Raw genomic sequence first — 56,357 nt, forward strand, 5'->3', positions numbered from 1 at the left:
CAGCGCGAGAACCTGCTGATCTCCGAGGCCGCGCACTTCGACCCCGAGGACTTCGGCCACAAGGGCAAGGTCATGGACGGCTGGGAGACCCGCCGCCGCCGTGGCGTCTCCGCCACCCAGCCCTGGCCGACCCCCGAGGACCACGACTGGGCGCTGGTTCGCCTGGGCGCCCCCGGCGTGATCCGCGGCATCGTCGTCGACACCGCCCACTTCCGCGGCAACATGCCGCAGGCCGTCTCCATCGAGGGCACCAACTGGGAGGGCGCCCTGGCGCCGACCCCGGAGGAGCTCCTGGGCGACGACGTGAAGTGGACGACCCTGGTCGAGCGCACCCCGGTCGGCGGCCACGCGGCCAACGGCTTCGAGGTCGCCGCCGAGCAGCGCTTCACGCACCTGCGCGTCAACCAGCACCCCGACGGCGGCATCGCCCGCCTGCGCGTCTACGGCGAGGTCCTGCCGGACCCGAAGTGGCTCGCGGCGCTCGGCTCCTTCGACGTGGTGGCGCTGGAGAACGGCGGCTCCGTCCAGGACGCCTCCAACCGCTTCTACTCCCCGCCGACCAACACCATCAACCCGGGTCGCTCCCGCAAGATGGACGACGGCTGGGAGACCGCGCGTCGTCGTGACAACGGCAACGACTGGATCCGCTACCAGCTCGTCACCGAGTCCGAGATCCGCGCCGTCGAGATCGACACCGCGTACCTGAAGGGCAACTCGGCCGGCTGGGCCTCGCTGTCCGTCAAGACGGGCGAGGAGGGCGAGTGGACCGAGTTCCTGCCGCGCACCCGCCTGCAGCCCGACACCAACCACCGCTTCGTGCTGGACGCCCCGGCGGTCGGCACGCACGTCCGGATCGACATCTTCCCGGACGGCGGTTTCTCCCGCCTGCGCCTCTTCGGCTCGCTGACGGAGAACGGCGCGGCCTCGCTGGCCGCCCGTCACCAGGAGCTGGGCGGCTGACGCCACCCACGTCCAGCCCCGGGGGCCGACACCCCCGGGGCGCGCACGACCCGGAGGGGCGCACCGCTCGCGGTGCGTCCCTCCGGCGCATTTTCATGTGAACTCCGTTACGGGTGGGGCAGGATGGGCCCCGGCGGCCCGGCCCGCGGGCCCCCACGTCAACGGGAGGGCACGCACATGACCGAGGTCCCCGAAGCGCCGCGCGCACGCGAGACCCGCCGCAAGGACACCCTCGCGCGCTTCGACAACGACAACGACGTCTGGGTCGCCACCGCCGACGCCGACGGCGTCCCCTGCCTCGTCCCCCTCTCCTTCCGGTGGGACGGCGAGACCTTCCTGCTGTCGACCCGCGCCACCGTCCCCACCGGCCGCAACCTCACCGCGAACGGCAGGGTGCGCCTCGCCTTCGGCCTCACCCGCGACGTGGTCCTCGTCGAGGGCGCCGCGACCACGCTGGACGTGACGGACCTCGCCCCCGGCGAACAGGAGGCCTTCGCGGCCCACACCGGCTTCGACCCCGGCGCCTTCGCCGTCCCCTACCCCTATTTCCGGATCGTGCCGGAGTGGATCCAGGCCTGGCGCGAGGCGAACGAGATCGCCGGCCGCGACCTGATGACGGGCGGCCGCTGGCTGCCCTGACCGCCGGTGGCTACGCGGCGTGCCCGCCGTCGACGGAGAACTCCGCGCCCGTCACGAAGGCGGCCTGCGAACCCGCGAGGAAGCCCACCATCTCGGCCACCTCCCGCGCGGTTCCGAAGCGCCCCACGGCGGTCAACGCCGTCTGAGCGCCGGCGTACGGGCCGTCCGCCGGGTTCATGTCGGTGTCCACCGGCCCCGGGTGGACGATGTTCGCGGTGATGCCGCGCTCGCCCAACTCCCGTGCGAGGGCCTTGGTCAGCCCGATCAGCGCCGACTTGCTCATCGCGTAGAGCGTGCCGCCGGGACCGGGCACCCGCTGGGTCATGCAGGTGCCGATGGTGATGATCCGCCCGCCGGGCCCCATGTGCCCGGCCGCCGCCTGCGCGGTCAGGAACACCCCGCGCACGTTGACGGCGAGCACCCGGTCCACGTCGTCCGCGCCGAGGGAGTCCAGCGGTCCGAGCACGCCGATGCCCGCGTTGTTGACGAGTACGTCCAGCCGCCCGAGCTCCCGGACGGTCCGCTCCACCGCCAGGGCGGCGGCCGCCGGGTCCGCGGCGTCGGCCCGTACGGCGACCGCGCGCCGCCCCAGCGCCTCGACCTTCCCGACGACTTCGGCCGCCGCCCGGGCGTCGTTGACGTACGTGATCGCGACGTCGCCCCCGTCCTCGGCGAGCTTCAGGGCACTCGCGGCCCCGATCCCGCGGCTTCCTCCGGTCACCAGGGCCACTGCGTTGCCGTTCACGGTGTTTCCTCTCGTCGATCCTGTCGATCCTGTCGATCCCGCTGATTGGTTGCGAGTTCAATGAAATCTCCGTGAGGTCCGGGCCGCCGGCATGAATCCGACCTCGCGTTTCGCGGCGCGCACGCGGCGGGCGGAGTCGACGACGGGAAGCGTCAGCAGCGCCAGGAACACGCAGACCCCCGGCCAGCCGGCGTGCCGGTGGACCTGCAGGCCGAGCCAGGACCCGGCGCTGCCGCCGAGGTAACCGCAGGTCATGTACGCGGTGTTGAGCGCGCTGCGGGAGTCGCCCCGCAGGGCGTAGAAGCGGGCCTGGTTGGCGACCATGCCGCACTGCATGGCGGTGTCCAGCACCAGCGTGCCGAGGACGAGCGCGACGAGACCCGTGGTGCCGCCCCGGGCGCCGAGGGCGAGGACGCCCGCGGCGGCGAGGGTGGCGAGGAAGCAGACCAGGTTGACCCGGTCGGGGCCGAGCCGGTCCACGAAGCGGCCGGCGATCGGGGTGCACGCCATGGTGACGACTCCGGTCAGCGCGACGAGCCCCAGGGCCTGCGGGCCGTAGCCGTAGACCGGGCCGGTGAGGAGCAGTGCCAGACAGACCCACATGGCGGAGAACCCCGCGAACAGGGAGGCCTGGTACCAGCCGGAGCGGCGCAGCTCGGGCTCCGCGCACAGCAGCCGCAGGGGCCGCAGGGGCAGCGCCCGCAGCGGCACCCGGGGCGCGGGGGAGACGCCGGTCGCCGGCAGCGCGCGGGCCAGTACGACGGCGAGGCACAGCACCACGAGCCCGGCCACCCAGTACGGGGCCCGCCACCCGAACCGTTCGCCGAGCGCACCGCCGAAGGTGCGGGCCAGGAGCATGCCGCCGATGGATCCGCTGAGCAGGGTCCCCATCACGGCCCCGCGCCGCCGTTCCGCGACCAGGCCGACGGTCATCGGGCCGATCAGTTGGGCGGCCGTGGTGGTGACCCCGACGAGGACGCCGGCGGCGAGGAGTTGGGTCAGGTCGCGGGCGAGGGCGGCGGCCAGCAGGGCCGCGCCACTGGCCGCGAGGAGGGTGACGAGGAGGCGGCGGTACGGGAGCCGGTCGCCGAGGGGGACGAGCAGGAAGATGCCGAGGGTGTAGCCGACCTGGGTGGCGGTGACGATGCCGGCCGCCCGGCCGGGCGAGGTCCCGAGCCCGGCGGCGACCAACGGGGCGACGGCCTGCGGGAAGTAGATGTTCCCGACGGCGACGGCACAGGTCAGCGCGAGGATCACGGTCAACCGCCGATCGAGGCGATCGGCTCCCGGCTCCGCGTGAACCGCCGCTCCGGCTTCTGCGGTCCGCTCCGCGGGCGGCGCCTGCCCCACCGGCCCGCCCGCCCGGGCGGCCCCGGCCGCGTGCGCCGCCCGGGCGGCCGGGGGTGTCTGCGCCGTGTGCACCGCCCGCGCGCGGGCCGTCGGCGTGGCCGGGGTCGGCGGGACCGCTGCCGGGGCGGTCCGGGGTGGTGGGGCGGCCGGGCCCGTGGGGGGAGTGTGCCCCCCGCGCCGGCCCCGGTACGGGGCAGGGGTGCCCGCGGTGGGTGGTTTCTGCGTCATGCCCGGTAGTCCAGTGCACCCGGCCGGGCCGGCCAATGGATGTAGCCTCGGGCTTAATGATCAGCTTCGGGCTCGACGCCGACGACCTCGCGGACACCCGCTTCGCCCTGTCCCCGCTCATGGACACCGTGCTGAGCCTGCGCGTGCTCCGAGAGCCGGGACTGTCCACGATCCACGCCCCTTGGCGCAGGGCCACCGTTCCCCGGATCGGCGGCATGCCGGACACGGCACTGCTCGCCTCGCTCGTCGCACGACACCGCACGACGCCCGACTTCCTGACCCCCCGCCCCGAGCGGTTCTCCGCGACCTTCGCCGAGGAGCTGGCCGTCGTGCGCCGCACCCCGGCCGCCGTCGTCCGCCGCGACCTGCTCGACGCGCACCACCCGGACCCGCTCCCCGCGCCCCTGCTCCCCGCGCTCGCCGACGACGACCGGGACGTCGACGCCCTGCGCGACTCCATCTGCGAACTGCTGCACCGGTACTGGACGCTCGCGCTCCAGCCGGCCTGGCCCGCGATGCGGCTCGTGCTCGAAGCCGACATGACCTACCGGGCCCGGCAGCTGGCCGTCGGCGGCGCGCGCCGGCTCTTCGCCGACATGCACCCCAATCTCCGCTGGGACGGCGGGATCCTGCGCGTCGACGACGTCCTCGGCGACTTCCACATCCCGGCCGCCGGCCGCGGACTGCTGCTGGTCCCCTCCGTCTTCGCCCACAAGCCCGCCCCGCCCGTCACCGCCGACCAGCCGCCCGGCCTGGCCTACCCCAGCCGGGGCGTGGCGACCCTGTGGTCCGACCCGGCCCCGCCCGACGCCAAGGCCCTGCACAAACTCATCGGCGCCCCCAAGGCCGCCCTCCTGGCCCTCCTCGACGACCCCCTGCCCACCGTCGAGCTCGCCCGCCGCCTCCGGGTCACCCCCAGCGCGGTCTCCCAGCACCTGGCCGTACTGCACCGCACCGGCCTGGTGACGCGAACCCGCGACGCCCGCCTCGTCCTCTACCGCCGCACGCCCCTCGGCGACCGACTCCTCGACCCGGCAGCCGCCACTACCCTGGCGCGATGACCGCCACCACACCCCTCGACAGAGCCCTGTACGGCATTGCCGACCCCGAACTGCTGCCCCTGCCGGACGACGTGGCGGATCTCCTGTCCCTCCTGGAGGCCCCACCACGGCTGGCGGCGCACCTGCGCGCCGTCCACGACGTCGCGCACCGGCTGGTCGACTGGGTCGCACACCACTGCCCCGCGGCGGCCTTCGACCGCGAAGCGGTCCTCTTCGGCGCGGCGACGCACGACATCGGCAAGACCGTCCACGTGGCCGAACTCTCGGGCCCCGGTTCGGAGCACGAGCCGGCCGGGCGGGACCTGCTGCTCCGCCACGGCGTCGGCCCGGCCCGGGCCCGCTTCGCCGCCACCCACGCGTCGTGGACCGAACCCGGCGTCGGCCTGGAGGACTTGCTGGTGAGCCTGGCCGACAAGATCTGGAAGAACAAGCGGGTCCCCGACCTGGAGGACCGCGTCGTCACCGCCCTGGCCGGGGCGAGCGGCCGGGAGGTCTGGGAGGAGTTCATCGCGCTCGACGCACTCCTCACCGCCATCGGCGACGGGGCCGACGAGCGCCTCGCCTTCCAGTCGTCGTTCGCGGTTCACGGGCCCACGGAGGCACGGCGTGCGGGTGCCCCGCCCGCGTGGCGGAGCGATGGGGGAGCGGGCGGGCGGGAGTCTGAACCGGTGTAGGCCGGTGCACGGCGACGAACGAGCAAGGAGCGCAGAGCCATGGGCAAGCTGACCCTGACGACCTTCCTGACCCTCGACGGGGTGATGCAGGCCCCCGGCGGACCCGACGAGGACCGCAGCGGCGGGTTCGAGTACGGCGGGTGGCTCGTGCCGTTCGCCGACGAGGGGATGGGGGAGTTCATCACCGAGGTCTTCGGCCGGACCGGGGCGTTCCTGCTCGGGCGCCGGACGTACGAGATCTTCGCCGGCTACTGGCCGCAGCACGACGACCCGGCCGACCCCGTCGCGGGCAAGCTGAACCGGCTGCCCAAGTACGTGGCTTCCACGACGCTCGAGGAGCCGGAGTGGGGCCCGGTCACCGTGCTCGACGGGGAGCAGCTCCAGAGCGAGATCGTCCGGGTCAAGGACGCCCTCGACGGGGAACTCCAGGTGCACGGCAGCGGGCAGCTCGCGCAGTGGCTGCTGGCGCGGGACCTCGTCGACGAGCTGAACCTGCTGGTCTTCCCGGTCTTCCTGGGCGGCGGCCGGCGGCTGTTCCCCACCGGCGGGCTGCCGACCGCCTTCGAGCTGACCGGGTCCAGGACCACGTCGAGCGGGACCGCCATCCAGACGTACCGGCCCACCGGGCGCGCCGCCTTCGGGACGTTCGAGGACTGACCCGCGACGGGTTCGGCGGGCCCTCGGGTCAGCGGGGGTCCAGGGCCACCTGGACCACGCGGCCCTCGCGCAGGACGAGGAGGTCCGGGGACTCGTGCCCGTGGTGCCGGATCCGGCCCACCGGGCCCGGCCGACGGATGTGCGGGGCGAGGACCAGCAGGAGGTCCTCCAGGGCGGGGAGCTCCTCCTCGGCCACCTCCTGGCGGCTGGTCAGGGCCCAGCCGGGGCCGGAGGCCGGGGCGAACTCGCCCACGAGCATGCCTCCGATCCGCGCGGCCGGGCCGCGCGAGGAGAGGATCCCGTCGGGCGCGAGCTGTCGGCGGAGCTCCGAGAGCACGGGCTCCGGGGTGGATTCGAGCAGGTCGAACGCCAGGTCCAGGGCGTAGAGGTCGGCCATGCCGCGATGCTACGGGGCCGGTCTGACAGGTAGGGAAATCGGTGGATCGGCATGATCGCCTCCGGTACGGTGACCCCGCACCGTGCGAGCCGCCGAAGTCTCCACTTCCCGAGCGTCGTTGGAGAGCTTCGATGACCGTGATCTCGCCCGCCCTCGCCACCGCCCCCCGCCGGGCCTGGCTCGCCGACCTGCCCGTGCTGGCCGTCGCCGTCGTGTGGGGCGGGAGCTACCTCGCCGCCAAGGGCATCACCACCGCCCACACCGTGATCGCCGTGCTCGTGCTCCGGTTCGCGCTCGTACTGCCCGTCCTGGTCGTCGCCGGGTGGGCCCGACTGCGGGCGCTGAGCCCCGCGCAGCTGCGCGGCGCCGCCGGACTGGGCCTCGTGCTCGGCGGGATCTTCCTGCTGGAGACGTACGGGGTCGTCCACACGTCCGCGACCAACGCCGGGCTGATCATCAGCCTGACCATGATCTTCACGCCGCTGGCCGAGGCCGCCGTGCGGCGGCGCAGGCCCTCCCTCGGGTTCCTCGGGGCCGCCGGGGTCTCGATCGCCGGGGTCCTGCTGCTGACGCAGGGCGCCGGGTTCACCGCGCCCGGCCTCGGCGACCTGCTCATCCTCGGCGCCGCCCTCGCCCGGACCCTGCACGTGCTGCTCATGGCCCGGATCCCGGCCGTGCAGGACGCGGACTCGCTGTCGCTGACCACCGTGCAGCTCGGCGGGGCCGTCCTCGTGTTCGCCCTGCTGGCGGCCGTGCCCGGGACGGGGGAGAGCCCCTGGGCCGCCGCCGCCGGTTTCGGGGCGGCCGAATGGGCCGGGCTGGCCTTCCTCTCCCTCTTCTGCACGCTCTTCGCCTTCTTCGTGCAGATGTGGGCCGTACGCCGCACCTCGCCCTCCCGCGTCAGCCTGCTGCTGGGCACCGAGCCCCTGTGGGCGGCCGCCTCCGGCATCGCCATCGGCGGCGAACACCTCGCCCCGCTCGGCTTCGCGGGCGCGGCCCTCGTCCTCGCCGGCACCGCCTGGGGGCGGCGCGCCGCCTCCTGAGGAGTGGCCGAAAACGCCGGGTCCAGGGGCGAACGGCCACCGTACTGTGGGCCAATGCCAGTCGTGGACATCAGCGCGAACGCCGCGGACTTCTCCGCCGACCCCCACTCGTTCTACGCACGATTACGCGCGACGGGACCGGTCCACCGGGTCACCGCCCAGGCCCCCGAGTACGACCCCACCTATCTCGTCGTCGGCCACGCCGAGGCCCGCCAGGCACTGAACCACCCCGGCCTGGCGAAGGACTGGCGCGAATCCGGCCACTTCCCGGACACCCTCGCCGCCGCGAGCAACGCGAACATGCTCGAATCCGACCCGCCCCGGCACACCCGACTGCGCCGCCTGGTCGCCCGCGAGTTCACCACCCGCCGGGTCGAGGCCCTGCGCCCCCGGGTCCGGCAGATCACCGACGAACTCCTCGACGCGATGGCCGCCCGCCGCGAGCGCACCGCGGACCTCGTGAAGGCCCTCGCCTTCCCGCTGCCGATGACCGTGATCTGCGAGCTGCTCGGCGTCCCCGACCTGGACCGCTACCGCTTCAGCTCCTGGTCCCGCGAGATCGTCTCCCCGGGCGACGGCAGCCCCGATGGCGCCGCCCACCGGCAGCTGAGCGGCTACCTCGCGGACCTCGTCGCCGCCAAGGCGAAGGATCCCGGCGAGGACCTGCTCAGCGCCCTCATCCGCACCCGGGAGGAGGGGGAGGACGGAGAAGGGGCGCTCTCGCCCGACGAGGTGATCGGCATGGCCTTCCTGTTGCTCGTCGCGGGCCACGAGACCACCGTGAACCTGATCGGCAACGGCGTGCGCGCCCTGCTCGCCCACCCCGACCAGCTGGCCGACGTGCGCGCCGACCCCGACGGGCTCCTCGACGGCGCCGTCGAGGAGATGCTCCGCTACGAGGGCCCCGTCCAGAACGCCACCTACCGCTACGCCCGCGAGGACGTCGACCTCGGCTCCGCCGTCATCCCGGCGGGGGCCACCGTCGTCGTCTCGCTCGCCTCCGCGGACCGCGACCCGGGCAAGTACCAGGACCCGGGGCCCGACGTGTTCGACATCCGCCGCGCCCCGCAGGGCCACCTGGCCTTCGGGCACGGCCCGCACTTCTGCATCGGCGCCCCGCTGGCCCGGATGGAGGGCCGCATCGCGCTCCGCGGCCTGCTGGAGCGCTTCCCGGACCTGGAGGAGGACCCGGCAGGCGGACCGCCGGCCTGGCAGCGGGGCAGTCTGATGCGGGGCGTGACCAGGCTCCCGGTGCGCTGGTAGGCGTACGGAATGGTCACCCGCTCACAGGTCCGGGAGCTCCTCCATCCGCACCCGGCGCCCCTCCCGTCGCGAGCGTTCGCACGCCTCCGCCACCCGCAGCGCGGCGAGCGCCTCCCGGCCGTCGCACGCGTTGGCGCCCTCGCCCCGCACCAGGTGCACGAAGGCCGCCAGCTCCGCCTCGTACGCCGGGGCGAACCGCTCCAGGAAACCCGTCCACGGCTTGCTCGCCGGGGGCGGACCGTGCGGTTCCGTCGAGGCGATCGGCGTACGGTCGTCCAGCCCGGCGGAGACCTGGTCCAGCTCCCCGGCCAGCTCCATCCGCACGTCGTAGCCCGCGCCGTTGCACCGGGTGCCGGTCGCGGTGACGAGGGTCCCGTCGTCGAGGGTGAGGACGGCCGCCGCCGTGTCGACGTCCCCGGTCTCCCGGAACCTCGGCGGCCCCGCGTCCGAGCCGACCGCGTACACCTCGGTCACCTCGTGCCCGGTCACCCAGCGCACCATGTCGAAGTCGTGCACGAGGCAGTCCCGGTACAGCCCGCCCGAGGTCGCCAGGTACTCGGCGCTCGGCGGCGCGGGATCGGCCGTCATCGTCCGTACGGTGTGCAGCCGGCCCAGCGCCCCCGAACGCACCAGCTCCCGCGCCGTGCGGTAGCCCGCGTCGAAGCGGCGCATGAACCCCACCTGGAGCACGCCGCCCGAGGCCGCCACCTCGCGCAGCGCCGCCAGGGTCCGGGCCAGGTCCGGGGCCAGCGGCTTCTCGCAGAACACGGGCAGGCCGCCGCGCACCGCCCGTACGACGAGGTCCGCGTGCGCGTCGGTCGCGGAGGCCACCACCACCGCGTCCACGCCCCAGGTGAAGACCTGCTCCACGGAGGGCGCTGCGGTGGCCCCGAGACGGTCGGCGAGGCGCGCCGCCCGCGCGGGATCGGCGTCGGCGAGCAGGAGCGAGCCCGCCTCCGGGTGGCGGGCCAGTGCCGCCGCGTGGAAGGACCCGATCCGGCCCGTCCCGATGAGCCCGATGCGCATGCACTCAACGTGACCCCGTACGGGGGACCTGTCAATCTGCCCGGCCATGCCCCGATGGGCCCGCATGGTCCACTGTGGCGGATACTGAGCGGCTGGAACCGGAATGACCGAATCATGACGGTCGTGACGGACGTGATGGACGTGACGGACGAGGGAAGGGCGCGGCGACGTGGCTAGGGTTGGGACAGGGGTGCGCGTCGTGGGCGCGGTGCTCGCGGCGGTACTGGGGGCCTCGCTCGCGGGCTGCAGCAGTACGGGCGGCAAGCGCGCCGAAGAGCGCGCGAAGGCCGCCGAGGCGGGCCGGCCCGCCGTGTCCACCCCGCGCTGGACCTTCGCGATGGTCACCCACGCGGGCGACGGCGACACCTTCTGGGACATCGTCCAGAAGGGCGCCAAGGAGGCGGCGGCGAAGGACAACATCAACTTCGTCTACGCCCACGACGACCAGGCCCAGCAGCAGGCCCAGTTCGTGCAGAACGCCATCGACCAGAAGGTCGACGGGCTCGTCGTCAGCCTCGCCAAGCCCGAGGCCCTCAAGGACGTCATCGCCAAGGCCGTCAAGGCCGGCATCCCGGTGATCACGGTCAACTCCGGATCCGCCCAGTCCGCCGAGTACGGGGCGCTGACCCACATCGGCCAGGACGAGACGATCGCCGGCGAGGCCGTCGGCACCGAGCTGGCCAAGCGCGGTCGCAAGAAGGCCGTCTGCGTCCTGCACGAGCAGGGCAACGTGGGCCACGAGCAGCGCTGCGCGGGCGCCAAGAAGACGTTCGACGGAACGATGGAGAACCTGTACGTCGAGGGCACCAACATGCCCTCCGTGCAGGCCGCCATCCAGGCCAAGCTCCAGGCGGACCCGTCCGTCGACGCGATCGTCACCCTCGGCGCGCCCTTCGCCGCCACCGCGATCAAGGCCAAGGAAGCGGCCGCGAGCAAGGCCGAGGTGGACACCTTCGACCTGAACGAGGCCGTCGCCCGCGACCTGAAGTCCGGCGCCCTCGGCTTCGCCGTCGACCAGCAGCCCTACCTCCAGGGCTACGAGGCGATCGACCTGCTCTGGCTCTACCGCTACAACGCGAACGTGCTCGGCGGCGGCCGCCCGGTCCTGACCGGACCGCAGATCGTCACCGGTGCCGAGGCCGCCCAGCTGGAGGACTACATCAAGCGGGGCAGGCGATGAGCGCCACCGCCACCGCGGACGAACGCCTCGCGCCGACCTCCCTGGTCCGCAAGCTGCTGGGGCGTCCCGAGTTCGGCGCGGTCGTCGGCGCCGCCGCCGTCTTCGTCTTCTTCTCCATCGCGGCCCCCACCTTCCTCCAGGCCTCCAGCCTGAGCACGATCCTGTACTCGGCCTCCACCATCGGGATCATGGCCTGCCCGGTGGCCCTGCTGATGATCGGCGGCGAGTTCGACCTCTCCGCCGGTGTCATGGTCACGACCTCGGCCCTGGTCGGCTCGATGTTCAGCTACCAGATGACCGCGAACGTCTGGGTCGGGGTCCTGGTGTCCCTGGTCGTCACCCTGGCCATCGGCTTCTTCAACGGCTTCATGCTGACCCGCACCAAACTGCCCAGCTTCATCATCACGCTCGGCACCTTCCTGATGTTGACCGGCCTGAACCTCGGCTTCACCAAGCTGATCAGCGGCTCGGTCTCCACCAAGACCATCGCCGACATGGAGGGCTTCCCCTCGGCCCGCGCCCTGTTCGCCTCGCAGTGGACGATCGGCTCGGTCACCCTCAAGGTCACCATCCTGTGGTGGCTGGTCCTGGTCGCCGTGGCCACCTGGATCCTGCTGCGCACCCGCGCCGGCAACTGGATCTTCGCCGTGGGTGGCGGGGCGGACGCGGCCCGCGCGACCGGCGTCCCCGTCGTGAAGACCCGCATCGGGCTCTACATGGGCGTGGCCCTGTGCGCCTGGATCTCCGGCCAGCACATCCTCTTCTCGTACGACGTGGTCCAGTCGGGCGAGGGCGTCGGCAACGAGTTCCTGTACATCATCGCGGCGGTCATCGGCGGCTGTCTGATGACCGGCGGATACGGCTCCGCCATCGGCTCGGCGGTCGGCGCGTTCATCTTCGGCATGACCAGCAACGGCATCGTCTACGCCCAGTGGAACCCGGACTGGTTCAAATTCTTCCTCGGCGCGATGCTCCTGCTCGCGACGCTCCTCAACGCGTGGGTCCGCAAGCGGGCGGAGGCAAAGTGAGCACCGCACTGGTGGAGCTGACCGACGTCAGCAAGTACTACGGCAACATCCGCGCCCTCCAGGGCGTCTCCCTGGAGGTCTCGGCGGGCGAGATCACCTGCGTGCTGGGCGACAACGGCGCCGGCAAGTCCACCCTCATCAAGATCATCGCGGGGCTGCACCGGCACGACGCCGGCACCTTCGAGATCGAGGGCGAGGAGACCGTCCTCGCCAACCCGCGCGCCGCCCTCGACCGCGGCATCGCCACCGTCTACCAGGACCTCGCCGTGGTCCCGCTCATGCCCGTCTGGCGCAACTTCTTCCTCGGCTCCGAGCCCACCAAGGGCCGCGGGCTCCTGCGCCGCCTCGACGTCCCGTACATGCGCGAGACCACCCGGGCCGAGCTGCTGCGCATGGGCATCGACCTGCGCGACGTCGACCAGCCCATCGGGACCCTGTCCGGCGGCGAGCGGCAGTGCGTGGCCATCGCCCGCGCCGTCCACTTCGGCGCGAAGGTCCTCGTGCTCGACGAGCCCACCGCCGCCCTCGGCGTCAAACAGTCCGGAGTGGTCCTCAAGTACGTCGCCGCCGCCCGTGACGCGGGTCTCGGCGTGGTCCTGATCACCCACAACCCGCACCACGCGTACCTGGTCGGGGACCGCTTCGTCCTGCTCAAACGCGGCACCATGGCGGGCAGCCACACCCGCGACTCGATCACCCTCGACGAGCTCACCCGGCAGATGGCGGGCGGCTCCGAGCTCGACGAGCTGAGCCACGAACTGGAGCGGGTGGCAGAATCGGGGGACGACCGCACCACGCCCACCGCCACCACCGACAGGGACGACACGACTCGATGAGCACGTACCGGGACTTCACGCTCGCCCACCGGGGGGCGGCGAAGGGCACCGTGCTGCGGACCATCGGGAGCCGCGAGCGCCGGTCGCACCTGACCGCCCCGCGCGTCCCGACCGTCGGCATCGACATCGGCGGCACCAAGGTGATGGCCGGCGTCGTCGACGCCGACGGGGTCATCCTGGAGAAGATCCGCACCGAGACCCCCGACAAGTCCAAGAGCCCCAAGGTCGTCGAGGACACCATCGTCGAACTGGTCCTGGACCTCTCCGACCGGCACGACGTGCACGCCGTCGGCATCGGCGCGGCCGGCTGGGTCGACGCCGACCGCTCCCGGGTCCTCTTCGCACCCCACCTGGCCTGGCGCGACGAGCCCCTGCGCGACGCGCTCCAGTCCCGGCTCGCCGTCCCGGTCATGGTCGACAACGACGCCAACACCGCCGCCTGGGCGGAATGGCGCTTCGGTGCCGGCCGCGGCGAGGACCACCTCGTCATGATCACCCTCGGCACCGGCATCGGCGGAGCCATCCTCGAAGGCGGCCAGGTCAAGCGCGGCCGCTACGGGGTCGCGGGCGAGTTCGGCCACATGCAGGTCGTCCCCGGCGGGCACCGCTGCCCGTGCGGCAACCGGGGCTGCTGGGAGCAGTACAGCTCCGGCAACGCCCTGGTCCGCGAGGCCCGCGAGCTGGCCGCGGCCGACTCCCCGGTCGCGTACAACATCATCGCCAGGGTCGGCGGGAACGTTTCGGAGATCACCGGACCGCTCATCACCGAGCTGGCCCGCGAGGGCGACGCCATGTGCGTCGAGCTGCTCCAGGACATCGGCCAGTGGCTCGGCGTCGGCATCGCCAACCTGGCCGCCGCCCTCGACCCCTCCTGCTTCGTCATCGGCGGCGGCGTCAGCGCCGCCGACGACCTGCTCATCGGCCCCGCCCGGGACGCCTTCCGGCGCCACCTCACCGGCCGCGGCTACCGCCCCGAGGCCCGTATCGCCAAGGCGCAGCTCGGCCCCGAGGCGGGCATGGTCGGCGCGGCCGACCTGGCCCGGCTCGTCGCCCGCCGCTTCCGCCGCGCCACCCGCCGCCGGGTCGAGCGCTACGAACGGTACGAGCGCTACGCGCAGCAGCTGGGCCGCCGCGAGAGCACGGCCCGCGACACCGAGGTCCCCGAGCCCCCGGCCCCCGAAACCAAGGCCCCCCGGATCCCCGGCCCCGAGAACCTGGACGACCAGCAGTGACCCCGCCCACCCTGCCCCGCCAGGCCCCTTCCCCCGACGGCGACGCCACCCCGCGACCCGTCGAGAACCGCAGGCACGTCGTCAAGCGCCGCTGGATCACCGCGGTCATCATCCTGCTGCTGGTCGGCGTCCCCGCGGGCTACCTGGCGATCTCCACCCAGCAGAGCCGCGAGAGCGGCCGCGACAAGGCCGCCCGGATCGGTGCCTCCAAGGTCAGGCCGGGCTGGCCGTCCAAGGTGCAGCGCAGCATCTACGAGGTGCCCATCCCGCCGAAGGCCTGGCGGGTCGGCTTCCTGGAGACCAACAACTGGCACACCAGCCGGCTGTTCACCGCCTTCTCGGTGACCCCGGCCGACCTGGACGCCTTCCTCGCCTCCGTCGGCACCAGCCGCGACGCCCTCGCCCAGGGGGAGATCACGATCTCCCCGCACGACTCCGAGGTCGCGGGCTGGAGCTGGAGCCCGAAGGCGAACTGGTACGGGATCACCCTGGAACAGCCGGAACCGCGCCCGACCCGCGACATCACGGTCGACCTCACGAACCCGGAGAACCCCAAGGTCTACGTGGTCTCCACCGCCGTTCCGTAGCCTGGGATCATGAAGCTCACCAAGCGGCTGCACTCCTGCGTCCAGCTGGAGAAGGACGGGCGCGTGCTCGTCATCGACCCGGGCGCCTTCAGCGAACCCGACGCCGGTCTCGGGGCGGACGCCCTGCTGGTCACGCACGAACATCCCGACCACTTCGACGAGGGGCGGCTGCGGGCCGCGCTCGACGCCAACCCGGCGGCCGAGCTGTGGACCCTGCGCAGCGTCGCGGACAAGATCGCCCCCGCCTACCCGGGCCGGGTGCACACCGTGGGCCACGGTGACGCCTTCACCGCCGCCGGGTTCGACGTGCGGGTCCACGGCGAGCTGCACGCCGTGATCCACCCGGACCTGCCCCGGGTCACCAATGTCGGCTACCTCGTGGAGGGTTCCCTCTTCCACCCGGGGGACGCGCTGACGGTGCCCGACGCGCCCGTGGACACCCTGATGCTCCCCGTGCACGCCCCCTGGAACAAGATCGCCGAGGTGATCGACTACCTCCGCGAGGTGAAGCCGCGCCGGGCCATCGACATCCACGACGCCTACCTCGCCGACATCGCCCGGCCGATCTACGACTTCGCCCTGGACTCCCTGGGCGGCACGGACCACGGGCGACTCACCGCCGGGGGCACCGCCGAGCTGTGATGTCGGTGCCGGGCGGTAGGTTGAACGCATGCGTATCGCCACGTTCAACGTCAACTCCATCACCGCCCGGCTGCCGCGCCTGCTGGCCTGGCTGGAGAGCTCCGGCACGGATGTGCTGTGCGTCCAGGAGACCAAGTGCTCCGCCGAGCAGTTCCCGTACGACGCGCTGCGCGAGCTGGGCTACGAGGCGGCCGTCAACGCCACCGGCCGGTGGAACGGCGTGGCCCTGCTCTCCAAGGTCGGCCTGGAGGACGTCGTCACCGGTCTGCCCGGCGGGCCCCTCTACGAGGAGGTCGACGAGCCCCGCGCCATCTCCGCCACCTGCGGCGGGGTCCGCGTCTGGTCGGTCTACGTGCCCAACGGCCGCGAGGTCGAGCACGACCACTACGGCTACAAGCTGGACTGGTTCCGCGCCCTGACCGCGGCCGTGGCCGAGGACGCGGCCGGGGCCCTTCCGTTCGCGGTGATGGGCGACTTCAACGTGGCCCCGACCGACGAGGACGTCTACGACCCGGCCGTCTTCGAGGGCCTCACGCACGTGACCCCCGCCGAGCGGGCCGCCCTGGAGGCCCTGCGCGCGGCCGGACTCTCCGACGTCTTCCCGCGCGCCCTCAAGTACGACCGCCCGTACACGTTCTGGGACTACCGGATGCTGGCGTTCCCCAAGAACAAGGGCATGCGCATCGACCTGGTGTACGGCAACGAGGCCTTCGCCAAGGCCGTCAAGGACGCCTACGTGGACCGCGAGGAGCGCAAGGGCAAGGGCGCCTCCGACCACGCCCCGGTCGTCGTGGACCTGGAGCTCTGACGACCCTCCGGACAGAACCGTGCCGTCCGATCCAGGCGCGCCCTGTGGCCGGCGGCGGATCCTGGTGCGACGCTGGGCGGTATGAACATCCCCTTCCTGGACAACTGGCTGAACCGACACGAAACGGAACAGGGCGCGGGACTTGCCGCCGCCTTCGCGGACGACCCCGAGGGCGTGGCCGAGTTGTTCTCCGAGTGCGAGATGCTGCGCGTCCAGGCGAGGGCGGCGGGGCTCGAACTCGACGAGAGCGTCGCCTCGTTGGGCGCCCTGGACCAGTTGATGCCCCGCTGGCGGCGGGATCCCGAGATCGTGCCGTGGCTCGGCAACGACGCCGGCTTCTACCTCGGCACCGTGATCATCCGCACCGTGCCGGGGACGGGCTGGGCGATCCGGCCGAGCGGCCAGCCGGTGATCCGGCTGGTCTCCGGCCGGGAGCTGAACGTGATCGAGTCGGGGGTCTCCTGGGCGATGACCGGTTCCCCCGAGCTCGGCCAGGCCTACGCCGAAGCCTCGGAGGGGTGAGCGGCATGGCCGTCGATGCGCTGATCGAGCTGCGGGGCGTCAACAAGCACTTCGGGGACCTGCACGTGCTCCGGAACATCGACCTCTCCGTCGGGCGCGGCGAGGTGGTGGTGATCATCGGCCCCTCCGGCTCCGGGAAGTCGACCCTGTGCCGGGTGATCAACCGGCTGGAGACCATCGAATCGGGCACGATCACGCTCGACGGGCAGCCGCTGCCCGAGGAGGGCAAGGAACTGGCCCGGCTGCGGGCCGAGGTGGGGATGGTCTTCCAGTCCTTCAACCTCTTCGCGCACAAGACCGTCCTCGCCAACGTCTCGCTCGCGCAGGTCAAGGTCCGCGGGCGCAAGCGGGCCGAGGCCGACAAGCGGTCCCTGGAGCTCCTGGACCGCGTCGGCCTCGCCGACCAGGCCCCGAAGTTCCCGGCCCAGCTCTCCGGCGGGCAGCAGCAGCGCGTGGCCATCGCCCGGGCCCTCGCCATGAACCCCAAGGCCCTGCTCTTCGACGAGCCCACCTCCGCCCTCGACCCGGAGATGATCAACGAGGTGCTGGAGGTCATGCGGCAGCTCGCCCAGGAGGGCATGACCATGGTCGTGGTCACCCACGAGATGGGCTTCGCCCGGTCCGCCGCCAACCGCGTCGTCTTCATGGCCGACGGGCAGATCGTCGAGGACCGCTCGCCGGAGCAGTTCTTCACCGCCCCGGAGAGCGACCGGGCCAAGGACTTCCTCTCGAAGATCCTCAAGCACTGAGGCGCTCGGTGCCCCTACGGCTCGCGCAGGGGCACCGAGACGTAACCGGGATCGGTGCGCGGCGAGGAGAAGGTCAGCTGCGCACCGAAGGGGTTGTGCTCGATGTACAGCGGGTCGACGGTGTCGATGACGAGGGCGAGCCGGTGGCCGGCGGGCACGTCGTAGGCGGTGGAGAAGAGCTCCAGGTCCACGCCGAAGGCCCGGTTCGGGGTCTTGTCGTGGAAGGTGTACGGCGCGTGGCCGACCAGCTTGCCGACGCCGAGCGGGCCGACGTCGTAGAGGTAGGCGACGAAGGTGCCGTCGGCCTTGGTGGGGGTGACGGTGGTGTGGAGCTTCACGGTGCCTCGGACGCGGCGCTCCCGGGAGTACCGCTCGGACTGCCAGACGGCGGCGAAGGCGCGGGGGAGGAGCGGGATCGAGGCGGCCGGCGGCGCCTGGGCGAGCTGGTCGAGGAGGCTGGAGAGGAAGACGACGCCGCCGTCGGCCCCGGAGTCGACGTTCGCGAAGACGTGCTCGCCGTCGGAGAGCGCGAGCTTCTCGGTGCCGCCCGCGCCGACCGACTTCCAGTCCGCGTAGCCCTCGTACCCGGCGTCGCTGCGGGACTTGATCTGTACGGGGGCCTCGGTGTCTACGCCGTTGCGCTCGCCCTTGAGGTAGCGGTCGAACCAGCGGTGGGCGTTGGTCCAGGTGTCGTTGGGCAGCCCGAGCAGTCCGGTCCCCTCGGCGGTGGCGTGGTCGCCGGGGCGGAACTCCAGCCGTTTGGGTCCGGTCAGCTCCTCGAAGAACTTCGCGTACTGGTCGGGCGGGAAGATGGTGTCGCCCCAGGCGTTGCCCAGCATGATCGCGGCGCCGTTGGCGTTGATCCGGTCCACCTGCTCGGCGGCGGAGCGCTCCCGGCCCCACTCGATCATCGCCTGCTCGTTCTCCAGCCTCGACCCGAGGAAGTCGCGCAGGATCTGCCGGAGTTCGGGGCCGGGCCGCCCGGTGAGGTACCCGGCGCCGCCGAGCAGGGCGGCGGCCTGGAGGTGCTGGGTGCGCCCCGAGTAGATGGACTCGATGAGGTCGGCCCAGCCGCTGAGCGCGACGACCGCCTTGACGCGGCTGTCGTGCGCGGAGGCCAGCAGGCTGATGCCGGCGCCGTACGAGACCCCGCCGAGGCCGATCCGGTCCGCGTCGGCGGGGGTGTGGGCGAGGGCCCAGTCGATGACGGCGGAGACGTCGGCCACGTCCGGAGGGCCGGCCACCTCGATCTGCCCGCCGGAGAGCCAGAAGCCGCGGGAGGTGTAACTCACCACCACGTAGCCGGAGTCGGCGAGCTGCTTGGCCTGGGCGATGTATTCGATCTGCGGCACGCCCCAGCTGGTGGGCAGCACGATCAGGGGGTACGTGCGGCCGGTTTCGGCGCCGGCCGGGGTGAAGACGTTGCCCTTGAGGGTGATGCCGCCGGAGCCCGGGATGTCGTGGAAGGTCACCCCGGACGAAGTCTCGGAGGCCGTGGTGATCGCGGGGGCGGGGGCGGTGGCCGCCTGGGCCTGGTGGGGGGCCAGGCCCAGGGCGGTGGCCGCCAGTACGGCTGCCACGCCTGCGGCGGCTGTGGTGGTGCGGGTGCGCTGCATCGATCGCTCCTCGCGTGCGCCGGGTCGTCAAAGTGACCCGACGGTAACGGGAGGGAGTTACCGGAAGTAACCCATTGGTGGGTTGCTTGCCGGTAACGATTGAACGAAAGTCAGTCGAGGCGCTCCGCGGCGTCAGCCGTTCTGCGGGGTCCCGGACACGGCGCTCTTGGCCTTCCACTGGTCCCAGGACAGGTTCCACTCGCCGTACCCGTTGCCGAGGTCGGCCTGGCCCTTGGAACCGTCGCCGACGACCTCGAAGGGGTCGCCGACCTGGGCCTCGGCGTAGAAGGACGCGGCATTGGCGTCGCTCATGCCCACGCACCCGGAACTGGCGTTGGCGCGGCCGAAGTTCCCCGAGTTCCAGGGCGCGGCGTGTGCGTACATGCCCGACCAGGTGAGCCGCATCGAGTAGTCGACCATCTTGTCGTAGGCGTTGCCCAGGCCCACCGTCTCGGAGTTCATCCGGATGGTGCCCTCCTTCGCCATCACCACCATCTTCCCGGACCAGGAGGCCTTCTGGCCGCCCGGCGTGCCGGCCGAGATCGGGATCGTCTTCGTCGTCTGGCCGTCCTCGGTCACCGTCAGCTTCTTGGTGTCGAGGCTGACCTCGATCCGGCGGTCCTTGCCTATCTTGAACTCGGTGTTGTAGTCGCGGGCGAACAGGCCGCCGCCCTTGCCGGAGTCCACACCGTTCAGGTGCATGTCGACCTTCACGTCGGTGCCGGACTTCCAGTGGTCCTTCGGCCGCCAGTCGACGCGGTCCTTGCCGGAGTAGTCCTTGATCCAGCCCCAGGACCCCTCGGTGCCGTTCGAGGTGGTGACCTTCAGCGCCTTCTCCACCTCGGCCTTGTTGGCGACCGGGTTGTCGAAGACGAGCGAGACGGGCATGGCCACGCCGACCGTGCTGCCCTTCGATATGTTGATCGAGACCTTGTTGACCTTGTCGGCCGCACCGGTCTTGAACTGGGCCGTGGCGTTCTGGCTGTCGGTGTTCGTCGCCTCGACCTTGTAGTCGGTGCCCGGCGAGGCGTTCCGCTCGGAGGTCCACGTCTTGCCGTCGGCGGCTATCTGCCCCGCCAGCTCGCCGCCCTTGGCGTCCGTCACCTTCACCTGCGCGAGCTTGCCGTCGGCGACGGTCACCTTCACCGGCTCGCCCGCCTTGACCTGATCGCCCGTGAGGTTCACCGATATCGCCATCGGCGCCTTCTGCTTCACCTCGGCATTGGCTTTCGCCGTGTCACCGCTCCCGCCCCCGCTTCCGCCCGAACAGGCGGTCAGTGCGGCGGCCAGGACTGCGGTACCCGCCATCACGGCGTGACGAGTGCGTATACGGCTCAACGAAAACCCCTCCGAAGTGTGAACGTCCGCAAAGTAAGAGCGCACGAAACGACTTTAGGTTGCCGAACTCCGGGAAAAGTTCGCCGAGGCCGCTGTGACATCGACCGCAGCAGAACGGTCATCGTCCGGTCACAATCGCCGCGCACGTCGGTCACGCGTGGCTGTGAGAGTCCTGTGAGCCATCGAAAAGGCGAACAGGAAGGCAGCCGTCCGTGTGTGCACTGCTCGTGACCCCCACTCAGCGCGACGAGGACCAGGAGCTCCGGGTGCGCGCCCTGTCCGTCGCCGAGTACCGGGACTTCCTTTCGGAGCACCGGCGGGCGAGTTTCCTCCAGTACCCGTCATGGGCGGAAGTGAAGGACCTCTGGCGCTCGGAAAGGGTCGGATGGCACTACCCGGACGGCCGGATACAGGGGGGCGCACTCGTTCTCTACCGCCAATTTCCCGGCACCCGCAAATACTTCGCCTACCTGCCCGAGGGCCCCGTCGCCGACTGGTCCGATCCCCACGTAGACCGCTGGCTGACCCCGCTCATGCGCCACCTGAAGGCCGCCGGAGCCTTCGCCGTCCGCATCGGTCCCACCCCCGCCTACCGCCGCTGGGACGCGGCCACCGTCAAGGCCGCCACCGGGCCGGGACGGCAGCTGTCCGACGTCCTCGCCACCGAGGTCGACCCGGTCGGCGCCGCCCTCGCCGACCGGCTGCGCACCCGGGGCTGGAAGCGGTGCGGCGGCGAGGAAGACGGCGACGCCCAGCCCCGCCACGTCTTCCGCGTACCGCTCGCGGGCCGCTCCCTCGACGACCTGTGGTCCGGCCTGAACCAGGAGTGGCGGCGCAACGTCCGCAAGGCCGGCAAGGCGGGCGTGGAGACGGTGATCGGCACCGCGGCGGACCTGCCCGAGTTCTACCGCCTGCTGCGGATCACCGAGGAGCGCGACGGCTTCCGTCTCGGCCGCTCCCTCGCGTACTACCAGCGCCAGTACGAGGCGCTCAACGCCGAGGAGCCGGGTCGGATGCGCCTCTACCTGGGCGTGCACCAGGGCGAGATACTCGCCGCCCACACGATGATCGTGGCCGGGCACCGGGCCTGGTACCAGACCGGAGCCTCCGCCGACCACCGCCGCGACGTGCGGCCCAGCAACGCGCTCCAGTGGCGCATGATGTGCGACGCCCACGGGCTCGGGGCGGAGGAGTACGACATGCGCGGGGTACCCTCCACCCTTGACCCCGACGAACGTGCTTTCGGGTTGCTGCGCTGGAAGCTCGGCACCGGCGGGCAGGTCGTCGAGACGCTCGGCGAGTGGGAGACCCCGATGGACGGATACGCCAACACGGCGCTCTACAAGGCCTTCCAGGCCTACCTGGCCCGCCGGTGAACCAGGGCACGGCAACCGCGACGGCGACCGCCGCCGCCCCCGCGCCGCAGCGGAAGAGCTCGGTGCTGCGCAGCGGCGCCGTCATGGCCGCCGGTTCGATCGTCTCGCGCGCCACCGGGTTCGTCCGCTCCGCCGTCGTCGTCGCCGCGCTCGGGACCGGACTGCTCGGCGACGGCTACGCCGTCGCCAACACGGTCCCCAACATCCTCTACATCCTGCTCATCGGCGGCGCCCTCAACGCGGTGTTCGTCCCCGAGCTGGTCCGCGCCGCCAAGGAACACGAGGACGGCGGCGCCGCCTACACCGACCGGCTGCTCACGGCCTGCACGGCCGCGCTGCTGGTCGTCACCGCCGCCGCCGTGCTCGCCGCGCCGCTGATCGTCTCCGCGTACACCGGCTACAGCGGAGGCCAGGAGTCCACCACCGTCGCCCTGGCCCGCTACTGCCTCCCGCAGATCCTCTTCTACGGGCTGTTCACCCTGCTCGGGCAGGTGCTGAACGCGCGCGGCCGGTTCGGCGCGATGATGTGGACCCCGGTCCTCAACAACCTCGTCGTCATCGCCGTCTTCGGGCTCTTCCTCTTCCTCGCCCACGACGCCGCGGACGGCCTGACCGCCTCGGATACCCGGCTGCTGGGCCTCGGCACCACCGCCGGCATCGTCGTCCAGGCCCTGGCGCTCGTCCCCTCGCTGCGCGCCGCCCGCTTCCGCTGGCGTCCCCGCTTCGACTGGCGCGGCAGCGGCCTCACCCGCCCCCTGCGCAACGCGGGTTGGCTCGTCCTGCTCGTCCTGACCAACCAACTCGCCTACTGGGTGGTGACCCGGCTCTCCACCGCCACCGGGCAGCAGGCCGTCGACGCGGGTCTCGCCGCGGGCGCCGGCTACACCGCCTACAGCAACGCCTACCTGCTGTGGATGGTCCCGCAGGGCATCGTCACCGTCTCCCTGGTCACCGCCCTCATGCCCCGGATGAGCGCCGCCGCCACCGACGGCGACCTCGCGCGCGTGCGCGCCGACGTCTCCTACGCGCTGCGCTCCAGCGCGGCCCTCGTCGTCCCGGCCTCCGCGCTCTTCGCCGCCCTCGCACCCTGGGTGATCGGCAGCGTCTTCGAGTACGGGCGCACCGGCGCGGCCGACGTCGCCGTCATGGCCGGCATGCTGGCGGCCTTCGCGCCCGGCCTGATCTCCTACTCCGCGCAGTACGTGCTCTCCCGCGGCTTCTACGCCCTGTCCGACACCCGGACCCCCTTCTTCCTCAACCTGGTCATCGCCGCCCTCAACGCCGGGCTCTCGGCGGCCGCCTACCTCCTGCTGCCGCCGCGCTGGGCGGTCACCGGCATGGCCGCGGCCTGCTCGATCGCCTTCACCGCGGGCGCCGCCGTGACCGCGTACGTCCTCGCCCGCCGGCTCGGCCCGCGCGCGGGGACCCGTACCGAAGGGGGCGCGAGCGCCGTCGCCACGCACCTGCGGCTGGTGACCGCCTGCGTGCCCGCGGCCGCCGCCGGGTACGCCGTCGCCCGCGCCGCCGACCCCCTCGGGAACGTCGCCGCCGTGGCGGCGGGAACCGGGGCCCTCGCACTCGTCGTCGTCCTCCTCGCCGGGCCGTTGCGCCTGGTGGAGATCACCGACCTGCTGGGCTCCCTGAGGCGCAAGATCGGCCGTTAGGGGGAGGCCGACCCCAAAAAGATCTTGGATACTGACCGGATGCCACGCGTACTGCTGATCGAGGACGACCCCTCCGTCCGGGAGGGCGTCGGCCTCGGCCTGCGCCGCCGCGGCCACGAGGTGAGCGCGGCGGAGACCGGCGAGGACGGGCTCGCGCTGCTCGCGAGCTTCCGTCCCGAGCTGGTCCTGCTCGACCTGATGCTGCCGGGGATCAACGGCGTGCAGGTCTGCCGCCGGATCCGCGACACCAGCGAGGTGCCGATCATCATGCTCACCGCGCGCGGCGACGACTTCGACGTGGTCGTCGGCCTGGAGGCCGGAGCCGACGACTACATCGTCAAACCCGCCCGCACCGAGGTCATCGAAGCCCGCATCAAGGCCGTCCTGCGCCGCCACAGCGACCCCACCGGCGGCCGCCCCGGCATCGAGTTCCACGCGGAACTGGCCGTCGACCGCGCCGGCCTGACCGTCGCCAAGAACGGCGTGCGCGTCCCCCTCGCCCCCAGCGAACTCAAGCTCCTGCTGCACCTGTCGGCCTCGCCCGAGCAGGTCTTCTCCCGCCAGCAGCTCCTGGAGTACGTGTGGGAGCACAGCTACCACGCCGACGCCCGCCTCGTGGACGCGTGCGTCCGCCGCCTGCGCCACAAGATCGAGGACCCCGACGCCGCCCCCCGTTACATACAGACCGTGCGGGGCTTCGGCTACCGCTTCGGCCCCCTGTAGGAGGCGGCGTTGAGAAGGATCGCGCCGCTGGGCCTGCGCACCCGACTGATAGCGGCCTTCCTGCTGGTCGCCGCGATCACCGCGGTGTCCACGGCCGCCCTGACCTACCAGAAGGCGCGCAACGCGATCCTCACCCAGACCCAGGACACCGCGGTCTCCACCCTGCGCGACCAGATCGAGCAGGAGGGCATCCAGCTGCCCATGGACCAGAAGGAACTCCAGGGCCGCGTCATCGACCTCGCCAAACGCGGCAAACCGCACCCCTGGACGATCTTCGCCGAGTACGGAGCCCTGCGCGCCTCCTCCAACGTCAGCCCGGCCACCTCCACCGTGGTCACCGACGCGCTCCGCGACAAGGTGACGGCCCACCCGCACGGCGCCTTCCAACGGGTCGAGGACCGCGCCGGGAACCCCTACCTGGTCGTGGCGATGCCCGCCGTCTTCGTCCGCGACGGAGTCCGCCAGGCCACGGGCGTCGTCTACTACGCCACCATGCCCCTCGACGCCGAACAGGCCACCGTCAAGGCCATGGTCGACGCCGCCCAGCAGGGCGCCGTCCCCGGTCTCGCCATAGCCCTGATCCCCGCCCTGCTCGCCGCGCGCAGCGTGCTGCGCCCGGTACGGGACATGCGCACCGCCGCCCAACAGCTGGGCCGGGGCCGGCTGGACACCCGTATCGAGGTCAGGGGCGCCGACGAACTCGCCGGACTCGCCCGCACCTTCAACGAGACCGCCCGCGCCCTCGAACAGTCCGTGACCGAACTCCAGGACGCCGAGGTCAGGGCCCGCCGCTTCGCCGCCGACGTCTCCCACGAACTGCGCACCCCGCTCGCCGGGATGCTCGCCGTCACCGAGGTCCTCGACGAGGACGCCGAGCACTTCGACCCGGACACCGCGAAGGCCCTGCGGCTGATCAGCGCCGAGACCGGCAAGCTCGCCGTCCTCGTCGAGGACCTCATGGAGATGTCCCGATTCGACGCCCGGGCCGCCGAGCTCAACCTCGACGACGTCGACCTGGCCGAAGCCGTCGGCAAGAGCCTGGAGCGCCGCCACTGGGACGACGGCAGGGTCGCCGTCGTCACCGACCCGGACGTCGAGGTCCGAGCCCGCCTCGACCCGCGCCGCTTCGACGTGGTCCTCGCCAACCTGGTCGGCAACGCCCTCAAGCACGGCAGCGCACCCGTCCGGGTCACCGTACGGACCGGCCCCGGGCCGGACGGCGGCGCGGACGGCGAGCGGCTCCTCATCGAGGTCGCCGACAGCGGACCGGGCATCGCCCCCGAAGTGCTCCCGCACATCTTCGACCGCTTCTTCAAGGCCGACGCGGCCCGCACCCGCTCGACGGGCAGCGGCCTCGGCCTCGCCATATCCCTGGAGAACGCCCGCCTGCACGGCGGCACCCTCCGCGCGGCCAACGGGCCGGCCGGCGGCGCGGTCTTCACCCTCGACATGCCCCTGGAGGCACGCGCATGACCCGGGTACGGGCGGCGGCCGCCGCGACGACCCTGCTGGCCCCGCTGCTGCTCGCAGGGCTGGCCGGATGCGGGATCAAGCCCACCGGGCCGGTCGACAGCGGTTCCGCCGCCACCGTGCTCGTGGCCGGCCCGGAGGGCTTCTCCATGCTCTACTTCCTCGGCCCCGACGGCCGCCTCGTGCCGTCCCCGCAGCGGGACGTGCCCAAGGTGCCGCCGGTCGAACTGCTCAACCGGCTGCTGGACGGCCCCGGCCAGCGGGAGCGGGAAGCCGGCCTCACCACCGAGGTCCCCTCCCTCCACGGCAAGCGGGTGGACCTTCCGGCCATCTCGTCCCCGTCGCGTGACGTGCTGACCGTCCACCTGCCCCTCGACGCCGAGGACCTGACGCCGAACGCCCGACGCCAACTGGTGTGCACCCTCGGCTCCACGGCGTCCAAGGGCGTGCGGCTCACCGTCGCCGTCAAGGGGTCCTACGGCACCCTCGACGCGATCGGCTGCGACGGCCGGCCGTAGCGAGTTCCACAACGGGCCCCGGCCGGGCTTGCGCGAACGGCCCGGCGGCCGACACCGTGGCCCCATGGACCACGCCGGTGACGTCCCCGACGTCTTCGATCCCCGCGTCTACGCCGAGGGCGTCCCCCACGAGCGCTACCGGCTGCTGCGCGAGCGGCACCCGGTGGCCTGGCAGGCGGAGCCCGAGATCCAGGGCTGGCCCGCCGGTCCCGGCTTCTGGGCCGTCACCCGGCACGCCGACGTCGTACGCGTCCTGCGCGACCACCGCACGTACTCCTCCTGGCTGGGCGCCACGCAGATCCGCGACCCCGACCCGGCCGACCTGCCCTTCCTGCGCCGCACCATGCTCAACCAGGATCCCCCCGACCACGGCCGACTGCGTCGGCTCGTCTCCCGGGCCTTCACCCCCGCCCGCGTCGACGCCTTCGCCGGCCGGGTGCGGGACCGCGCCCGCTCCCTGCTCGCCGCCGCCCGGGACGGCGCCGAGGACGGCTCCGCCGACCTGGTGCGGACCGTCACCGACGAGTACGCCCTGCTGAACCTCACCGACCTGCTGGGAGTCCCGCCCTCCGACCGCGCCCTGCTGCTGGAGTGGACCGTACGGATCATCGGCTACCAGGACCCCGAGGACGCCCCGGCCCCGCTGCTCGGCCCCGACGGAAAACCCCTCAACCCGCGCTCTCCGGCGCTGCTCGGCGAGATGTTCGCGTACGCCCGCGAACTCGCCGCCCACAAGCGCGCGCACCCCGGCGACGACGTGATGACCGCCCTGGCCCTGGCCGGACTCGACCCGGCCGAACTGGAGATGTTCTTCTTCCTGCTGACCGTCGCCGGCAACGACACCGTGCGCAGCGCCGCCCCCGGCGGACTCCTCGCGCTGGCCGGTGCCCCCGACGCCTACCGGGCGCTCGCCGACGGGCGCGCCCCGCAGGACCGGGCCGTCGAGGAACTGCTGCGCGTCCACCCGCCCGTGCTCAGCTTCCGCCGCACCGCCGCCGTGGACCACACGCTCGCCGGGCAGCCGATCCGGGCCGGTGACAAGGTGGTGGTCTTCCACGCCTCCGCCAACCACGACGAACGCGTCTTCACCGACCCCGGCCGCCTCGACCCGAACCGCACGCCCAACCCGCACGTCTCCTTCGGCGACGGTCCGCACGTCTGCCTCGGCGCCCACTTCGCCCGGCTCCAGCTGCGCACCCTCTACGAGGAGTGGTGCGCGACCATGCCACCGCCCGAACCGACCGGTGCCCCGCGCCGGTTGGTCTCCAACTTCATCAACGGGATCACACGGCTGCCGCTACGGGTCTGCGGGCCGCCGAGGTGACGTCCGCGACCAGCTCCGACACGTCGGGCCCGTAGGCGTCGGAGTTGACGACCTTCAGCACGAGGCAGAAGGAGTTCCCGTCGTACTTGCGGGCGAGCTTGCGGTGGTGCCGAGCCAGGTAACGGGCCGCGGCCTGATTGCTGTTGGCGGTCTGCCCCGACAGCAGGAACACGGGCCGGGAGCCCCGGTCCGTCGTCAGCCGCGCCAGCAGCACGTACTCGACCAGGCCCCTCTCCCACCGGTACGTCTCCCCGCCGACGCTGATGGACCCCCGGTCCGGGCCGGGCTCGGTGGAGACGTCGACGCGCACTCCGGGGAGCATGGAGGCCAGGTGGGCCGTCGTCCGGGCGTTGGACGCCGGTCCGCCGACACAGAACTCCGCCCGCTCGCCGAAGCCCTGGCGGGCCGCGTCGTGGGTGACGATCTGGAGGTTCGCCCCGCAGTCCTTGATCAGGGCCGATATCTCCAGCAGCGCGAAGGCATCGTTGCGGTGCAGGGACGCATCGGTGCCGCCCATCTGCCGGTTGACCACGAACAGGCAGTCGGAGCCGGTGGGCAGACCGAAGAAGGCCTGCTTGCGGCGCAGCGCCCGCCGCCACTGGTAGGTCCGGGTGAACCAGCCGAAACCGCCGCTGACGGCGGTCGCTATCACCCCGAGCACGATGTTGCGCAGGTCCTCGTTCATGCGCGGGATGCTAAGGCATCCGGGTGGCGGGTTCACGGGGCCGGTGCCGCTCCGGTGGGACGCGATGCCCTGACGGGGCGCCGGCTCGGCCGCTAGGCTCGGCCCACGCTGCCACTGGAGGTCCGGATGCACCGTCGCGCCGCACATCGGTTAGCCCTCGTAGCCCTCGCCGGGGCACTCGTCTCCACCGGGGCGGCCGCCCCGCCGGGCACGGGCACCCCGGCCAAGGTGCCCGTCGCGGCCGGCTACGGAGGGGCCGTCGCCAGCGTCGACGCGGACGCCTCCGCCGCGGGCATCGCCGTGCTGCGCTCGGGCGGCAACGCCGTCGACGCGGCCGTCGCCACCGCCGCCGCGCTCGGGGTCACCGAGCCGTACTCGGCGGGCATCGGCGGAGGCGGCTACCTCGTCTACTACGACGCCGAGTCCCGCCGCGTGCACACCATCGACGGCCGCGAGACCGCCCCCGCGACCGCCACCGCCGGCCTCTTCCAGGAGAACGGGGTACCGATCCCCTTCGCGGAGGGCCAGACCAGCGGCCTCGGCGTCGGCGTCCCCGGCACCCCCGCCACCTGGAAGAGCGCCCTCGACGCCTGGGGCAGCCGCCCGCTGGGCCAACTGCTGCGGCCCGCCGAGAAGTTGGCCCGTGACGGCTTCACCGTGGACGAGACCTTCCGCTCGCAGACGGCCCTCAACGAGGCCCGGTTCAGGGACTTCCCCGACACCGCCAAGCTGTTCCTGCCGGGCGGCGCCCTGCCGGTGGTCGGCTCCACCTTCAAGAACCCCGACCTGGCCGCCACGTACGAGGAACTCGGCCGCAAGGGCACCGGAGCGCTCTACCGCGGCCCGCTCGCCGAGGACATCGTCCGGGCCGTCCGCACGCCCCCGGTCGACCCGGCCGCCACCCGCAAGGTCCGCGCAGGCGACCTGACCGCCGGCGACCTGCGCGCGTACGGGACCAAACGCCAGGCCCCGACCCGGATCGGCTACCGCGACCTGGACGTCTACGGCATGGCGCCCTCGTCCTCCGGCGGCACCACCGTCGGCGAGGCGCTGAACATCCTGGAGGGCGGCGACCTCTCGAAGCTCTCCGAGGCCCAGTACCTGCACCGCTTCATCGAGGCCTCCAGGATCTCCTTCGCCGACCGGGGCCGCTGGGTCGGCGACCCGGCCGCCCAGGACGTCCCGACGAAGGAACTGCTCTCCCAGGCGTTCGCCGACTCGCGCGCCTGCCTGATCAAGCCCGACCGCGCCCTGACCAGCCCGCTGGCCCCCGGCGATCCGCACAGCCCCGCGGCCTGCGCGACCACCGGGCAGGCCGCCCCGACCACGTACGAGGGTGAGAACACCACCCACCTGACGGTCGCCGACCGCTGGGGCAACGTCGTCTCCTACACCCTGACCATCGAGTCCACCGGAGGCAGCGCGATCACCGTGCCGGGCCGCGGCTTCCTGCTCAACAACGAGCTGACGGACTTCTCCTTCGCCCCGGCCGCCCCCGGCGTCCCGGACCCGAACCTGCCCGGCCCCGGCAAGCGGCCGCGCTCCTCGATGTCCCCGACGATCGTCCTCCAGGACGGCCGGCCGGTCCTGGCCGTCGGCTCCCCGGGCGGCGCCACCATCATCACCACCGTCCTGCAGACCCTGATCGGCCACCTGGACCGGGGCCTGCCGCTCGTCGACGCGATCGCCGCGCCGCGGGCCAGCCAGCGCAACCAGACCACCACCGAGCTGGAGCCGGGCCTGTGGAACAGCCCGCTGCGCACGGAGCTGGAGGCGCTCGGGCAGGGCTTCCGGCAGAACCCGGAGATCGGCGCCGCCACGGGCGTCCAGCGCCTTCCGGACGGCCGCTGGCTGGCGGCCGCCGAAACCACCCGCCGGGGCGGTGGCTCGGCGATGGTCGTACGCCCGTACGGCAAGCCGTAGGGGCTACAGGGCGGTCAGGATCCTCGGACCGTGGGCGGTGATCGCGACCGTGTGCTCCGCGTGCGCGGCGCGGCTGCCGTCGACGGTGCGCAGGGTCCAGCCGTCCGCGTCGCAGGTGTAGTCGTCCGTACCGCCCGCGATCAGCATCGGCTCGATCGCCAGGACCATGCCGGGGCGCAGCCGCACGCCGCGCCCCGGCGGGCCCTCGTTGGGCACGCCCGGCTCCTCGTGCATCGTGCGGCCCACGCCGTGGCCGCCGAAGCCGTCCGGGATCCCGTATCCGGCGCGCCGGCACACCGTGCCGATCGCGTGGGCGATGTCGCCGATCCGGTTGCCGGGCACGGCGGCGGCGATGCCGGCCGCGAGGGCCGCCTCCGAGGCCCTGATGAGCCGCAGGTCGGCCGGGCGGGGCCGGCCGACCGTGAAACTGACGGCCGCGTCCCCGACCCAGCCGCGCAGCTTCGCGCCGCAGTCGATGCTCACCAGATCGCCGTCGCGCAGCCGGTATCCGTCCGGGACGCCGTGCACGATCGCGTCGTTGACCGAGGCGCAGACGACGGCCGGGAAGGGCACCGGCGCGAACCGCGGCCGGTAGCCGAGGAAGGGCGAGGAGGCGCCCGCCTCGCGCAGCACGGCCCGCGCCACCCGGTCCAGTTCCAGCAGGGACACCCCGACCCGCGCGCTCTCGCGCACGGCGGCCAGGGCGTGCGCGACCACCCGGCCCGCCGCGCGCATCTCGTCGATCGACCGGTCCGTCTTCAGTTCCATCATGCCAATTACTATACCGGTATAACTTTACCGGGATACTTATTGGCGTGACGGGGTAGGCTGACGGCATGGTCCGTACCCCCTTGACCCCGGAAGAGCGCGAGCGCGGCGAGCGGCTGGGCGCGCTGCTGCGGGAAGCCCGCGGCGCGCGCAGCATGGTCGAGGTCGCGGCCGGCGCCGGGCTGTCCGCCGAGACCCTTCGCAAGATCGAGACCGGCCGGGCCCCCACCCCCGCCTTCTTCACCGTCGCCGCCCTCGCCGAGGCCCTGGGCCTCTCCCTGGACGACGTGATCCGCCGCTGCGCCCTCGTCCCCGCCTGACGGCCGGGCCCCTGTCGTTCCGCCCCGCGCGGCGGTGACCGAGGGCTAGGCTCACGCCATGACTGGGACTGCGACTCTCGACGAGCTCAACCGGGGCAGATACGTCAGCCTCACCACCTTCCGCAAGGACGGCACGCCCGTCGCCACCCCGGTGTGGGCGGTGGCCGACTCCGGCGAGTTGTACGTGTGGACGCGCACCGAGACCTGGAAGGTGAAGCGGATCCGCAACAACGGCCGGGTCACCGTCGCCCCGTGCGACGTGAAGGGGCGGGTGCCCGAGGGGGCGTCGGTCGTGGAGGGCGAGGCGCGGCTGCTCGACGAGGCGGGCCTGAAGCGGGTGCGCAAGCTGATGTCCCGGAAGTACACCTGGCAGTTCTGGGCGCTGGACCTGCCCGGCGCGATGGCCCGGCTGGGCAAGCGGCCGCACACCGCGATCGCCGTGAAGGTTTGAAGTGCGCGTAGCCCGCCCGTAACACTGGTGCGATCCAATGCGGTCCATGGAGACCGCGACTTCGCTGGTGATCATTCAACTCTCCGACTATTTGCGGGGGTTGACGCAGAGGCTGGACCCGGGGGCGGGCTGGTACGGGGAGTTCCTGCACCGGGACCCGGACGGCATGCGGGCCTGTCTCGACGGACGCGCGATGGCGCCGTGGGACGTGGTGGAGTCCCTCCTCGCGGACCTGGCGGTGGCCCGGGGTGCGGAGTTCGCCGAGCGGGAGAGCGCGTACGCGGCCCGGCTGCGGGCGGCGGCCGTCATGGCGTGGGACCGGCTGCCGGGCGGCGATGCGGAACTGCGGACGCTGCTGGCGGCGTCGGCGGCGCAGCGTGCGGACTCGGAGGCGGCGCTGCGGCACCTCGCGGAGCGGCTGTCCTCCACCACCGACCCGGCGGAGGCGGAGGCCCTGTCCCGGGAGCTGGCGTGGACCCGCGACGACGCGACCCGTGCCACGTCCCGCCAGGCCGACCTGACGTCCCGCCTCGCCGCCGTGTCCCCACCCGGGGAGGCGGCGCCGGCCCCCGCTGCCCCGGCCGCGCCGGGATCCCTTCCCGGATCGGACCGGCCGGGGCCTGCGGAGGCCGGCCCGGGCCGGGCGGGTACGGCCGCCGGATCGGACCGGCCGGGGCCTGCGGCTCCCGGGACCCCCGGCCCGGTGGGTGCCGGGCCATGGGTGCCCGGGCATGCCCGTCCCGAAGGCGAGCCGCTGGAGGCGGTGCCGCGGCAGCGGGCGCCCGAGGTCGGTGAGCGGCCCGTCGGGCGGGCCGAGGGGCGGTGGCTGCGGGGCGGGCGCCGCTCGGGCGGCGCCCGGTACGCGGGCTCGGCGGCCCCCGAACCCCCGGCCTTCACCCCGCCCCCGGGCGCGGGCACTCCCGCCCCGTACCTCGCCCCGAGTGGAGCCCGCTTCGGCCGCACCGGCCCGGAACGCGGCGCACCGGCAGCCTCACCCCGGCCGCCGGAGCGGACTCCCCACCAGCCACCCCCGACCACCCGGCACCGCCCGGCGCCGGAGGACTTCCCGGGGAACCCGGCAGGAGCCCGGGCGGGTTCTGCCGAGCCCCGGGCGGCCCGGTACCCCGAGGCCTCGGCGGCAGGCCCGGCAGGCCTGGGCGAGTCGCCGCCGGACGACTTCCCGCGGGCGCCCTCGACCCGGGGCCCCGCAGGGGCGCGGGTCGGGCAAAGCACCCCGGTGCCGGGCGGCTTTCCCGGGGATCCCGCAGCGGTCCGGGCGGGGTCGGGCGAGCCAGGGACCGGACGCCCGCCCGGGCAAGGCGAGCCGGCAGCGGGTGGCTTCCCCGGCGGGTCCGCCGGGGGGTCCGCCGGAGGCTCCCCGCAAGGGGTCGTCGAAGCGCTGCTCGTGTTGCGGGCGCAGCACCGCACCGGCGAGGCGCACGCCTTGTTGTGCGAGGCCGCGGCCTGGCCCGCCGGGCGGTTGCCCGCGCTCGCCGCCGAGTTGAACCGTGCCGGGCTCGCCGCCGACTGGGCCACCCTGCTGTGGGAGGCGGCCTCGCTCCCGCCCGAGCGCCTCGCCGCGGCCGCGGCCGCCCTCGGCGGGGCCGGCCGCGAGGCCGACTGCGACGGGCTGCTCCGCCAGGGCGCGGCCCGCCCCGCCGCCGAGATCGCCGATGCCGCCCTCGCCCTCGGCGCCGCGGGGCGGGACCGGGAGGCCCAGACCCTGCTCGGCGCCTACGTCCGGCTGCACACCGCCGAGGAGTCCGCCGCCCTGGCCCGCCACGACCCGCAGTGGTTCACCCCACGCCTGCTGGACGCGGCCCGCGCCCTGTCCCGCACCCACCACCGCGACCTGTCCCACGCCCTGCGCGTGTCCGGCGTCGCCGTTCCGTAGGAGGCGGAGCCCCGAATCCTCCAGCCCCGCCGGCACCCTCCAGCCCCGCCGGCGTTTGAGGCGCGGGGTCCGGGGCCAGCGGGCGATTCCAGCCCGTCCGGCGTTTAGGACCGGGGTCCGGGGCGGGCGGGCGATTTCAGCCCGTCCGGCGTTTAGGACCGGGGTCCGGGGCGGAGCCCCGGGGAACGGTGGAAGGGCGGGTAGGGGACCGGCTCCGCGCAGCGGCACTGCCCTTGGCCGGGGCGGGCCGGGGTGCCGTCGGGGTCGGGCGCGCGCCGGGGCACCTCCTCGGGCGTCGAACCCCATGCGGCACTGGCAAGTGGATCGGGTTTCGTTCGACGCCCTGCGGGGGCGCCCCGCCGCACACCCGACCCCGCCGGCGCGGGGGGTACGGGCAGAGGCCGGTACGCGGAGCACCGGCGTCCGACGCCCCGCGGGGGCGCCCCGCCGCACACCCGACCCCGACGGCGCGGGGGTGCGCGGAGGGCCCGGGCGCCAGCGTTCGGCACCCCGCATCGGCCGCCCACCAACCGGTCGCCCGACGACCGCAAACGACCGCGTGGTGACGTAACTTGATCGACTACTCCAACTGCGCATGGTGGTCTTGCCCCAGGCTGTGACGAGGCCTACGTTCTACTCCCTACGTACACCGTCTACGTGCGTAGAACCGGCGTTCCCGTCGCGAGGAGCAGCTCATGGCCCAAGTCGTCCGCGCCGCGCTGGTCCAGGCCACCTGGACCGGAGACACCGACTCGATGATCGCCAAACACGAGGAGCACGCCCGCCGTGCCGCCGCGCAAGGCGCGCAGATCATCGGCTTCCAGGAGGTGTTCAACGCCCCCTACTTCTGCCAGGTCCAGGAGCCCGAGCACTACCGCTGGGCCGAGGCCGTCCCCGACGGCCCGACCGTCCGACGCATGCAGGACCTGGCCCGCGAGACCGGCATGGTCATCGTCGTCCCGGTCTTCGAACTCGAAAGCGCCGGCTTCTACTACAACACCGCCGCCGTCATCGACGCCGACGGCAGCTACCTCGGCAAGTACCGCAAGCACCACATCCCGCAGGTGAAGGGATTCTGGGAGAAGTACTACTTCCGCCCGGGAAACCTCGGCTGGCCCGTCTTCGACACCGCCGTCGGCAGGGTGGGCGTGTACATCTGCTACGACCGGCACTTCCCCGAGGGATGGCGCCAACTGGGTCTGGCGGGCGCACAGCTCGTCTACAACCCGTCCGCCACCTCCCGGGGCCTGTCCGCGTACCTGTGGCAGCTGGAGCAGCCCGCCTCCGCCGTCGCCAACGAGTACTTCGTCGCCGCCATCAACCGCGTCGGCCAGGAGGAGTACGGCGACAACGACTTCTACGGCACCAGCTACTTCGTCGACCCGCGCGGCCAGTTCGTCGGCGACGTCGCCAGCGACAAGGAGGAGGAACTCCTCGTCCGCGACCTCGACTTCGGCCTCATCGAAGAGGTCCGCACCCAGTGGGCGTTCTACCGTGACCGCCGCCCCGACGCCTACGGAGGGCTCGTACAGCCGTGACCAACCCCACCCCGCTCCACAGTCGCCACCGCACCGTCATGCCCGACTGGCTCGCGCTCTACTACAAGCACCCCATCGAGCTCACCCACGGCGAGGGCCGCCACGTCTGGGACGCCGACGGCAACCGCTACCTCGACTTCTTCGGCGGCATCCTCACCACGATGACCGCCCACGCCCTGCCCGAGGTCACCAAGGCCGTGGCGGAACAGGCCGGGCGGATCATCCACTCCTCCACCCTCTACCTCAACCGGCCGATGATCGAGCTGGCCGAGCGGGTGGCGGCCCTGTCCGGGATCCCCGACGCCCGGGTCTTCTTCACCACCTCCGGCACCGAGGCCAACGACACCGCCCTGCTGCTCGCGACGACGTACCGCCGCTCCAACCAGATCCTGGCGATGCGCAACAGCTACCACGGCCGGTCCTTCTCCACCGTCTCGATCACCGGCAACCGAGGTTGGTCCCCGACCAGCCTCTCGCCGCTCCAGACGTACTACGTCCACGGCGCGGTCCGCACCCGCGGCCCCCTCGCCCACCTCGACGACGCTGGCTTCACGGCCGCCGCCGTCGCGGACCTGGAGGACGTACTGGGCCAGGCCCGCGGGGGAGTGGCCGCCCTCATCGCCGAGCCGATCCAGGGCGTCGGCGGCTTCACCTCGCCGCCCGACGGCCTGTACGGGGCCTTCCGCGAGGTCCTCGACCGCCACGGCATCCTGTGGATCAGCGACGAGGTGCAGACCGGCTGGGGCCGTACCGGCGAACACTTCTGGGGCTGGCAGGCCCACGCCCAGAACGGCCCGCCGGACATCCTCACCTTCGCCAAGGGAATCGGCAACGGCATGTCCATCGGCGGCGTCGTGGCCCGCGCCGAGGTGATGAACTGCATCGACTCCAACTCCATCTCCACCTTCGGCGGTTCACCCGTCACCATGGCCGCGGGCGTCGCCAACCTCGCGTACCTCCTGGAGCACGACCTCCAGGGCAACGCGCGCCGCGTCGGCGGCCTGCTCCTGGAGCGGCTGCGCGCCATCGCGGCGCACGTGCCCGCCGTACGGGAGGTCCGCGGCCGCGGCCTGATGGCCGGCCTGGAGCTGACCCGGCCCGGCACCGACCAGGCCGACCCCGACGCGGCCGGCGCCGTACAGGAAGCCGCCCGCGAGGCCGGCCTGCTGATCGGCAAGGGCGGCGGCCACAACACCAGCGTGCTGCGCATCGCGCCGCCGCTCTCCCTCACCGTCGCCGAGGCGGAAGAGGGCGCCGACATCCTCGAACAGGCATTGCGCAGCATCCAGTAGAGGGGGACGCACCGCACATGAGCATCCGCACCCTGATCCGCGGCGGCCTCGTCGTCACCGCCGCCGACGAACTGCACGCGGACGTCCTGATCGAGGACGGACGCGTCGCGGCCCTCGCCGCACACGGCTCGGCGGCCGCAGAGGCCTGGACGGCCGACCGTACGATCGACGCGAGCGGGAAGTACGTCATCCCCGGCGGGGTCGACGCGCACACCCACATGGAGCTGCCCTTCGGCGGGACCTCCGCCTCGGACACCTTCGAGACGGGCACCCGGGCCGCGGCCTGGGGCGGCACCACCACCATCGTCGACTTCGCCGTGCAGAGCGTGGGCCACGCCCTGCGCGAGGGTCTCGACGCCTGGTACGCCAAGGCGGACGGGCAGTGCGCGATCGACTACGCCTTCCACATGATCCTCTCGGACGTCAACGAGGGCACCCTGAAGGAGATGGACCTCCTCATCGGGGAGGGGGTCACCTCCTTCAAGCTGTTCATGGCCTACCCCGGCGTCTTCTACAGCGACGACGGACAGATCCTGCGCGCCATGCAACGGGCCTCCGGCAACGGCGGGCTGATCATGATGCACGCCGAGAACGGCATCGCGATCGACGTCCTCGTCGAACAGGCCCTGGCGCGCGGGGAGACCGACCCCCGCCACCACGGCGAGGTCCGCAAGGTGCTCCTGGAGGCCGAGGCCACTCACCGCGCCATCCAGCTCGCCCGCGTGGCCGGATCGCCGCTGTACGTGGTCCACGTCTCGGCGGAGGAGGCCGTCGCCGAACTGGCCGCTGCCCGCGACAAGGGGCTGCCCGTCTTCGGGGAGACCTGCCCGCAGTACCTGTTCCTGTCCACCGACAACCTCGCCGAGCCCGACTTCCAGGGTGCCAAGTACGTGTGCTCCACCCCGCTGAGGCCGCGGGAGCACCAGGCGGCCCTGTGGCGGGGGCTGCGCACCAACGACCTCCAGGTGGTCTCCACCGACCACTGCCCGTTCTGCTTCCGCGGTCAGAAGGAGCTGGGACGGGGCGACTTCTCCAAGATCCCCAACGGGCTGCCGGGGGTGGAGAACCGCATGGACCTCCTCCACCAGGCGGTCGTCGACGGGCACATCGGCCGCCGCCGCTGGATCGAGATCGCCTGCGCGACCCCGGCCCGGATGTTCGGCCTCTACCCCCAGAAGGGCACCATCGCGCCGGGCTCCGACGCCGACATCGTCCTCTACGATCCGCACGCCGAGCAGGTCATCTCCGCCGAGACCCACCACATGAACGTGGACTACTCGGCGTACGAGGGCAAACGGATCACCGGACGCGTCGACACCGTGCTCTCGCGCGGCGAACTCGTCATCGACCGGCGCGAATTCACCGGCCGGGCCGGCCACGGGGCGTACATCCCCCGGTCCACCTGTCAGTACCTGTAAGCCGCTCGGACCCGCAAGGAGCCACCCCATGGACTTCGGCCTCGTCCTGCAAACCGATCCGCCCGCCTCGCAGGTGGTCAGCCTCATGCGCCGCGCCGAGCGCAACGGCTTCCGCTACGGCTGGACCTTCGACTCCGCCGTGCTGTGGCAGGAACCGTTCACCATCTACAGCCAGATCCTGGAGCACACCCGCAAGCTCCACGTCGGTCCCATGGTCACCAACCCCGGCACCCGCACCTGGGAGGTCACCGCTTCCACCTTCGCCACCCTCAACGACATGTTCGGCAACCGCACCGTCTGCGGGATCGGGCGCGGGGACTCGGCGATGCGGGTCGCCGGGCGCAAACCCAACACCCTGGCCCGGCTCGGCGAGGCCATCGACGTCATCCGGGACCTGGCCGAGGGCCGCGAGGCCGTTGTCGACGGCAACCCCATCCGGATCCCCTGGATCCGGGACGGCAAGCTGCCCGTCTGGATGGCGGCGTACGGGCCGAAGGCCCTCGCCCTGGCCGGTCAGAAGGCGGACGGCTTCATCCTCCAGCTCGCCGACCTCTACCTCACCGAGTGGATGGTGAAGTCGGTCCGGCAGGCGGCGGCCGACGCGGGCCGAGACCCGGACGCCATCACCATCTGCGTGGCGGCCCCCGCCTACGTGGGCGAGGACCTCGCGCACGCCCGCGACCAGTGCCGCTGGTTCGGCGGAATGGTCGGCAACCATGTGGCCGACCTCGTGGGCCGTTACGGAGAGCACTCCTCGATGGTCCCCGACGAGCTCACCGAGTACATCAAGGCCCGCGAGGGCTACGACTACAGCCACCACGGCCGCGCCGGGAACCCGTCCACCGACTTCGTCCCGGACGAGATCGTCGACCGTTTCTGCCTGCTGGGCCCGGCCGAGGCGCACGTCGAGAAGCTGCGGGCCCTGCGCGACCTCGGCGTCGACCAGTTCGCGGTCTACGACATGCACGACGCGAAGGAGGCGACGATCGACGCGTACGGGCAGCACGTCATCCCGGTGCTGCGCGACTGACCGGCCCCACCCACCGGTCCGTCGCGGGCCCGCCGCGAGGAGCCCGGGCCTGGAGCGAATGCGCGCTCCGGGCCCGGGTAGGCGCCTTACGGAGCCACATGTGGAAGGGGGTCCCCCATGGATTCCGCAGCGGAGGGCGACCGGTTCACCGTCGAGGTGCGACAAGTGCCCGGGGCCACCGTGCTCAAACTCGGTGGCGAGCTGGACCATGACACGGCCGAGCCGCTGCGGCAGGCGCTGGGGGACGCCCCCGCCGAAGGCGGCGATCGGGTACTGGTGGACTTCTCCGACGTGGGCTTCTGCGATTCGACGGGACTGAACGTCCTGCTGCAGGGCCGGCTCACGGCCGAGAAGGCCGGGAACACGATCGAGATCGTGGGCCTGCGCCGACCGGTGCAGCGCATGTTCCGCATCACCGGCGTGGACGAGATCTTCTCCGTGTACGCCGACGTCACCGAGGCACTGGCAGGACGTCCGCGGCACCAATAGCGGAGGCTTAGCGGAGGCGCACCATGAGCGAGCGCCGTTCACCGGAACGGAGTCGGGTCTTCGTGCTGGGCCCCGACGACGACAAGGTCGTCACACGATGCCTCGACTTCACCCGGAGTGCCCTGACCGACTGGGAGTGGCTGCCGGTCACGGACGATGACGAGGAAGCCGCCGTATACGCCGAGGACGTGCTGCTCTTGGTGTCCGAGCTGGTGGCCAACGCCCGCCTGCACGGCGGTGGCCCCATTTCGCTGGCGCTCCTGCGCACCGGTGACGGCCTGCGCATCGAGGTGACCGACCGGAGTTCCGTGCTCCCGGAGCGCCGGCGGAACGCCCACCCCGCCCGGCCCGGCGGGCACGGACTGCTCATCGTGGAGAGGCTGGCGCGGCGTTGGGGCGCGGAGCCGCTGGACGGCGGGAAGTGCGTCTGGCTGGAGGTTTCGGTACCCACGCCGACGCCCGGTGACGCCTGACCCGCAGCCCGCAGCCGGGCCGCAGCCCGGACCCTGAGAGACGGCACACCGCCTGGAGACGACACCCAACCGGGAGACGACACCCAACCGGAGACGGCCAGTGACTCCTGATCCGGGAGATCCGGGACCCTACCGCTGCGGCTCCGCCTCGGGCGTGTCGGTCAGCAGCCCCGTCCGCAGCGTCGTCATGATCCGGCCCAGCAGCCGGGAGACCTGCATCTGGGAGACGCCGAGCCGGTCGCCGATCTCCGCCTGGGTGAGGTCCTCACCGAACCGCAGCGAAAGGATCAGCCGGTCGCGTTCGCCGAGTTCCGCGACGAGCGGCTTGAGGGACTCCAGGCTTTCGATCAGGTCGTACGCGGGTTCCTCGACCCCGAGCGAGTGCGGCGCCGTGCCGCCCTCCGGCTCGTCCCCGGCGGGGCGGTCGAAAGACCCCGCGGTGTATCCGTTGGCGGCCCGGCGTCCCTCGACCACGGAGGTGTCGTCGATGCCCAGCCGCTCCGCGACCTCGTGGTCGGTGGGCTGCCGGCCCAGCCGCTGCTCCAGCGCGTCGTGCGCCTTGGCGATGTCCAGCCGCAGCTCCTGCATGCGCCGGGGAACCTTCACGGCCCACGAGGTGTCGCGGAAGAACCGCTTCATCTCACCGACCACGGTGGGCAGCGCGAACGTCGCGAACTCGACGCCGCGTTCGACGTCGTACCGGTTGATGGCCTTGATCAGGCCGATCGTGCCGACCTGGACGATGTCCTCCAGAGGCTCGCTGCGGCCCCGGAACCGCCGGGCGGCGTACTTCACCAGGCTGAGGTTGAGTTCCACGAGCGTGTTGCGCACGTACGAGTACTCGGCGGTGCCCTCGGTGAGTTCGTCCAGCCGCCGGAACAACGAGACCGACAGGGTCCGGGCCTCGGAGGTGCTCACTCCGAGCGGATTCTCCGGGATGTCCGGCGCGGTGGCGCTGCACATGGTATGGACGGGCTCCGCGGTGTCGCGGGAACGGGGTGACATGGGGATCCTCCGACGGATCGGTTCCGGCGCCTGCCCGGCGCATCGGGGCCGTCGTGGCCTTCTAGGGGGATATACCCCCCGAAGGGCGGTTCGACCCTTCCGCGTGGGACAGTGGATCCAGCGAGGTCACACATGAACGAGTCCGATCGGATCCTGGAAAAGCTGCTCGCGAGCCTCACCGCCGTCCATGACGGGGACCTCACCGCCCGGCTGCCGGACGACGCCGAAGGCCTCCCCGGCGAGATCGCGGCCGTCTACAACCGCATGGTCGAGCGGTTGTCCCTGGTCACCTCCGAGGTCACGCGTGTCGCCCAGGAGGTCGGCGGACAGGGACTGCTCGGCGGGCACGCCCGGGTCCCGCGCACCGGCGGCGTCTGGACCGAGCTCACCACGGGCGTGAACAGCATGGCCGACAACCTGACCTCCCAGGTGCGCAACATCTCGCAGGTGGCGACGGCCGTGGCACGCGGCGACCTCACCCAGCGGATCCGGGTGGACGCGAGCGGTGAGATCCTGGAGTTGAAGGAGACCATCAACACGATGGTCGACCGGCTCTCCTCCTTCGCGGAGGAGGTCACCCGGGTGGCCCGCGAGGTGGGCACCGAGGGGAAGCTGGGCGGTCAGGCCACGGTGCACGGGGTGTCCGGCACCTGGAAGGACCTCACCGACAACGTCAACTCGATGGCGACGAACCTGACCAACCAGGTGCGCAACATCGCCCAGGTCACCACGGCCGTCGCCGGCGGCGACCTCACCCGCAAGATCGACGTGGACGCGCGCGGGGAGATCCTGGAACTCAAGACCACCATCAACACCATGGTCGACCAGCTGTCCTCCTTCGCGGCCGAAGTCACCCGCGTGGCCCGCGAGGTGGGCAGCGAAGGCCGGCTCGGCGGCCAGGCCGAGGTGGCCGACGTATCGGGCACCTGGAAGCGCCTGACGGAGAACGTCAACGAACTCGCCGGCAACCTCACCCGGCAGGTACGCGCCATCGCCGAGGTGACCGGAGCCGTCGCCGAGGGCGACCTGACCCGCTCGATCACCGTGGACGCCCCCGGCGAGGTAGGCGAACTCAGGGACAACATCAACGCCATGGTCGAGTCGCTGCGCGCCACCATCCGCGCCAACGAGGAGCAGGAATGGCTGGGTTCGAGCCTGGCGCGGGTCGCCCGCCAGATCCAGGGCATCCGCGACCTGCCCGCCGTGGCCCAGCTGATCATGCGCGAGGTGCCCCCGCTGGTGAACGCCCAGTACGGCAGCTTCTTCCTGGCCCAGGAGGGTCCCAACGGCACCGAACTCGTGGCGATCGCCACCTACGGGCTGCCCGACGGGCCGGACGTCGGCCCGCGCCGCTTCAGGATCGGCCAGTCCCTCGTCGGCGAGGCCGCCGCCGGCCGCCGGGCCATCACCGTGGACGGCCTGCCGCCCGGGTACGCGACCATCGCGTCCGGCACGGGGGCCGTCGAGGCGACGTCCCTGACCGTGCTGCCGATCGTGGCCAAGGACCAGGTGCTGGGCGCGGTGGAAGTCGCGGCCCTGCACCCGATGAGCCCCCTGCACCGCGACTTCCTCGACCAGCTCACGGAGATGCTGGGCGTCAACGTCCGTTCGCTGATCGCCAACGCCCGCACCGACGAGCTCCTGGAACGCTCCCAGCAGCTGACGGCCGAACTGCGCAGCAGCTCCCACGAACTCCAGGTGGGGCAGCGGGAACTCCAGCGGTCCAACGCCGAGCTGAAGGAGCAGGCGGCCCTGCTGGCCGACCGCAACCGCGACATCGAGCGGAAGAACCTGGAGATCGAACAGGCCCGCCAGGAACTGGAGGAACGCGCCCGGCAGTTGTCGCGCACCTCCATGTACAAGTCGGAGTTCCTGGCCAACATGAGCCACGAGTTGCGCACCCCGCTCAACAGCCTGCTCATCCTCGCCCAGCTCCTCGCGCACAATCCCGAGGGCAACCTGACCGAGAAGCAGGTCGACTACGCGACCGTCATCCACTCCGCCGGATCCGACCTGCTGCAACTGATCAACGACATCCTCGACCTGTCCAAGGTCGAGGCGGGGAAGATGGACATCCACCCCGAGACGATCTCCGTACGGCGTCTGCTGGGCTACCTGGACACCACCTTCCGGCCCGTCGCCGACGAACGGACGCTGGAACTCACCGTCGCGGCCGCCCCCGACGTCCCGGACGACGTGGTCGTCGACGAGGCCCGGCTGCGCCAGGTGCTGCGCAACCTGCTCTCCAACGCGCTGAAGTTCACCGAAGCCGGCCAGGTCACCCTCCTCGTGGGCCGGGCCGCCCCCGACGAGCTGCCCCCGACCCTCACGGGCCTCGCGGACGTGCTGGCCTTCCACGTCACCGACACCGGCATCGGCATCCCCGCCGACCGGCTGGAGTCCGTCTTCGGCGCCTTCCAGCAGGGCGACCCCTCGACCTCCCGCGCCTACGGCGGGACCGGCCTCGGGCTCTCCATCAGCCGTGAGGTGGCGCGGCTCCTCGGCGGCGTCCTGACGGCCAAGAGCACCGAGGGCCGGGGCAGCCGGTTCACGCTGTACCTGCCCGCGCACGACGGCCGGGCCGCGGCGGGCTCCGTACCCGGGGTCGCCGAGCTGCCGGCCGGAACCCCGTCGGCCGGCGCGGGAGCCGAGACGGACACCGAACCGTCCGGCCGGACCGTCCTCGTGATCGACGACGACGCCCGCAACGTCTTCGCGGTGACGGAGATCCTCCAGGAAGCGGGCGTCCGCGTCCTGGCCACGGACAACGGGGAGGCGGGCATCGCCCTGCTCACGAGCGGTGAGCCGGTGCACCTCGTGCTGATGGACCTGATGATGGGCGGCATGGACGGCTACGAGACCACCCGCGCCATCCGCGCCCTGCCCGGCCTCGACGGCCTCCCCGTCATCGTCGTCACCGCCAAGGCCATGCCGGACGACCGGGCCGAAGCCCTGGCAGCCGGAGCGACCGACTACATCGCCAAGCCCGTGGCCCCCGAAGTCCTCATCGCCAAGATCCGTGCCTGCCTGGCCGCCCCGGGCCCGTGACGCCCGGCCCGCCCTTCGCCGGACGGGTCGGTCGGCCCGTCAGCAGACCCGCAGCACCACCAGGCTGGTGTCGTCGTCCGTGTCCCCGCTGACCTCCGCCATCAGCAGGTCGGCCAGCTCGTCCGTGCGCTCCGCCCCGAGCCGCTCGGCCGCCCGCCGCAGCACCGCCAGGCTCTCGTCCAGCCCCTCGTGCCGCCGCTCGACCAGTCCGTCCGTGTAGAAGAGCAGGAAGTCGCCGGGGCGGACCTTGGTCGTCCTGTCCGCGTACACGGCTCCCGGCAGCGCGCCGAGCAGGACGGTGTGCGGCGGTTCCAGGAACCGGCCCCGCCCGTCCCGCACCAGCAGGGGAGGCAGGTGTCCGGCCGTCGTCCAGCGCACGACCCCCGCGCCCGGGTCGTACAACGCGCACACGGCGGTGGCCGTCGGCTGGCCGGGCGCGCTCAGGGTCACCTCGTTGAGCCAACCCATCAGCTGTCCGGGCGCGGCCCCCGTGAACGCCAGTCCGTGCAGCGCGTTGCGCAGCGCGGTCATCGCCGTCGCCGCGTCGATGCCGTGCCCGGCGATGTCACCGACCGAGACGAGGACCCGGCCGCACGGCAGCGGATGCACGTCGTACCAGTCACCACCCACCCGGTACTCCGCGAGGGCCGGGCGGTAGCGGGCCGCGATCTCCAGCCCGGGCAGCGTCTCCAGCGGCGGCGACTCCGGCTGGAGCGCCTGCTGGAGCCGGAGCACCACCTGGTTGCGCATCTCGGCCTCCGCCTGCGCGGCGGTCAGCCGGTCGAAGCTGGCGCTGAGGGCCAGCTCGGTGTGGTGCTGCGCCGTGACGTCCTGATAGACGCCCGCCACCCCGGTCAGGACCCCCTGGGTGAGGACGGGCTCGGCGGCGATCCGGAGGCGGCGCACCCCGCCGTCGGGGCGGGTCACGCGCACCTGCGCCTGGGCGCCCTCCCGCCGCTCCGTCAACGCCGCCAGCAGCTGTTTCAGGTCGTCCTCGTCCTCGGCGTGCACCCGCGGCCCGAGCATCCGGAGCGGCAGCGGGTCCGCCTCCGTCCCCAGACCGAAGATCGCGTACGCCTTCGGACTCCACCGGGACCGGCCCGTCATCAGATCGTCCTCGAACCAGGCGATCCGGGCCAGCCGCCCGAGCACGCGCACCAGCACCGGGCTCGTGTCGACGGTGTCCCACACCACCGCGGCCCGCTCCCTGGCCAGGGCCAGCACCTTCACGTGCGCCATGGACCCCGACTCGGGAGCCGGGCCGTCCTGCGGAAGCGCGGGGGCGAACTGGGGCCCGCCGCCCCCGGCCGCAGCCGTGATCAGCCGCACCAGGCCCTCGTGGGAGTACGGGAACACCTGCGCGGCCGGCCGGCCGACGGGGTCGTGGACCTCGCCGACGGCCCTGCGAGCAGCGGCGTTGACGTATTCGACGACTTCCCGGCCCGGCCCGGTCGTCGCGATGATCGCCGCGGGCTGCTCCAGCAGGTCGAGCACGGCGGACAGCCCTCGGGGCCCGTCCTCCTCGTCCCGGGCCCAGTCCACGACGCGTCCCGCGGGTTCCGCCAGATCGGCGAACTCCCTGCGCATCCCCTCGTCCAGGGACACCGGTCCCTCCCAGGCCGCCAGGAGCAGCCCGGCCGTCCCGCCCGCCCGCCGGATCGGGAAGAGCACCCGGGCGCCGTTCGGGTCGGCGCCCGGCAACCGGGGAGGCCCGCGCGCGCCCATGGGCTCGCCGCCCTTCTCCTGCCCGTCCGGCAGCCAGACGGGCAGACCACCTTGCAGCGCCCGGTGCAGCGGCCCGCCGCACTCGGGCGGCACCCACTGCCAGTGGGAGGCCTCCGGCCGGCTCGCACCGGCCTGCCCGACCAGCTCCAGGCAACCCGTCTCGGTGCGCCGCCACAGGAAGACCGAACGCACGCCGAGCGGGCCCAGGCCGCCCTCCAGCAGGGTGTCCAGGGCCTCGCCGACACTGTCCGAGGCCAGGGTGGCCGCCATGCCGCGCCGGGCCCGGCGCGCGTCGGACAGGGCGCCGGGTCGCCCCTCGGGGACCTCGACGACATGGGCGCCCGCGGCGGCGTTGACGATGTCGGCGGCGGTGTCCACGGCCCCGAGCCCCGTGGACACCGCCAAGTGCACCAAGTGGTCCGCGGCCTCGTCGGGTGGGATGGACAGCTGGGCCGAGAGCGCCCCGGTGGCGAGGTCGAGCAGCCGCCGGCGTGCCCGGTCCGCGTGGAGGGCCGCGATCTCGGCGGTCAGGTCGGCGACGGCGGCGGCCAGGGCGCTGCCGGAGGGAACACCGGCCGGGCCGGGCTCCGTCATGACATCACCTCCGCCGCTCGTCCCCTCCCGTCCGTGCGTCTGCCCCGGGCCCCCGGCGCGAAACGACACGACGGCGGTGCGGAGCCCCCGCGACGCTGCACTCGGGGCACATCGGCGACCACGCGGCGTGGCCGGCGGCGGGCACCGCTGCGCTCCCGGCGGTCTGCGCGGCCCGCGGCTGAACGCCCGGCCGGGCGGACCGGTTCACCCGGAGTACACCCGGCGTCCGGGCGGCCGCCCGAACCGGCGGTGGGGATTGTCGTCCGGGCGTGCTTTGCTGGGGGCATGATCAATGACTTCCTGGCCCAGAACCTGTCCGATGTGGAAGAAGCCGTCCGCAAGGCGGCGGCGGTCGAGATCATGCCGAGGTTCCGGCAGTTGGCCGAGCACGAGGTCGACCAGAAGAGCGGCCCGCACGACCTGGTCACCGTCGCCGACCGGAAGGCCGAGGAGCACCTGACGGCCTCCCTCACCCGGCTCCTGCCCGGCTCCGTCGTGGTCGGCGAGGAGGCCGTGCACGCCGACCCGACCGTCTACGGGGCGCTGCGCGGGGACGCCCCCGTGTGGATCGTGGACCCGGTCGACGGCACCCGGCAGTTCGTCGAGGGAGACCCCGCCTTCTGCACCCTGGTGGCGCTCGCCCACCACGGGGAGATCCTCGCCTCCTGGACCTTCGCCCCCGCCCTGGACGAGCTGGCCACCGCCGTGCGCGGGGAGGGCTCGTACGTCAACGGCGAGCAGATCCACAGCGGTTCGCCCGCGCCGGGCGCCGAGCTGCGCGTCGCCATGGCCCACCCGCTGTACACCACCGACGAGCACAAGCGCATCCTCTCCCGGCTGGACGTGCCCGGGGTCGCGGCCCGGCCCTGCGGTTCGGCGGGCCTGGAGTACCTGAAGGTGGCCCGCGGCGAGATGGACGCCCTGGCCTTCACCTGGCCCTCGGCCTGGGACCACGCGGCCGGTCTGCTGCTGGTCACCGAGGCGGGCGGCACGCACAGCACCGTCGACGGGGTCCCCTTCCGGGTCGACCGGGACAACGCGCTGCCCTTCGCGGTCGGCCGCGACGAGGCCACCACCGTCCGCGTCCGGGACCTGCTGCGCACGCAATAGCCGTCACGCGCACCGTCATCCGAGCTCGCCGCGGTCCCGGCGGTCGGTGCGGGCGCAATATCCTGGAGGCGCAGGAGCCGCCGGACGAAGGAGTCGCAAGTGCCGTCGATTCTCGATGCGGTCGTGGTGGGGGCGGGGCCCAACGGGCTGACGGCCGCCGTGGAACTGGCCCGGCGCGGCTTCTCGGTGGCCGTCTTCGAAGCCGGTGAGACCGTCGGCGGCGGGGCCCGGACCGAAGAGCTCACCCTCCCCGGCTTCCGGCACGACCCCTGCTCGGCGGTCCACCCGCTCGGCGTCGGCTCGCCGGTCTTCGCGACGATGCCGCTGAAGCGGTACGGGCTGGAGTGGCTGCACGCCCCCCTGCCCATGGCGCACCCGTTCGACGACGGCACGGCCGCCGTGCTGTCCCGTTCGGTCGCGGAGACGGCCGCGTCCTTCGGGCCGCGCGACGCGGGCACCTACCGGCGCCTGGTCGAACCCTTCCTCGGCAAGTGGGACACCCTCGCCCGGGACTTCATGTCACTGCCGAGCACCGCGCTGCCCCGCGACCCGCTCACCCTCGCCCGCTTCGGGCTCGCCGGGCTGCCGCCGGCCACCTGGCTGCTGCGCCGCTTCCACGACGACCGGGCGCGGGCACTGTTCGCCGGGCTCGTCGCGCACGTCATCGCCCCGCTCGGCGGGGTGGCCACCGGCGCCGTCGGCATGGTCTTCGCCCTCGCCGCGCACGCGAACGGCTGGCCGATGCCGCGCGGCGGCTCGCAGTCGATCTCCGACGGGCTCGCGGCGTACCTGCGCGACCTGGGCGGCACGGTCCACACCGGTTTCGAGGTCAAGCGGCTCGATGACCTGCCGCCGGCCCGGGCGTACGTGTTCGACACCTCGCCGACCGCACTGGCCCGGATCGCCCGCCTGGGGCGCGCGTACGACGGCTACAAGTACGGCGCCTCCGTGTTCAAGATCGACTACGCGCTGGACGGCCCCGTGCCGTGGACCGCGCCGGAGGCGCGCCGCGCCGGCACCGTCCAGATCGGCCCGGGCAGCCGGGACATCGACGCGGCCCTGCAACTCGTCTCGGGCGGCCGGGCTCCCCGCAACCCCTTCCTCATCACGTCGCAGCCCAGCCTCGTCGACCCGAGCCGGGCCCCCGAAGGCAAGCACGTGTTCTGGGCGTACGGACACGTCCCCGCGGGCTGGGAGGGCGACCTCACCGAAGCCGTCGAACGCCAACTGGAGCGCTTCGCCCCGGGCTTCCGCGATCTGGTGCTGGCCCGCGCCACGGCCGGCCCGCCGCAGATCGCCGCCCGCAACCCCAACTACGTCGGCGGGGACATCGCCTGCGGCTCCGCCGCCGGACTCCGGCTCCTGCTGCGGCCCAAGCTCTCCCTCAGCCCGTACACGACGGCCCACCCGGCGGTCTTCCTGTGCTCCTCGGCCACCCCTCCGGGACCGGGCGTGCACGGGATGTCCGGCCACAACGCGGCCAAGGCGGTCTGGCGCCGGCTGCGCGCCACGTCCTGAGCCGCGCGAACGATGCGAGAAAGGCACGATCATGGTGCAGGTGACCCTGGTCCAGGGGGACATCACCACCCAGCAGGCGGACGCGATCGTCAACGCCGCGAACTCCTCCCTCCTGGGAGGCGGCGGAGTCGACGGAGCCATCCACCGCCGCGGCGGCCCGGAGATCCTCGCGGCCTGCGAGGACCTGCGCCGCTCGCACTACGGCAAGGGCCTGCCGACGGGCAAGGCCGTGGCCACCACCGCGGGCCGGCTCCCGGCCGCCCACGTGATCCACACCGTCGGGCCGGTCTGGTCGAAGGAGCAGGACCGGTCGGAGCTGCTCGCCTCCTGCTACCGCGAATCCCTGCGCGTCGCGGACGAACTGGGGGCGCGCACGGTCGCCTTCCCCGCCATCTCCACCGGCATCTACGGCTGGCCCATGGACGACGGGGCGCGCATCGCCGTCGAAACGGTCCGCGCGGCGGACACCCGGGTGGAGGAAGTGCGGTTCGTCCTCTTCGACGCGACGGCGTACGCGGCCTTCGAGGCCGCCGCGGCGTGATCCACCGGCACGAACGGAGCCCGGCGCCGAGCGCGAAGTGAACGCTCGGCGCCGGGCTCCGTTCGGGACCGGGTGACGGTCAGCGGCACTGCCCCGTCCGGGGACCCTGGACCAGGGTGCCGGTGTGGTCGAGGGTCGGTGCGTTGCCCTCGCAGCGCAGCGGTCCGGTGACCCGGTTGGCCCGGAAGGCCGGGACGGCGTCCTCGGGCAGGAGGCCGCTGCCGCTGTTGCCGTCGATCCGGACCGCGCCGGTGACGGTCGTGGCCGCTGCCAGCAGGCCGCCGGTGTTGTCTTCGAGGGTCAGCGGGCCGTTGACCGTGTTGTCGGCGCAGGCCGCCCCTTCGCGGTCCGAGCCGAACAGGACGTATCCGGTGCTGCCCTTGACGGTGACCGGCCCGGTCAGCCCGGACCGGCACACGGTCAGGGCGAGGGCGCCCTCGGAGGAGAACGGACCGGCGACACGGGCGTCGGAGACCGCCAGCGAGCCGCCGGGCCGGACCGTGACCGGCCCGGTCTGGCTGCCGCCCGAGGCGATGCAGAGCGCCTGCCCCTCGGCGACGGTCAGGGGGCCGACGTGGGCCGTGGTGATGCAGGGCTCACTGAAGCCGACCGTGACGCCGGCGGGCTGCGCCGTCGCAGCGGGGGTGTGGCTGTCGTCGCCCTCGTAGGCCGCGGTGATCCGGTGGTTGCCGGGCTGGAACGCGGACGTACGGAAGGTCGCCCTGCCCCCGTCGAGCGGCACGCTCGCCAGGCGGGTCGCCCCGTCGGAGAACACGACCGTTCCGCTCGGGGTGGGCGCGGCCGGGTTCGCCGAGCCGACCGTCGCGGTGAAGGCGACCTCGTGGCCGAACAGGGGTTCCGTCGTGTCCGCGGTCACGGTGACCGAGGCTCCGTACCGGAACGTCACGATCGCCTTGCCGTTGCCGCGGTTGACGCCCTTGAGGAGGGAGACGCCGGTGGCCGTCGGGGCCGCGTAACTGCTGCCACCGCCGCCGCCGGCCGCGGGGATGTTGCCGGGGGCGCCGGGGCCGGAACGGCCGCCGCCGGAGCCGCCGCCGCCCGCGAAGTACCCGCCGCCACCGCCACCGCCGCCGGAGCCGCCGGCACCGCCGTTCCCGCCGGAGCCGCCGCTGCCGGGGTTGGGCTTGCTGCCCCACGCGTCGGTGTCGCTGCCCGGGGCACCCGGAGCGCCGAGGGTGTTGTTGCGGGGGCCGCCCGCTCCGTGGGCCGACTGGGTTCCGCCGCCGCCCGCGAGGCCGGAGCCGTCGAGGCCACTGCCCTGGCCGCCGGGGTCGGCTTCCGGGCCGCCGCCGTGGCCGCCGCGCAGCAGCGGTCCGCCGTTGCCCGCGCCGCCTCCGCCGCCGGCGACGAGGACCCGGTCGGTCCCGTCGAAGGCACCCGTACGCAGGTCGGTGCCGCCGCCGCCGGAGCCGCCGCCGCCGTGGGAGCCGCCGCCGCCGGAGCCGTGGCCGGTGCCGCCGGGACGGGCGAACTCGCCCTTGCGGGCGGTACCCGAGCTGCCGACCCCGCCGACGGTGAGCCGGAGGGTCCGGCCGGGCGTGACGGCCAGCTCCGCGCGGGTCTCGCCGCCCAGGCCGCCGGGCGCGCCGTCGTTCGGGGGTGAGGGGGTGACGTAGCCCGCCGCGCTGCCTCCCTCGGCGCCGAAGAGGTCGACCGTCACCGAGGTCACTCCCGCCGGCACGGTGAAGGTGTCCGTGCCGACAGCGGAGTAGGTGCAGGTGGGCGCCGCGGTGGTGAAGACCCCGCCGGCGCCGCAAGGGGAGGCCGGGGCCGCCTCGTCGGCGTTCGCGGGGAGGGCGGCGAGGGTGGCCGCCAGGAGGCCGGTCGCGCCGGCCGCCATCACTGACTTGGATCTGAAGATGTTCAACTCGGTTCCAAACGAAGGCACATGAGGCACCTGGGGTGCCTGGGGAAGAAGGCTCAGACGCCGTCGTTGGCGCACAGCGCCCAGACGTCGGTGTAGGTGTTCGGCGAGGAGGGCGCGCCGGTGTGGGAGAAGGCCGACCAGTACGAGGCCGTGGTGGTGCCGTCCGAGACCGGGGTGCCGCCGGAGTCGCTGGGGTAGCTGCCGTTGAGGTGGTCGCCCGGGGAGCCCGGACCCGTGAAGTTCGTGGTCGTGACGGAGCCTCCGCTGATCGCGGCGCCACCGCTGACGAGCTTCCCGTCGTTCTGGCCGCAGCCCACGCTGGTGGTCAGACCGGCGGTGCCCGCGGTCGGGCCGCTCACCTCGCTGAACCGCACCTTCACGGTCGTGCCGCTGATGTTGATGGTGTTGCCGCTGCAGATGGCGTACGCGTAGGTGGTGTTGCCGCTGTCGCCACCGCCGCCGTTCCAGCCGACGGCGCTCCAGGAGTCGGGGTTGGTCTCGCCGTCGGCCGCGGCCTTCTGCCCGTAGCCGTGCGCGGAGTCGTTGAAGGTGGGGAAGCTCGCGATCGGCTTCAGGCTGCCGACGGAGGCCGGCGTGATGCGGGCTCCGCCGCCGAGCAGCCGGGTGTTGGCGGGGCAGGTCGCGGTGACCAGGCCCACCGTCGAAGCGGTGGTGGGTCCGGCGACCTTGTTCATGACCACCTGGGTGTGGTTGATCAGGTTGCTGGTGAAGCACATGGCGTACGGGGTGCTGGAGAACGAGGCGTTCACCGCGCCGCCGCTGCCGCCGATGCCGAGCCAGTAGGCCACGTCGGTGCCGACGACCCCGGTGGAGCCGGTGTACTCGGTGCTGCCGTCGGGGCTCGGCGAGGTGCCGTTGATCTTGTTGCCGTTCGACGAACTGCCGGTGCCGATCGCCTGGTTGATCCCGCCGCCGGAGATCAGGCCGCTGCTGCAGTGGGCGTTCGTCGAGATCTCGGAGAACGCGGATCCGGGGCCGGACGTGGCGCCGGGGGTCTGGACCGTCACGCCGACCGTGTTGGCGTAGGCGGAGCCGGGTACGGCCAGGGCCGGCAGGGCGCCGAGGACCAGGGCCCTTCCGGCGACAGGGCGACGCAGGAGCATCTTTCGCATGGACTTCCCTCATTCGGAGGTGGTGGTGCCCCGGACGGGAGGCTGCGGGTTGCGCTTGCGGAATGTATCAGTCAGATAAGCGTGCAGGTAAGGCCGATTCGACGAAATAACCTTGCAGATGCGGTACTCGTGGGTAGGGTGCGGCGGCGCGCCGTGGGCATGCCTGTGAGCGGACCGCCGAAGGGCGGCCCGCTCGGGGCGGGTCGGGTGGCCCGGGTGGGGCCGGTCGGGTGGCCCGGGTGGCCGGGCGCGCCTCAGAGGCGGCGCGCGGAGGCGCCCGGGGTGGGGCGCGGGTAGGTCCGGGACTGCTTCACGCTGCCGTAGGCGAAGCTCGACTCGATCGAGGCGATGCCGGGGATGGCGTGGATCCGGTCGCGCACGAGCGACTCGTACGCCTCCAGGTCCTCGATGACGATGCGGAGCAGGTAGTCGCTGCTGCCCGCCATCAGGTAGCAGTCCTGGATGTGCTCGATGACGTGGACGTGCTCCTCGAAGGCGCGGACCGCGTCCGCCGTGTGGCGTTCCAGCCGGATCCGGACGAAGACGGTGATCGGCAGTCCGAAGGCGACCTGGTCGACCATGGCCGTGTAGCCGCGGATCAGGCCCGCGTCCTCCAGCCGCCGGACCCGGCGCAGGCAGGGCGAGGGGGAGAGGCGCACGCGGTCGGCGAGGTCCTGGTTGGACAGCCGCCCGTCGGCCTGCAATTCCCGGATGATCTGCAGATCGACTGCGTCCATGGCCACTCCTTGGCAGATTCTGCCCCAAACGTATGTCCGGGCGGCAGAACTGGCAATCGACTGCCCCGGCCCAGGCCCTAGCGTTGCGGGTGTACGGAATCCCGTACGCGTGAGCCCGAAGCTGGAGCCGCCACCCTTGGTCGCCATCGACACCACGGCCGCCGCCGCACACCCCGCGGCGGCCGGCCGTCTCCGGCTCTCCCCGCAGACCCGGGGCATGGCCGCCCTGCTGGTCACCGTGGCGATCTGGGCCGCCTTCGCGCTCAGCGCCCGCGCACTGAGCGCCTCCTCCCTGCTGCCGGCCGACGCCGCCCTGCTCCGCTTCGGCGTCCCGCTCGTCGTGCTGGCCCCCGCCCTGTGGCGGCGCAGGCACCGCATCGCGGCGGTCCGGCCGAGCGCCGCGATCAAGATCGTGTGCGGCGCCGGGGTGCCCTTCTTCCTCGCGGCGATGCACGGCGGCGCCCTGACCTCCGCCGCGTTCGTCGGCTCGATCGTCCCCGGGATGGTCCCCCTCTTCGTCTCCGCGCTCATGATCGCCCGCGGGCGCAGCGTGCCCCGCGGCACGCAGGCGGTCGGGCTCGTACTGATCGCGGCGGGCGTGGCCGCCCTCGTCTGGCGCTACGTGGTCCCGGTGGACACCGACGTGCTGCTGGGCTCCGGGATCCTGCTGGTGGCCAGCGGGCTGTGGGCGCTGTACACGGTGGGCCTCAAGGAGGTCGACCTCGATCCCGTCGGGTCGATCGGCCTGTTGTGCCTGCCCTCCTTCGCGGTCATCGGACTCCTCGTCCTGACCGGGGTGCTCCCCACGGGCCTCGCGCACGCGGCCGGTTCGGACATCCTGATGTTCCTCGTCGTACAGGGCCTCGGGGTCGGCCTGTGCGCCGGCCTGCTGTACGCCTTCGCCATCCGCCGGCTGGGGGCCGAGCGCAGCTCCGTCGTCGGCAGCCTCAGCCCCGTCGCCGTCGTCCTGCTCGCCGTCCCCGTGCTCGGCGAGTCGCCGACCGTCGCCGTCCTCGTCGGCGTGCCCCTCATCACCACCGGCGTCGTCCTCGCCAACCGCCGCCCACGACACAAGGTTCCCGCAGATGCTTGAGCTCCTCCCGCCGCCGCCCGCCGATCCGCTGTGGGTCCTCACCGACGAGTTCGGCGCCGACGAGCGCCCCGAACGCCTCAACCTCGTCCTCGGCGTCTACCGTGACGAATCGGGCCGCACCCCCGTCATGGCCGCCGTACGGGAGGCCGAGATCCGGCTGGCGGAGCGCTCCGCCTCCAAGGAGTACCGGGGCTTGTCCGGCAACACCGCCTTCAACCGGGCCCTGCTGGCGATGGTCCTGGGCGCCGGGGGCCCCGCCGATCGGGCCGCGGCCGTGCAGACCGTCGCCGGCTCCGGGGCCCTGCGCCTGCTGGCCGACCTGATCTGCCGGACCCGGCCGGGCACCACGGTGTGGATCAGCGACCCCGCCTACGTCAACCACCGGCCCATCCTGGAGGCCGCCGGGCTGAAGGTGCGCACGTACGGCTGGCGCGACGCCGAGGGCGCCTTCGACACCGAGGGCGTGCTGCGCGAACTCGCCGGCGCGGGCCGCGACGACGTCGTCCTGCTCCAGGGCTCCTGCCACAACCCCACCGGGGTCGACCCGCTCCTGGACGACTGGGAGGCGCTGGCCGAATCCGCCGTCAGTGGCGGCTGGGTGCCCTTCGTGGACCTCGCCTACCACGGGCTCGGCGACGGGCTGGAGGCCGACCTGCTGCCCACCCGGATGCTGGCGGCGCGCGTGCCGGAGATGCTGATCGCCGTCAGCTGCTCGAAGAACTTCGGCCTCTACAGCGACCGCGTCGGCTGCGCCATCGTGCTCGGTGCCTCGGCCGGCGCCGCACGGCACGCCGAGACCGCCCTGCAGAACGCCGCCCGCACGCAGTACTCGATGCCGCCCGAGCACGGCGCGGCCGTGGTGACCACCATCCTGGAGGACGCCGGGCTGCGGGACCTCTGGCGGGCCGAACTGGACCTCATGCGTGCCCGGATCACGGGCAACCGGGCCGTACTGACCGCGCACCTGGGCGCGCTGGGCCTGGGCGCGGAGGCCGGGATGCTGGCGCGCCAGAAGGGCATGTTCTCGATGCTGCCGCTCACGCCGCCGCAGATGCTGGCGCTGCGCAGGGAGTTCGCGATCTACGGGACGACCTCGGGGCGCGTCAACATCGCGGGCATCGCAGGGGATCTGATCCCGCGCCTGGCGCAGGGCATCGCCGCGGTCATGCGGTAGCCGCGCCGGCCATCGGACCCCGTTCACCCCGGCCCCCGTTCGCCCACGGCCCCCGGACAGGGCAGTCCCCGGCGTGCCGGTCGATCCACGAGCCATCCGCCGTCGCAGGTGGCTCCCATGGTCGAACTCGGCCCGCCGGGGGCCTGGCCAGAGCCTGGACAAGGGTCGTGCGGGCCTCTGAACGTCTCCAGAGGGCGGCTGCGGCTCTTTCCGGTGATCCGGTGTAAAGATGAGTTTCCTCCCTATTCGTCCAGAGTCAAGAGGTTCCCGGACGTAAGCTGAAAGGGATCTGCGTCGCGCTCGGAGACGGGCCCGAACGAAGGTGCTGCCATGACCGCATGGTCGATTTCACGCGGACCCGGAGCCACCGCCTGGGCACCCGAAACGGTCACGTCCGAGCCGTACAACGCGCAGACTCCGCCCGCCGCCCTGATCGAGCCGGTCACGCCCGCGGGGGCCTTCTTCGTACGCGACCACTTCGGCATCCCGCAGACCACGCCCGGGTTGTGGCGCATGCGCCTCGGCGGCGAGGTCGCCACGCCCTTCGAGATCGGCTACGAGGAGCTGCTCGGGTTCGAACGCCGGGAGTTCGACGCCGTCCTGGAGTGCGCGGGCAACGGCCGCGCCCTGATGACCCCCCGCCCGCCGGGCCTGCCCTGGAGCCTGGGGGCCGTGGGCTGCGCGCACTTCGCGGGCGTTCCCTTCCGTGCCCTCGCCGCCCGCGCCGGGATCCGTCCGGCCACCGTGGAGATCGTCTTCACCGGGGCCGACTCCGGCACCGTGCACGGTCTGCCCACCCCCTTCGAACGCAGCCTGCCCCTCGCCGCGGCCCTGCACCCGGACACCCTCCTCGT

General features: G+C 72.9%; 52 protein-coding genes (2 of these 52 running past the window's edge). 39 read left to right on the plus strand and 13 right to left on the minus strand.

Annotated features, from left to right (window positions below; translation table 11 throughout):
• Positions 1–960: the 3' portion of an allantoicase gene (gene alc, locus ACFYZL_RS07610; RefSeq protein WP_384578177.1), read on the plus strand. It extends 159 nt beyond the left edge of the window; 960 of the gene's 1,119 nt are visible here — the last part of the coding sequence; its start codon lies off the left edge, out of view; the stop codon is at positions 958–960.
• Between the two features lie 177 nt (positions 961–1,137).
• The gene (locus tag ACFYZL_RS07615) at positions 1,138–1,599 is read left to right on the plus strand and encodes a pyridoxamine 5'-phosphate oxidase family protein (RefSeq protein WP_388677020.1); all 462 of its coding nucleotides are present in this window, start codon (positions 1,138–1,140) and stop codon (positions 1,597–1,599) included.
• A 10-nt stretch (positions 1,600–1,609) separates the two neighbouring features.
• On the opposite strand, the gene ACFYZL_RS07620 is transcribed toward ACFYZL_RS07615, so the two are convergent.
• Together ACFYZL_RS07620 and ACFYZL_RS07625 are read right to left on the minus strand one after the other, a co-directional pair.
• Positions 1,610–2,344, minus strand: a complete 735-nt coding sequence (locus ACFYZL_RS07620) for an SDR family oxidoreductase (RefSeq protein WP_388677023.1) — start codon at positions 2,342–2,344, stop codon at positions 1,610–1,612.
• Between the two features lie 57 nt (positions 2,345–2,401).
• On the minus strand, positions 2,402–3,601 hold the full coding sequence (locus ACFYZL_RS07625) for an MFS transporter (protein WP_388677594.1): 1,200 nt from the start codon (positions 3,599–3,601) through the stop codon (positions 2,402–2,404).
• Positions 3,602–3,978: 377 nt separating this feature from the next.
• Here ACFYZL_RS07625 and ACFYZL_RS07630 point away from each other — a divergent pair, with 377 nt between their 5' ends.
• Genes ACFYZL_RS07630 through ACFYZL_RS07640 form a run of 3 tightly spaced genes read left to right on the plus strand, consistent with a single transcriptional unit; the run spans position 3,979 to position 6,314 of the window.
• Positions 3,979–4,983: an ArsR/SmtB family transcription factor gene (locus tag ACFYZL_RS07630; RefSeq protein ID WP_384750121.1), complete on the plus strand. Its 1,005-nt coding sequence runs from the start codon at positions 3,979–3,981 to the stop codon at positions 4,981–4,983.
• Complete coding sequence (locus ACFYZL_RS07635; RefSeq protein ID WP_384750119.1) at positions 4,980–5,657, plus strand: phosphohydrolase; 678 nt, start codon at positions 4,980–4,982, stop codon at positions 5,655–5,657. Before ACFYZL_RS07630 ends, ACFYZL_RS07635 begins: the two co-directional genes overlap by 4 nt.
• A gap of 39 nt (positions 5,658–5,696) precedes the next feature.
• Positions 5,697–6,314, plus strand: coding sequence for a dihydrofolate reductase family protein (locus tag ACFYZL_RS07640; protein WP_384750116.1), 618 nt, complete (start codon positions 5,697–5,699; stop codon positions 6,312–6,314).
• Positions 6,315–6,342: 28 nt separating this feature from the next.
• Here ACFYZL_RS07640 and ACFYZL_RS07645 read toward each other — a convergent pair whose 3' ends face one another.
• Entirely contained in the window at positions 6,343–6,711 is a 369-nt protein-coding gene (locus ACFYZL_RS07645; protein WP_384750114.1) for a hypothetical protein, read from the minus strand.
• 131 nt (positions 6,712–6,842) lie between these two features.
• Between ACFYZL_RS07645 and ACFYZL_RS07650 the strand changes: the two genes are divergently transcribed.
• Positions 6,843–7,754, plus strand: a complete 912-nt coding sequence (locus tag ACFYZL_RS07650) for a DMT family transporter (protein ID WP_388677028.1) — start codon at positions 6,843–6,845, stop codon at positions 7,752–7,754.
• 54 nt (positions 7,755–7,808) lie between these two features.
• Positions 7,809–9,017, plus strand: coding sequence for a cytochrome P450 (locus tag ACFYZL_RS07655; RefSeq protein ID WP_388677031.1), 1,209 nt, complete (start codon positions 7,809–7,811; stop codon positions 9,015–9,017).
• Between the two features lie 21 nt (positions 9,018–9,038).
• On the opposite strand, the gene ACFYZL_RS07660 is transcribed toward ACFYZL_RS07655, so the two are convergent.
• Positions 9,039–10,043 (minus strand): Gfo/Idh/MocA family oxidoreductase, encoded by a 1,005-nt coding sequence (locus tag ACFYZL_RS07660; RefSeq protein WP_384750107.1) that lies wholly within the window; start codon positions 10,041–10,043, stop codon positions 9,039–9,041.
• Between the two features lie 199 nt (positions 10,044–10,242).
• On the opposite strand from ACFYZL_RS07660, the gene ACFYZL_RS07665 reads away from it, so the two are divergent.
• The 9 genes from ACFYZL_RS07665 (at position 10,243) to ACFYZL_RS07705 (ending at position 17,627) form a co-directional block, all read left to right on the plus strand.
• Complete coding sequence (locus ACFYZL_RS07665) at positions 10,243–11,223, plus strand: substrate-binding domain-containing protein (protein ID WP_384750126.1); 981 nt, start codon at positions 10,243–10,245, stop codon at positions 11,221–11,223.
• Positions 11,220–12,251: an ABC transporter permease gene (locus tag ACFYZL_RS07670; RefSeq protein WP_388677034.1), complete on the plus strand. Its 1,032-nt coding sequence runs from the start codon at positions 11,220–11,222 to the stop codon at positions 12,249–12,251. Before ACFYZL_RS07665 ends, ACFYZL_RS07670 begins: the two co-directional genes overlap by 4 nt.
• On the plus strand, positions 12,221–13,087 hold the full coding sequence (locus tag ACFYZL_RS07675) for an ATP-binding cassette domain-containing protein (protein ID WP_388677037.1): 867 nt from the start codon (positions 12,221–12,223) through the stop codon (positions 13,085–13,087). The genes ACFYZL_RS07670 and ACFYZL_RS07675 overlap by 31 nt, the downstream gene beginning before the upstream one ends.
• Positions 13,084–14,319 (plus strand): ROK family glucokinase, encoded by a 1,236-nt coding sequence (locus tag ACFYZL_RS07680; protein WP_388677040.1) that lies wholly within the window; start codon positions 13,084–13,086, stop codon positions 14,317–14,319. Before ACFYZL_RS07675 ends, ACFYZL_RS07680 begins: the two co-directional genes overlap by 4 nt.
• Positions 14,316–14,906 carry a hypothetical protein gene (locus ACFYZL_RS07685; protein ID WP_384750095.1) on the plus strand — a complete coding sequence of 197 codons (591 nt, stop codon included), beginning with the start codon at positions 14,316–14,318 and terminating at the stop codon, positions 14,904–14,906. The genes ACFYZL_RS07680 and ACFYZL_RS07685 overlap by 4 nt, the downstream gene beginning before the upstream one ends.
• Before the next feature lie 9 nt (positions 14,907–14,915).
• Positions 14,916–15,548, plus strand: coding sequence for an MBL fold metallo-hydrolase (locus ACFYZL_RS07690; RefSeq protein ID WP_384750093.1), 633 nt, complete (start codon positions 14,916–14,918; stop codon positions 15,546–15,548).
• A 28-nt stretch (positions 15,549–15,576) separates the two neighbouring features.
• The gene (locus tag ACFYZL_RS07695) at positions 15,577–16,356 is read left to right on the plus strand and encodes an exodeoxyribonuclease III (RefSeq protein WP_384750090.1); all 780 of its coding nucleotides are present in this window, start codon (positions 15,577–15,579) and stop codon (positions 16,354–16,356) included.
• Between the two features lie 81 nt (positions 16,357–16,437).
• Positions 16,438–16,878 (plus strand): DUF6278 family protein, encoded by a 441-nt coding sequence (locus ACFYZL_RS07700; RefSeq protein WP_384750087.1) that lies wholly within the window; start codon positions 16,438–16,440, stop codon positions 16,876–16,878.
• Positions 16,879–16,883: 5 nt separating this feature from the next.
• On the plus strand, positions 16,884–17,627 hold the full coding sequence (locus tag ACFYZL_RS07705; RefSeq protein WP_384750084.1) for an amino acid ABC transporter ATP-binding protein: 744 nt from the start codon (positions 16,884–16,886) through the stop codon (positions 17,625–17,627).
• A 14-nt stretch (positions 17,628–17,641) separates the two neighbouring features.
• On the opposite strand, the gene ACFYZL_RS07710 is transcribed toward ACFYZL_RS07705, so the two are convergent.
• Positions 17,642–19,243 carry a CocE/NonD family hydrolase gene (locus tag ACFYZL_RS07710; RefSeq protein ID WP_388677045.1) on the minus strand — a complete coding sequence of 534 codons (1,602 nt, stop codon included), beginning with the start codon at positions 19,241–19,243 and terminating at the stop codon, positions 17,642–17,644.
• 132 nt (positions 19,244–19,375) lie between these two features.
• On the minus strand, positions 19,376–20,551 hold the full coding sequence (locus tag ACFYZL_RS07715; protein ID WP_384750123.1) for an Ig-like domain-containing protein: 1,176 nt from the start codon (positions 20,549–20,551) through the stop codon (positions 19,376–19,378).
• 257 nt (positions 20,552–20,808) lie between these two features.
• Here ACFYZL_RS07715 and ACFYZL_RS07720 point away from each other — a divergent pair, with 257 nt between their 5' ends.
• The 6 genes from ACFYZL_RS07720 to ACFYZL_RS07745 all read left to right on the plus strand — a co-directional run bounded on the left by ACFYZL_RS07720 (position 20,809) and on the right by ACFYZL_RS07745 (position 27,656).
• Positions 20,809–21,957 (plus strand): lipid II:glycine glycyltransferase FemX, encoded by a 1,149-nt coding sequence (locus tag ACFYZL_RS07720; RefSeq protein ID WP_388677048.1) that lies wholly within the window; start codon positions 20,809–20,811, stop codon positions 21,955–21,957.
• Complete coding sequence (gene murJ / locus ACFYZL_RS07725; RefSeq protein WP_388677051.1) at positions 21,954–23,621, plus strand: murein biosynthesis integral membrane protein MurJ; 1,668 nt, start codon at positions 21,954–21,956, stop codon at positions 23,619–23,621. Before ACFYZL_RS07720 ends, murJ begins: the two co-directional genes overlap by 4 nt.
• 39 nt (positions 23,622–23,660) lie before the next feature.
• Entirely contained in the window at positions 23,661–24,344 is a 684-nt protein-coding gene (locus ACFYZL_RS07730; RefSeq protein ID WP_384750073.1) for a response regulator, read from the plus strand.
• A gap of 9 nt (positions 24,345–24,353) precedes the next feature.
• Positions 24,354–25,817, plus strand: coding sequence for an ATP-binding protein (locus ACFYZL_RS07735; RefSeq protein WP_384750070.1), 1,464 nt, complete (start codon positions 24,354–24,356; stop codon positions 25,815–25,817).
• Positions 25,814–26,332: a GerMN domain-containing protein gene (locus ACFYZL_RS07740; RefSeq protein ID WP_388677055.1), complete on the plus strand. Its 519-nt coding sequence runs from the start codon at positions 25,814–25,816 to the stop codon at positions 26,330–26,332. Before ACFYZL_RS07735 ends, ACFYZL_RS07740 begins: the two co-directional genes overlap by 4 nt.
• A gap of 64 nt (positions 26,333–26,396) precedes the next feature.
• Positions 26,397–27,656: a cytochrome P450 gene (locus ACFYZL_RS07745; RefSeq protein ID WP_388677058.1), complete on the plus strand. Its 1,260-nt coding sequence runs from the start codon at positions 26,397–26,399 to the stop codon at positions 27,654–27,656.
• Here the strand turns inward: ACFYZL_RS07745 and ACFYZL_RS07750 are convergent.
• Positions 27,616–28,341, minus strand: a complete 726-nt coding sequence (locus tag ACFYZL_RS07750) for a hypothetical protein (RefSeq protein WP_384750051.1) — start codon at positions 28,339–28,341, stop codon at positions 27,616–27,618. The two genes, ACFYZL_RS07745 and ACFYZL_RS07750, sit on opposite strands and share 41 nt — an antisense overlap.
• Positions 28,342–28,467: 126 nt before the next feature.
• Between ACFYZL_RS07750 and ggt the strand changes: the two genes are divergently transcribed.
• Complete coding sequence (ggt, locus tag ACFYZL_RS07755; protein WP_388677062.1) at positions 28,468–30,264, plus strand: gamma-glutamyltransferase; 1,797 nt, start codon at positions 28,468–28,470, stop codon at positions 30,262–30,264.
• 3 nt (positions 30,265–30,267) lie between these two features.
• Here ggt and map read toward each other — a convergent pair whose 3' ends face one another.
• Positions 30,268–31,035 (minus strand): type I methionyl aminopeptidase, encoded by a 768-nt coding sequence (gene map, locus ACFYZL_RS07760; RefSeq protein WP_384750045.1) that lies wholly within the window; start codon positions 31,033–31,035, stop codon positions 30,268–30,270.
• A gap of 65 nt (positions 31,036–31,100) precedes the next feature.
• Here map and ACFYZL_RS07765 point away from each other — a divergent pair, with 65 nt between their 5' ends.
• The 9 genes from ACFYZL_RS07765 (at position 31,101) to ACFYZL_RS07805 (ending at position 39,937) form a co-directional block, all read left to right on the plus strand.
• Complete coding sequence (locus tag ACFYZL_RS07765) at positions 31,101–31,352, plus strand: helix-turn-helix domain-containing protein (protein ID WP_384595243.1); 252 nt, start codon at positions 31,101–31,103, stop codon at positions 31,350–31,352.
• A gap of 58 nt (positions 31,353–31,410) precedes the next feature.
• The gene (locus ACFYZL_RS07770; protein ID WP_388677065.1) at positions 31,411–31,803 is read left to right on the plus strand and encodes a PPOX class F420-dependent oxidoreductase; all 393 of its coding nucleotides are present in this window, start codon (positions 31,411–31,413) and stop codon (positions 31,801–31,803) included.
• A gap of 46 nt (positions 31,804–31,849) precedes the next feature.
• Positions 31,850–33,697, plus strand: coding sequence for a hypothetical protein (locus ACFYZL_RS07775; protein ID WP_388677068.1), 1,848 nt, complete (start codon positions 31,850–31,852; stop codon positions 33,695–33,697).
• A 695-nt stretch (positions 33,698–34,392) separates the two neighbouring features.
• Positions 34,393–35,235, plus strand: a complete 843-nt coding sequence (locus ACFYZL_RS07780) for a nitrilase-related carbon-nitrogen hydrolase (RefSeq protein WP_376656798.1) — start codon at positions 34,393–34,395, stop codon at positions 35,233–35,235.
• A 38-nt stretch (positions 35,236–35,273) separates the two neighbouring features.
• Positions 35,274–36,527, plus strand: coding sequence for an aspartate aminotransferase family protein (locus ACFYZL_RS07785; RefSeq protein ID WP_388677597.1), 1,254 nt, complete (start codon positions 35,274–35,276; stop codon positions 36,525–36,527).
• A gap of 17 nt (positions 36,528–36,544) precedes the next feature.
• Positions 36,545–37,945, plus strand: coding sequence for a dihydropyrimidinase (gene hydA, locus ACFYZL_RS07790; protein ID WP_384756610.1), 1,401 nt, complete (start codon positions 36,545–36,547; stop codon positions 37,943–37,945).
• Between the two features lie 28 nt (positions 37,946–37,973).
• Positions 37,974–38,975: a TIGR03842 family LLM class F420-dependent oxidoreductase gene (locus ACFYZL_RS07795; protein WP_384756607.1), complete on the plus strand. Its 1,002-nt coding sequence runs from the start codon at positions 37,974–37,976 to the stop codon at positions 38,973–38,975.
• Positions 38,976–39,092: 117 nt separating this feature from the next.
• Positions 39,093–39,464, plus strand: coding sequence for an STAS domain-containing protein (locus ACFYZL_RS07800; protein WP_384756604.1), 372 nt, complete (start codon positions 39,093–39,095; stop codon positions 39,462–39,464).
• Positions 39,465–39,487: 23 nt separating this feature from the next.
• On the plus strand, positions 39,488–39,937 hold the full coding sequence (locus tag ACFYZL_RS07805; protein ID WP_388677074.1) for an ATP-binding protein: 450 nt from the start codon (positions 39,488–39,490) through the stop codon (positions 39,935–39,937).
• 129 nt (positions 39,938–40,066) lie between these two features.
• Here the strand turns inward: ACFYZL_RS07805 and ACFYZL_RS07810 are convergent, their stop codons facing one another.
• Positions 40,067–40,942: a SigB/SigF/SigG family RNA polymerase sigma factor gene (locus ACFYZL_RS07810; RefSeq protein ID WP_388677078.1), complete on the minus strand. Its 876-nt coding sequence runs from the start codon at positions 40,940–40,942 to the stop codon at positions 40,067–40,069.
• Positions 40,943–41,053: 111 nt separating this feature from the next.
• Here ACFYZL_RS07810 and ACFYZL_RS07815 point away from each other — a divergent pair, with 111 nt between their 5' ends.
• A complete protein-coding gene (locus tag ACFYZL_RS07815; protein ID WP_388677081.1) occupies positions 41,054–43,990 on the plus strand; it encodes a HAMP domain-containing protein in 2,937 nt (978 codons plus the stop codon).
• A gap of 39 nt (positions 43,991–44,029) precedes the next feature.
• On the opposite strand, the gene ACFYZL_RS07820 is transcribed toward ACFYZL_RS07815, so the two are convergent.
• On the minus strand, positions 44,030–46,309 hold the full coding sequence (locus ACFYZL_RS07820) for a SpoIIE family protein phosphatase (protein WP_388677084.1): 2,280 nt from the start codon (positions 46,307–46,309) through the stop codon (positions 44,030–44,032).
• Positions 46,310–46,594: 285 nt separating this feature from the next.
• Between ACFYZL_RS07820 and ACFYZL_RS07825 the strand changes: the two genes are divergently transcribed.
• The 3 genes from ACFYZL_RS07825 (at position 46,595) to ACFYZL_RS07835 (ending at position 49,478) form a co-directional block, all read left to right on the plus strand.
• Positions 46,595–47,419, plus strand: a complete 825-nt coding sequence (locus ACFYZL_RS07825) for an inositol monophosphatase family protein (RefSeq protein WP_384753304.1) — start codon at positions 46,595–46,597, stop codon at positions 47,417–47,419.
• A 99-nt stretch (positions 47,420–47,518) separates the two neighbouring features.
• The gene (locus ACFYZL_RS07830) at positions 47,519–48,937 is read left to right on the plus strand and encodes a phytoene desaturase family protein (RefSeq protein ID WP_384753307.1); all 1,419 of its coding nucleotides are present in this window, start codon (positions 47,519–47,521) and stop codon (positions 48,935–48,937) included.
• A 31-nt stretch (positions 48,938–48,968) separates the two neighbouring features.
• A complete protein-coding gene (locus tag ACFYZL_RS07835; RefSeq protein ID WP_384753310.1) occupies positions 48,969–49,478 on the plus strand; it encodes an O-acetyl-ADP-ribose deacetylase in 510 nt (169 codons plus the stop codon).
• 79 nt (positions 49,479–49,557) lie between these two features.
• Here the strand turns inward: ACFYZL_RS07835 and ACFYZL_RS07840 are convergent, their stop codons facing one another.
• From ACFYZL_RS07840 to ACFYZL_RS07850, 3 genes are all read right to left on the minus strand, one after another.
• Entirely contained in the window at positions 49,558–51,366 is a 1,809-nt protein-coding gene (locus ACFYZL_RS07840; protein ID WP_388677089.1) for an Ig-like domain-containing protein, read from the minus strand.
• 53 nt (positions 51,367–51,419) lie between these two features.
• A complete protein-coding gene (locus tag ACFYZL_RS07845; RefSeq protein ID WP_384753319.1) occupies positions 51,420–52,499 on the minus strand; it encodes a hypothetical protein in 1,080 nt (359 codons plus the stop codon).
• Positions 52,500–52,753: 254 nt separating this feature from the next.
• Positions 52,754–53,236 carry an Lrp/AsnC family transcriptional regulator gene (locus ACFYZL_RS07850; protein ID WP_384753322.1) on the minus strand — a complete coding sequence of 161 codons (483 nt, stop codon included), beginning with the start codon at positions 53,234–53,236 and terminating at the stop codon, positions 52,754–52,756.
• A gap of 109 nt (positions 53,237–53,345) precedes the next feature.
• On the opposite strand from ACFYZL_RS07850, the gene ACFYZL_RS07855 reads away from it, so the two are divergent.
• The 3 genes from ACFYZL_RS07855 to ACFYZL_RS07865 all read left to right on the plus strand — a co-directional run.
• Complete coding sequence (locus ACFYZL_RS07855) at positions 53,346–54,329, plus strand: DMT family transporter (RefSeq protein ID WP_384753325.1); 984 nt, start codon at positions 53,346–53,348, stop codon at positions 54,327–54,329.
• Positions 54,322–55,503, plus strand: a complete 1,182-nt coding sequence (locus ACFYZL_RS07860; RefSeq protein ID WP_384753328.1) for an aromatic amino acid transaminase — start codon at positions 54,322–54,324, stop codon at positions 55,501–55,503. Before ACFYZL_RS07855 ends, ACFYZL_RS07860 begins: the two co-directional genes overlap by 8 nt.
• A gap of 330 nt (positions 55,504–55,833) precedes the next feature.
• Positions 55,834–56,357 carry the 5' end (the start) of a sulfite oxidase gene (locus tag ACFYZL_RS07865; protein ID WP_388677094.1) on the plus strand. Its footprint extends 601 nt past the window's final position, so 524 of the gene's 1,125 nt are visible here — the first part of the coding sequence; its start codon is at positions 55,834–55,836; the stop codon falls past the right edge of the window.

It is taken from the genome of Streptomyces sp. NPDC001717, from assembly GCF_042892775.1.
Classification (GTDB): domain Bacteria; phylum Actinomycetota; class Actinomycetes; order Streptomycetales; family Streptomycetaceae; genus Streptomyces.

Excerpts from the sequence above, each read along its gene's own strand:
- ACFYZL_RS07635 (WP_384750119.1), top strand. The coding sequence starts at position 4,980 with ATGACCGCCACCACACCCCTCGACAGAGCCCTGTACGGCATTGCCGAC.
- ACFYZL_RS07695 (WP_384750090.1), top strand. The coding sequence starts at position 15,577 with ATGCGTATCGCCACGTTCAACGTCAACTCCATCACCGCCCGGCTGCCG.
- ACFYZL_RS07860 (WP_384753328.1), top strand. The coding sequence starts at position 54,322 with ATGCTTGAGCTCCTCCCGCCGCCGCCCGCCGATCCGCTGTGGGTCCTC.
- ACFYZL_RS07650 (WP_388677028.1), top strand. The coding sequence starts at position 6,843 with ATGACCGTGATCTCGCCCGCCCTCGCCACCGCCCCCCGCCGGGCCTGG.
- ACFYZL_RS07785 (WP_388677597.1), top strand. The coding sequence starts at position 35,274 with ATGCCCGACTGGCTCGCGCTCTACTACAAGCACCCCATCGAGCTCACC.
- ACFYZL_RS07660 (WP_384750107.1), bottom strand. The coding sequence starts at position 10,043 with ATGCGCATCGGGCTCATCGGGACGGGCCGGATCGGGTCCTTCCACGCG.
- ACFYZL_RS07615 (WP_388677020.1), top strand. The coding sequence starts at position 1,138 with ATGACCGAGGTCCCCGAAGCGCCGCGCGCACGCGAGACCCGCCGCAAG.
- ACFYZL_RS07710 (WP_388677045.1), bottom strand. The coding sequence starts at position 19,243 with ATGCAGCGCACCCGCACCACCACAGCCGCCGCAGGCGTGGCAGCCGTA.
- ACFYZL_RS07680 (WP_388677040.1), top strand. The coding sequence starts at position 13,084 with ATGAGCACGTACCGGGACTTCACGCTCGCCCACCGGGGGGCGGCGAAG.
- ACFYZL_RS07730 (WP_384750073.1), top strand. The coding sequence starts at position 23,661 with ATGCCACGCGTACTGCTGATCGAGGACGACCCCTCCGTCCGGGAGGGC.
- ACFYZL_RS07820 (WP_388677084.1), bottom strand. The coding sequence starts at position 46,309 with ATGACGGAGCCCGGCCCGGCCGGTGTTCCCTCCGGCAGCGCCCTGGCC.
- ACFYZL_RS07835 (WP_384753310.1), top strand. The coding sequence starts at position 48,969 with ATGGTGCAGGTGACCCTGGTCCAGGGGGACATCACCACCCAGCAGGCG.
- hydA (WP_384756610.1), top strand. The coding sequence starts at position 36,545 with ATGAGCATCCGCACCCTGATCCGCGGCGGCCTCGTCGTCACCGCCGCC.
- ACFYZL_RS07640 (WP_384750116.1), top strand. The coding sequence starts at position 5,697 with ATGGGCAAGCTGACCCTGACGACCTTCCTGACCCTCGACGGGGTGATG.
- ACFYZL_RS07740 (WP_388677055.1), top strand. The coding sequence starts at position 25,814 with ATGACCCGGGTACGGGCGGCGGCCGCCGCGACGACCCTGCTGGCCCCG.
- ACFYZL_RS07630 (WP_384750121.1), top strand. The coding sequence starts at position 3,979 with ATGATCAGCTTCGGGCTCGACGCCGACGACCTCGCGGACACCCGCTTC.
- ACFYZL_RS07810 (WP_388677078.1), bottom strand. The coding sequence starts at position 40,942 with ATGTCACCCCGTTCCCGCGACACCGCGGAGCCCGTCCATACCATGTGC.
- ACFYZL_RS07765 (WP_384595243.1), top strand. The coding sequence starts at position 31,101 with ATGGTCCGTACCCCCTTGACCCCGGAAGAGCGCGAGCGCGGCGAGCGG.
- ACFYZL_RS07800 (WP_384756604.1), top strand. The coding sequence starts at position 39,093 with ATGGATTCCGCAGCGGAGGGCGACCGGTTCACCGTCGAGGTGCGACAA.
- ACFYZL_RS07775 (WP_388677068.1), top strand. The coding sequence starts at position 31,850 with ATGGAGACCGCGACTTCGCTGGTGATCATTCAACTCTCCGACTATTTG.
- ACFYZL_RS07690 (WP_384750093.1), top strand. The coding sequence starts at position 14,916 with ATGAAGCTCACCAAGCGGCTGCACTCCTGCGTCCAGCTGGAGAAGGAC.
- ACFYZL_RS07825 (WP_384753304.1), top strand. The coding sequence starts at position 46,595 with ATGATCAATGACTTCCTGGCCCAGAACCTGTCCGATGTGGAAGAAGCC.
- ACFYZL_RS07700 (WP_384750087.1), top strand. The coding sequence starts at position 16,438 with ATGAACATCCCCTTCCTGGACAACTGGCTGAACCGACACGAAACGGAA.
- ACFYZL_RS07745 (WP_388677058.1), top strand. The coding sequence starts at position 26,397 with ATGGACCACGCCGGTGACGTCCCCGACGTCTTCGATCCCCGCGTCTAC.
- ACFYZL_RS07780 (WP_376656798.1), top strand. The coding sequence starts at position 34,393 with ATGGCCCAAGTCGTCCGCGCCGCGCTGGTCCAGGCCACCTGGACCGGA.
- ACFYZL_RS07805 (WP_388677074.1), top strand. The coding sequence starts at position 39,488 with ATGAGCGAGCGCCGTTCACCGGAACGGAGTCGGGTCTTCGTGCTGGGC.
- ACFYZL_RS07655 (WP_388677031.1), top strand. The coding sequence starts at position 7,809 with ATGCCAGTCGTGGACATCAGCGCGAACGCCGCGGACTTCTCCGCCGAC.
- ACFYZL_RS07845 (WP_384753319.1), bottom strand. The coding sequence starts at position 52,499 with ATGCGAAAGATGCTCCTGCGTCGCCCTGTCGCCGGAAGGGCCCTGGTC.
- ACFYZL_RS07750 (WP_384750051.1), bottom strand. The coding sequence starts at position 28,341 with ATGAACGAGGACCTGCGCAACATCGTGCTCGGGGTGATAGCGACCGCC.
- ACFYZL_RS07670 (WP_388677034.1), top strand. The coding sequence starts at position 11,220 with ATGAGCGCCACCGCCACCGCGGACGAACGCCTCGCGCCGACCTCCCTG.
- ACFYZL_RS07645 (WP_384750114.1), bottom strand. The coding sequence starts at position 6,711 with ATGGCCGACCTCTACGCCCTGGACCTGGCGTTCGACCTGCTCGAATCC.
- ACFYZL_RS07770 (WP_388677065.1), top strand. The coding sequence starts at position 31,411 with ATGACTGGGACTGCGACTCTCGACGAGCTCAACCGGGGCAGATACGTC.
- ACFYZL_RS07705 (WP_384750084.1), top strand. The coding sequence starts at position 16,884 with ATGGCCGTCGATGCGCTGATCGAGCTGCGGGGCGTCAACAAGCACTTC.
- ggt (WP_388677062.1), top strand. The coding sequence starts at position 28,468 with ATGCACCGTCGCGCCGCACATCGGTTAGCCCTCGTAGCCCTCGCCGGG.
- ACFYZL_RS07795 (WP_384756607.1), top strand. The coding sequence starts at position 37,974 with ATGGACTTCGGCCTCGTCCTGCAAACCGATCCGCCCGCCTCGCAGGTG.
- ACFYZL_RS07715 (WP_384750123.1), bottom strand. The coding sequence starts at position 20,551 with ATGGCGGGTACCGCAGTCCTGGCCGCCGCACTGACCGCCTGTTCGGGC.
- map (WP_384750045.1), bottom strand. The coding sequence starts at position 31,035 with ATGATGGAACTGAAGACGGACCGGTCGATCGACGAGATGCGCGCGGCG.
- ACFYZL_RS07850 (WP_384753322.1), bottom strand. The coding sequence starts at position 53,236 with ATGGACGCAGTCGATCTGCAGATCATCCGGGAATTGCAGGCCGACGGG.